The 47,691-nt window shown below is 70.2% G+C and carries 44 protein-coding genes and 2 pseudogenes (1 of these 46 cut by a window edge); 25 read left to right on the forward strand and 21 right to left on the reverse strand.

Annotated features, from left to right (window positions below):
• Positions 1-424, reverse strand: partial view of an aminotransferase class I/II-fold pyridoxal phosphate-dependent enzyme gene (locus KXC43_RS22625; protein WP_221378115.1) — the 5' portion only. Its footprint begins 728 nt before the window's first position; the window shows 424 of its 1,152 coding nt (coding positions 1-424); the start codon lies at positions 422-424; its stop codon lies off the left edge, out of view.
• Positions 425-649: 225 nt separating this feature from the next.
• Positions 650-1,420: a polysaccharide deacetylase family protein gene (locus KXC43_RS22630; protein WP_221378116.1), complete on the reverse strand. Its 771-nt coding sequence runs from the start codon at positions 1,418-1,420 to the stop codon at positions 650-652.
• A gap of 223 nt (positions 1,421-1,643) precedes the next feature.
• Here KXC43_RS22630 and KXC43_RS22635 point away from each other — a divergent pair, with 223 nt between their 5' ends.
• Positions 1,644-2,654 carry a lipid II:glycine glycyltransferase FemX gene (locus KXC43_RS22635; protein ID WP_221378117.1) on the forward strand — a complete coding sequence of 337 codons (1,011 nt, stop codon included), beginning with the start codon at positions 1,644-1,646 and terminating at the stop codon, positions 2,652-2,654.
• A 172-nt stretch (positions 2,655-2,826) separates the two neighbouring features.
• On the opposite strand, the gene KXC43_RS22640 is transcribed toward KXC43_RS22635, so the two are convergent.
• Positions 2,827-3,876, reverse strand: coding sequence for a LacI family DNA-binding transcriptional regulator (locus tag KXC43_RS22640; protein ID WP_221378118.1), 1,050 nt, complete (start codon positions 3,874-3,876; stop codon positions 2,827-2,829).
• A 228-nt stretch (positions 3,877-4,104) separates the two neighbouring features.
• On the opposite strand from KXC43_RS22640, the gene KXC43_RS22645 reads away from it, so the two are divergent.
• From KXC43_RS22645 to KXC43_RS22690, 10 genes are all read left to right on the forward strand, one after another.
• Positions 4,105-5,340 carry a sugar ABC transporter substrate-binding protein gene (locus KXC43_RS22645; protein WP_221378119.1) on the forward strand — a complete coding sequence of 412 codons (1,236 nt, stop codon included), beginning with the start codon at positions 4,105-4,107 and terminating at the stop codon, positions 5,338-5,340.
• A 7-nt stretch (positions 5,341-5,347) separates the two neighbouring features.
• Positions 5,348-6,946 (forward strand): ABC transporter permease subunit, encoded by a 1,599-nt coding sequence (locus KXC43_RS22650; RefSeq protein ID WP_221378120.1) that lies wholly within the window; start codon positions 5,348-5,350, stop codon positions 6,944-6,946.
• The gene (locus KXC43_RS22655; protein WP_221378121.1) at positions 6,943-7,788 is read left to right on the forward strand and encodes a sugar ABC transporter permease; all 846 of its coding nucleotides are present in this window, start codon (positions 6,943-6,945) and stop codon (positions 7,786-7,788) included. The genes KXC43_RS22650 and KXC43_RS22655 overlap by 4 nt, the downstream gene beginning before the upstream one ends.
• The gene (locus KXC43_RS22660; protein ID WP_221378122.1) at positions 7,785-9,563 is read left to right on the forward strand and encodes a glycoside hydrolase family 13 protein; all 1,779 of its coding nucleotides are present in this window, start codon (positions 7,785-7,787) and stop codon (positions 9,561-9,563) included. Before KXC43_RS22655 ends, KXC43_RS22660 begins: the two co-directional genes overlap by 4 nt.
• Positions 9,564-9,571: 8 nt before the next feature.
• Entirely contained in the window at positions 9,572-14,887 is a 5,316-nt protein-coding gene (gene pulA, locus KXC43_RS22665) for a pullulanase-type alpha-1,6-glucosidase (RefSeq protein WP_221378168.1), read from the forward strand.
• 63 nt (positions 14,888-14,950) lie between these two features.
• A complete protein-coding gene (locus KXC43_RS22670; protein ID WP_221378123.1) occupies positions 14,951-15,670 on the forward strand; it encodes a histidine phosphatase family protein in 720 nt (239 codons plus the stop codon).
• Positions 15,651-16,484, forward strand: a complete 834-nt coding sequence (locus tag KXC43_RS22675) for an NAD(P)H-hydrate dehydratase (RefSeq protein ID WP_221378124.1) — start codon at positions 15,651-15,653, stop codon at positions 16,482-16,484. The genes KXC43_RS22670 and KXC43_RS22675 overlap by 20 nt, the downstream gene beginning before the upstream one ends.
• Before the next feature lie 46 nt (positions 16,485-16,530).
• Positions 16,531-16,944 carry a CBS domain-containing protein gene (locus KXC43_RS22680; RefSeq protein ID WP_221378125.1) on the forward strand — a complete coding sequence of 138 codons (414 nt, stop codon included), beginning with the start codon at positions 16,531-16,533 and terminating at the stop codon, positions 16,942-16,944.
• 161 nt (positions 16,945-17,105) lie between these two features.
• Complete coding sequence (locus KXC43_RS22685; protein ID WP_221378126.1) at positions 17,106-17,708, forward strand: TetR/AcrR family transcriptional regulator; 603 nt, start codon at positions 17,106-17,108, stop codon at positions 17,706-17,708.
• Positions 17,709-17,785: 77 nt separating this feature from the next.
• Positions 17,786-19,291, forward strand: a complete 1,506-nt coding sequence (locus tag KXC43_RS22690) for an MFS transporter (RefSeq protein WP_221378127.1) — start codon at positions 17,786-17,788, stop codon at positions 19,289-19,291.
• Positions 19,292-19,337: 46 nt separating this feature from the next.
• Here KXC43_RS22690 and KXC43_RS22695 read toward each other — a convergent pair whose 3' ends face one another.
• Together KXC43_RS22695 and KXC43_RS22700 are read right to left on the reverse strand one after the other, a co-directional pair.
• A complete protein-coding gene (locus KXC43_RS22695; protein WP_221378128.1) occupies positions 19,338-20,333 on the reverse strand; it encodes a P1 family peptidase in 996 nt (331 codons plus the stop codon).
• 49 nt (positions 20,334-20,382) lie between these two features.
• Positions 20,383-21,021: a TetR/AcrR family transcriptional regulator gene (locus KXC43_RS22700; RefSeq protein ID WP_221378129.1), complete on the reverse strand. Its 639-nt coding sequence runs from the start codon at positions 21,019-21,021 to the stop codon at positions 20,383-20,385.
• An 87-nt stretch (positions 21,022-21,108) separates the two neighbouring features.
• Here KXC43_RS22700 and KXC43_RS22705 point away from each other — a divergent pair, with 87 nt between their 5' ends.
• Entirely contained in the window at positions 21,109-22,146 is a 1,038-nt protein-coding gene (locus KXC43_RS22705; protein WP_221378130.1) for an aldo/keto reductase, read from the forward strand.
• On the opposite strand, the gene KXC43_RS22710 is transcribed toward KXC43_RS22705, so the two are convergent.
• The 6 genes from KXC43_RS22710 to KXC43_RS22735 all read right to left on the reverse strand — a co-directional run bounded on the left by KXC43_RS22710 (position 22,121) and on the right by KXC43_RS22735 (position 26,747).
• Positions 22,121-22,786 carry a GyrI-like domain-containing protein gene (locus KXC43_RS22710; protein WP_308129194.1) on the reverse strand — a complete coding sequence of 222 codons (666 nt, stop codon included), beginning with the start codon at positions 22,784-22,786 and terminating at the stop codon, positions 22,121-22,123. The genes KXC43_RS22705 and KXC43_RS22710 overlap by 26 nt on opposite strands.
• 149 nt (positions 22,787-22,935) lie before the next feature.
• A complete protein-coding gene (locus KXC43_RS22715) occupies positions 22,936-23,478 on the reverse strand; it encodes a GNAT family N-acetyltransferase (RefSeq protein ID WP_221378131.1) in 543 nt (180 codons plus the stop codon).
• Positions 23,479-23,597: 119 nt separating this feature from the next.
• Entirely contained in the window at positions 23,598-23,807 is a 210-nt protein-coding gene (locus tag KXC43_RS22720; protein WP_221378132.1) for a hypothetical protein, read from the reverse strand.
• Positions 23,808-23,854: 47 nt separating this feature from the next.
• Positions 23,855-24,835, reverse strand: a complete 981-nt coding sequence (locus KXC43_RS22725) for a permease prefix domain 1-containing protein (protein WP_221378133.1) — start codon at positions 24,833-24,835, stop codon at positions 23,855-23,857.
• Positions 24,832-25,191, reverse strand: a complete 360-nt coding sequence (locus KXC43_RS22730; RefSeq protein WP_221378134.1) for a PadR family transcriptional regulator — start codon at positions 25,189-25,191, stop codon at positions 24,832-24,834. Before KXC43_RS22730 ends, KXC43_RS22725 begins: the two co-directional genes overlap by 4 nt.
• Positions 25,192-25,277: 86 nt before the next feature.
• Entirely contained in the window at positions 25,278-26,747 is a 1,470-nt protein-coding gene (locus tag KXC43_RS22735) for an MDR family MFS transporter (protein WP_308129195.1), read from the reverse strand.
• Positions 26,748-26,891: 144 nt separating this feature from the next.
• Between KXC43_RS22735 and KXC43_RS52795 the strand changes: the two genes are divergently transcribed.
• From KXC43_RS52795 to KXC43_RS22750, 3 genes are all read left to right on the forward strand, one after another.
• Positions 26,892-28,862: an ATP-binding protein gene (locus KXC43_RS52795; RefSeq protein WP_308129200.1), complete on the forward strand. Its 1,971-nt coding sequence runs from the start codon at positions 26,892-26,894 to the stop codon at positions 28,860-28,862.
• Between the two features lie 126 nt (positions 28,863-28,988).
• Positions 28,989-29,228, forward strand: a complete 240-nt coding sequence (locus KXC43_RS53230; RefSeq protein ID WP_221378136.1) for a sigma factor-like helix-turn-helix DNA-binding protein — start codon at positions 28,989-28,991, stop codon at positions 29,226-29,228.
• The gene (locus tag KXC43_RS22750) at positions 29,171-29,671 is read left to right on the forward strand and encodes a hypothetical protein (RefSeq protein ID WP_221378137.1); all 501 of its coding nucleotides are present in this window, start codon (positions 29,171-29,173) and stop codon (positions 29,669-29,671) included. Before KXC43_RS53230 ends, KXC43_RS22750 begins: the two co-directional genes overlap by 58 nt.
• Here the strand turns inward: KXC43_RS22750 and KXC43_RS22755 are convergent, their stop codons facing one another.
• Positions 29,672-30,205 (reverse strand): DUF1062 domain-containing protein, encoded by a 534-nt coding sequence (locus KXC43_RS22755; protein ID WP_308129196.1) that lies wholly within the window; start codon positions 30,203-30,205, stop codon positions 29,672-29,674.
• A 238-nt stretch (positions 30,206-30,443) separates the two neighbouring features.
• Between KXC43_RS22755 and KXC43_RS22760 the strand changes: the two genes are divergently transcribed.
• Entirely contained in the window at positions 30,444-31,202 is a 759-nt protein-coding gene (locus tag KXC43_RS22760) for a hypothetical protein (protein WP_221378139.1), read from the forward strand.
• Here the strand turns inward: KXC43_RS22760 and KXC43_RS22765 are convergent.
• From KXC43_RS22765 to KXC43_RS22775, 3 genes are all read right to left on the reverse strand, one after another.
• Positions 31,188-31,742 carry a hypothetical protein gene (locus tag KXC43_RS22765; RefSeq protein WP_221378140.1) on the reverse strand — a complete coding sequence of 185 codons (555 nt, stop codon included), beginning with the start codon at positions 31,740-31,742 and terminating at the stop codon, positions 31,188-31,190. The two genes, KXC43_RS22760 and KXC43_RS22765, sit on opposite strands and share 15 nt — an antisense overlap.
• A 41-nt stretch (positions 31,743-31,783) precedes the next feature.
• Positions 31,784-32,527 (reverse strand): dihydrofolate reductase family protein, encoded by a 744-nt coding sequence (locus KXC43_RS22770; protein ID WP_221378141.1) that lies wholly within the window; start codon positions 32,525-32,527, stop codon positions 31,784-31,786.
• Between the two features lie 113 nt (positions 32,528-32,640).
• Positions 32,641-35,214, reverse strand: a complete 2,574-nt coding sequence (locus KXC43_RS22775) for a tetratricopeptide repeat protein (protein WP_308129197.1) — start codon at positions 35,212-35,214, stop codon at positions 32,641-32,643.
• 442 nt (positions 35,215-35,656) lie between these two features.
• On the opposite strand from KXC43_RS22775, the gene KXC43_RS22780 reads away from it, so the two are divergent.
• Entirely contained in the window at positions 35,657-36,316 is a 660-nt protein-coding gene (locus KXC43_RS22780; protein WP_221378143.1) for a PilZ domain-containing protein, read from the forward strand.
• 228 nt (positions 36,317-36,544) lie between these two features.
• Here KXC43_RS22780 and KXC43_RS22785 read toward each other — a convergent pair.
• Positions 36,545-36,763, reverse strand: a pseudogene (locus KXC43_RS22785) (MerR family transcriptional regulator); the annotation flags it as partial.
• Between the two features lie 113 nt (positions 36,764-36,876).
• On the opposite strand from KXC43_RS22785, the gene KXC43_RS22790 reads away from it, so the two are divergent.
• From KXC43_RS22790 to KXC43_RS22800, 3 genes are all read left to right on the forward strand, one after another.
• On the forward strand, positions 36,877-37,542 hold the full coding sequence (locus tag KXC43_RS22790; protein ID WP_221378144.1) for a hypothetical protein: 666 nt from the start codon (positions 36,877-36,879) through the stop codon (positions 37,540-37,542).
• 67 nt (positions 37,543-37,609) lie between these two features.
• Positions 37,610-38,239 (forward strand): DNA-3-methyladenine glycosylase, encoded by a 630-nt coding sequence (locus KXC43_RS22795; RefSeq protein WP_221378145.1) that lies wholly within the window; start codon positions 37,610-37,612, stop codon positions 38,237-38,239.
• Positions 38,240-38,426: 187 nt separating this feature from the next.
• Entirely contained in the window at positions 38,427-38,939 is a 513-nt protein-coding gene (locus tag KXC43_RS22800) for a Rossmann-fold NAD(P)-binding domain-containing protein (RefSeq protein WP_221378146.1), read from the forward strand.
• A 165-nt stretch (positions 38,940-39,104) separates the two neighbouring features.
• On the opposite strand, the gene KXC43_RS22805 is transcribed toward KXC43_RS22800, so the two are convergent.
• Together KXC43_RS22805 and KXC43_RS22810 are read right to left on the reverse strand one after the other, a co-directional pair.
• Positions 39,105-39,881: a hypothetical protein gene (locus KXC43_RS22805; protein ID WP_308129198.1), complete on the reverse strand. Its 777-nt coding sequence runs from the start codon at positions 39,879-39,881 to the stop codon at positions 39,105-39,107.
• Between the two features lie 53 nt (positions 39,882-39,934).
• Complete coding sequence (locus KXC43_RS22810) at positions 39,935-41,593, reverse strand: serine/threonine-protein kinase (protein ID WP_221378147.1); 1,659 nt, start codon at positions 41,591-41,593, stop codon at positions 39,935-39,937.
• A gap of 290 nt (positions 41,594-41,883) precedes the next feature.
• Here KXC43_RS22810 and KXC43_RS22815 point away from each other — a divergent pair, with 290 nt between their 5' ends.
• Complete coding sequence (locus tag KXC43_RS22815) at positions 41,884-42,636, forward strand: CAP domain-containing protein (protein WP_255644610.1); 753 nt, start codon at positions 41,884-41,886, stop codon at positions 42,634-42,636.
• Here KXC43_RS22815 and KXC43_RS51145 read toward each other — a convergent pair.
• A complete protein-coding gene (locus KXC43_RS51145; RefSeq protein ID WP_255644576.1) occupies positions 42,633-42,902 on the reverse strand; it encodes a hypothetical protein in 270 nt (89 codons plus the stop codon). The genes KXC43_RS22815 and KXC43_RS51145 overlap by 4 nt on opposite strands.
• A gap of 160 nt (positions 42,903-43,062) precedes the next feature.
• Positions 43,063-43,218: pseudogene (locus KXC43_RS53235) on the reverse strand (nucleotidyltransferase domain-containing protein); the annotation flags it as partial.
• A 31-nt stretch (positions 43,219-43,249) separates the two neighbouring features.
• Here KXC43_RS53235 and KXC43_RS22825 point away from each other — a divergent pair.
• From KXC43_RS22825 to KXC43_RS22835, 3 genes are read left to right on the forward strand one after another with little or no spacing between them, the layout of a single operon-like run.
• Positions 43,250-43,744, forward strand: coding sequence for a type II toxin-antitoxin system PemK/MazF family toxin (locus KXC43_RS22825; RefSeq protein ID WP_221378172.1), 495 nt, complete (start codon positions 43,250-43,252; stop codon positions 43,742-43,744).
• Positions 43,745-43,796: 52 nt separating this feature from the next.
• Complete coding sequence (locus KXC43_RS22830; protein ID WP_221378150.1) at positions 43,797-44,396, forward strand: hypothetical protein; 600 nt, start codon at positions 43,797-43,799, stop codon at positions 44,394-44,396.
• A 1-nt stretch (position 44,397) separates the two neighbouring features.
• Positions 44,398-45,063 carry an adenylate kinase family protein gene (locus KXC43_RS22835; RefSeq protein WP_221378151.1) on the forward strand — a complete coding sequence of 222 codons (666 nt, stop codon included), beginning with the start codon at positions 44,398-44,400 and terminating at the stop codon, positions 45,061-45,063.
• Here KXC43_RS22835 and KXC43_RS22840 read toward each other — a convergent pair.
• The gene (locus KXC43_RS22840; RefSeq protein WP_221378152.1) at positions 45,053-45,802 is read right to left on the reverse strand and encodes a polyphosphate kinase 2 family protein; all 750 of its coding nucleotides are present in this window, start codon (positions 45,800-45,802) and stop codon (positions 45,053-45,055) included. The two genes, KXC43_RS22835 and KXC43_RS22840, sit on opposite strands and share 11 nt — an antisense overlap.
• Before the next feature lie 84 nt (positions 45,803-45,886).
• Here KXC43_RS22840 and tyrS point away from each other — a divergent pair, with 84 nt between their 5' ends.
• On the forward strand, positions 45,887-47,143 hold the full coding sequence (tyrS, locus tag KXC43_RS22845; protein WP_308129199.1) for a tyrosine--tRNA ligase: 1,257 nt from the start codon (positions 45,887-45,889) through the stop codon (positions 47,141-47,143).
• The last annotated feature ends 548 nt before the right edge of the window (positions 47,144-47,691 follow it).

Here is a 47,691-nt window from a genome sequence, read left to right on the forward strand (position 1 = left end):
ACATGTCGACCGCGATGACCGCGCGGGGCGGGCGGCCCTTGGCGCAGCGGCGCTTGAGCTCCTCGACAACCAGGGCCGGGTCGACGTTCCAGCTCTCGGTGGTGCTGTCGAGAAAGACCGGCCGGGCGCCCAGATACATCACGGCGTTGGCGGTGGCGGCGAAGGTGAACGACGGCACGAGCACGGTGTCGCCCCGGCGCACCCCGGCCGCGACCAGCGCCAGGTGCAGGGCGGCGGTGCCGCTGCTGAGGGCCACCGCGTGCCGCACGCCGACGATCTCGGCCATCTGCGACTCGAACGCGTCGAGGTCGGGGCCGACCGGGGCGACCCAGTTGGAGTCGAACGCCTCGAGCAGCAGCTTGCGCTCGAGCTCGCCGACGTCCGGCGGCGACAGCCAGATCTTCGTCTCGGTCAGGTCGGTCATGGACGCCCGTCCTCACTGCTCTTCTTTTCAGTCATGGACGTGGGTCCTTTACCGCTCTTGGTCTCAGCCATGGAGGGACCGCTCTTGGTCTCAGCCATGGAGGGACCGCTCTTGGTCTCAGCCATGGAGGGACCGCCCTTGGTCTCAGCCATGGAGGGACCGCCCTTGGTCTCAGCCACGGAGGAACCGGTCTTCGTCTCGGCCAGGAGGGTCAGCCATGGAGGGTCAGTCATGGACGCGGGTCCTTACCGCCCAGAGCGGCCAGGCCGGGTGCAGGCCCTGCCGGTTGATGGCCAGCGGGTCGTCGCCGGCCCGCATCGCCGGGCGCAGGGTGCTGGCGAAGCTGCGGTAGCCGGCGGCGCGGGCGATCGCGACGTCGCGCTCGCCGTAGTCGACGGCGGGATGGCCGTACGGGGCCGCGAAATCCCGCACGTCGAGGCCGAGCTCCGCCTCGATCGCGTTCTTGGAGTCGACCAGCTCGCGCAGCGCCTCGTCGTCGTTCTGGTCGGCCAGTCGCCGGTGGGTCACCGTGTGCGAGCCGAAGTCGAAGCCGGCTGCGGCCATCGCGCGGCAGTCGTCCCAGCTGAGGTTGCCCGGCCGGCCGATCAGATCGGTGGTGACGAAGAACATCGCCGGCACGCCCAGCTCGCGCAGCATCGGCACGACCACGTCCCGCCAGCTGGCGTGCCCGTCGTCGAACGAGAGGCAGAAGACCGGCCCGGCCAGCGGCTGCCACCCGGCCAGGATGCCGAGCGCCTCGTCCCACGACACCAGTCGGCCGTGGCGGCGGAACGTCAGCAGGTGGCGGCGCAGGTCAGCGGCGTACTCGGGAAGGACGTCGTGGTAGAAGGGGAAGAACAGCCCTGGAGCGCGCGGCAGCCGGCGGAAAGCTCCCGCCGGCGCCAGGATCCGGCCCTGGATCCGGGGCCGGGCGCGGAGCCGGTTGCGCAGCTCCAGCTCGTTCAGGCGCTTCCTGATCAGAGTCGGGGACTGCATGGGCACCCTCCGTGTCGCTGTCCTGCAACGACCCTGACAAAAATGGGGCGGGTGGCATCAGTAGCAATTGTCATCACGTATGTGAGAGATATTCACATCAATTTCGGGGCCCTTGCGAAATGCGTTCCGGGCGGCGCATCATCGCCTTTCCGGCGTCCGTCCGCCGCGGGTGCTGTTCCGCGGCCCGACCGGTTCCGCTGCCCCGACAGGTGAGGGATGACCCATGCTGCAACTGCACCGGGTGGAGCCGTCGGCCGAGATCTGGGCCGAGCGCGCCACCTACGACGACCGCCTGATCTTCCACACGGAGCCGTGGCTGCGCTTCGTGGCGGAAGCCCAGCGGGCCGAGCCCGTCCTGGCCCGTGTGACCGACGGCGACCGCACCGTCGGCCACTTCACCGGCCTGCTGGCAAAGCGCTTCGGCCTGCGGATACTCGGCAGTCCCATGGCCGGCTGGACCACCTCGTACGTCGGCTTCACGCTCGGCCCCGAGGTGTCCCGCCGGGCCGCGCTCGAGGCCCTGATGCCGTTCGCCTTCCAGGAACTGGGCTGCGCCCATCTCGAGATCCGCGACCGCGGCCTGACCCCGGCCGATCTGGGCGGCCTGGGCCTGCGCTGGTCCGACGCCCCGACCGCCGTGATTGATCTGCGCCCCGGCGAGGACGCCCTCTTCGGCGCGATGGCGAGCGCCTGCCGCCGCAATATCCGTAAGGCGGCGAAGAGCGCGGTGACCATCGAGGAGGTTGTCGACGATCCGACATTCGCCGACGATTTCTACGAGCAGTTACGCGACGTTTTCGCCAAACAGAACCTGGTGCCCACGTATTCGATCGAGCGGGTGCGTTCGCTCATCCGCAACATCGGTCCGTCCGGGCAGTTGCTGCTGCTCCGGGCGCGCGACGGCGAGGGCAGGTGCATCGCCACCGCGGTCCTGCCGTGGTATCACCGGACGATGTATTTCTGGGGCGGAGCCAGCTATCGGGAGCACCAGCACCTCCGTCCTAACGAGACGCTCATCTGGCACGCGATGCGCTGGGCCAAGGCCCGTGGCGTGACCGAGTTCGACTTCGTGGGCGGCAACTCCTACAAGGCCAAGTACGGCACCGTGGAGGTCCCCGTCCCGTGGGCCCGGCGGTCCCGCTCGCCGCTGGTCGCCAACCTGCGCGACGCCGCGCAGCAGGGCTTCGCCATGAAGCAGCGAGCCGTGGCCCGCCTGACCGGAGCCCGAGGCTGATTGACGCCGGCACGTCGTCCCATGACATCGCTCTCAGTCGGAACCGCCAGCATCTGAAAGAACTTGCAGCCGAGCCGTCGGGCGCCCGAGGTGTCGACCGGCTGAGCCGTCAGGCGGCCGGGGTGTCGACCGGCTGAGCCGTCGGACGGCGGGGTGTCGACCGGCTGAGCCGTCAGGCGGCCGAGGTGTCGACCGGCCGATCTTGCCGCTTCGGGGCTTTCGCGGTCGAGTCGCGCACGACCAGCTCGGGCCGGAACAGGTATTCCGAGTGCGGCGCGCCGTGGCCGTTGATCTCGTCCATCAGTGAGCGGACCGCCGCCACGGCCATCGACGTGACGGGCTGACGCAGCGTGGTCAGGGGCGGATCGGTGAAGGCGATCAGCGGCGAGTCGTCGAAACCGATGACCGAGACGTCGCCCGGCACGGACAGGCCGCGACGGCGGGCCGCCCGGATCGCGCCCAGCGCCATCAGGTCGGAACCGCACACCAGGCCGGTCACCCCCATCGCGAGCAGGCGGTCGGCGGCCACCTCGCCGCCCTCGACACCGAACAGCGTCAGCGACACGTAGTTGTCCAGGGCGGAGTCGGCGGTGCCGAGCTCGCGCTTCATCGCCTGGCGGTAGCCGGCCAGCTTGCGCTGGACGGCGATGAAACGGTTGGGGCCGGAGATCAGGCCGATGCGCCGGTGACCCAGCGCGACCAGGTGGGTGACGGCCAGGTCGCCGGCCAGGCGCTCGTCGCACGAGACGAACGGCGCCTCGATGCCCTCGGCGTAGCCGTTCATCAGCACGATCGGCAGCGGGCGGTCGAGAAGTCGCTGGTAGCGGGCGTGGTCGGCGGTGGTGTCGGCGGACAGGCCGGCCACGAAGATGATGCCGGAGACCTGGCGGTCGAGCAGCATCTCGACGTACTCGTCCTCGGTGACGCCGCCCGGGGACTGGGTGCACAGCACCGGCGTGTAGCCCTGCTGGGCCAGCGTCGACTCGATCACCTGGGCGAAGGCCGGGAAGATCGGGTTCTCCAGCTCGGGGACGACCAGGCCGACCAGGCCGGCACTGCGTTTGCGCAGCCGTTCCGGGCGTTCGTAGCCCAGCACGTCGAGCGCGGTGAGCACCGCCTGGCGGGTCTCTTGCGAGACGCCCGGGCGGTCGTTGATGACGCGCGAGACCGTCGCCTCACTGACCTGGGCCTGACGGGCGATGTCGGCCATCCGTGCACGCATGCCGCCAACTCTAGTGATGCGACGTTTCCGGGGAGATCCTGCAAGCTCTTCCATTGACTGCAAGGACTTGCTAACGTCCCGGCAACGACAACGACACAGGCCGATGCCTGGTCGAGACGTTCCACGCTGCGCTTCTGCAGTGCGGCAATGAAATCGCGATCACTCTCCCCTCGCAAGTCCACCGCACGTGGCTTGCAATTGATGAAACAACACGACAGGAGACGTCCCATGCGCATCCGTGCCGCGGGGGCAGCTGCCGCCCTTACCTGCGCCCTGGCCCTGACCGGCTGTGGCGGGGGCGACGCCGGCCCGACCACCGGAGCCTCGGCGGAGACACCGAAAGGCGAGCTGCTGATCTGGGCCGACGACAAGCGCGCCGCCGCCCTTCAGCCGTTCGCCGAGAAGTTCGGCGCCGAGAACGGCGTCACCGTCAAGGTGCAGGCCATTTCCAAGGATCAGCAGACCACCTTCGTCACCGCCTCCCAGCAGGGCAGCGGTCCCGACGTGACGGTCGGCGCCCACGACTGGATCGGCAACCTGGTGCAGAACGGCGCGATCGACCCGGTGCAGCTGTCCGCCGACCAGGCCGCGGGCCTCAACCCCAACGCGCTCAAGGCGGTCACCTTCAACGGGCAGACGTACGGGGTGCCGTACGCCATGGAGAATCTCGCCCTCATCCGCAACACCGACCTGGCCCCGAAGGCCCCGGCGACCATCGAGGAGCTGGTGGCCGAGGCCAGGAAGGCGAAGACTCCCGAGAAGCTCTGCCTGCAGGTGGGCCAGAAGGGCGACGCCTACCACCTCTACCCGCTCTACTCGAGCGCCGGCGGCTATCTGTTCGGCACGTCCGCCGACGGCGGCTACGACCCGAAGGACCTCGGCGTCGGCAAGCCCGAATCCGTCAAGGCGTTCCAGAAGATCGCGACGCTGGGCGAGAAGGGCGAAGGCGCGCTCAAGCGCTCGATCACTGGAGAGAACTCGATCGCCACGTTCACCTCGAAGAAGTGCGCGTTCCTGGTCTCCGGCCCGTGGGCGATCGCTGACGTCAAGAAGGCCGGGATCAAGTACGACATCAGCCCGGTCCCGGGCTTCCAGGGTGGACAGCCCGCCCGTCCGTTCCTCGGCGTGCAGACGTTCTACGTCGCCACCAAGGGCAAGAACAAGGCCCTGGCCCAGGAGTTCGTCACCAACTATGTGACCACGCCCGACCTCGCCGTCGCGCTCTATGCGGCCGAGCCCCGCCCGCCGGCCCTGACCGCCGCCTTCGACCAGGTGAAAGGCAAGGACGCCGACCTCGAGAAGTTCGTGACCGCGGGCAAGGACGGACTGCCGCTGCCGGCCGTGCCGGAGATGGCAGCCATCTGGGATCCGTTCGGCAAGGCCGAGGCCGCGGTGGTCGGTGGGGCCGACCCAACGAGCACGATCACGGCCGCCGGTAAAGCGATCTCGGCCGCCATCAAGTAGCCAGCCGATGTCGATCATGCTTGACGGGCCTGCCACGACGCAGGCCCGTCCCGCCCCCGAGGACGACCGCCCGGGGCGCACATCCGGCTCGCTGATCAAGATCGTGTTGCTCGGGTTGACCGTGGCCATCGCGGTCTGGGCCGCTTTCCCCCTGGCCGAGAACCGGGCGTGGACGGGCCTGGCCGTTCTGACCGCCACCACGGCCGGCCTGCTCTACCTGTATCTGACCCCGCGCCACATTCCGCTGAAATACCTGGCCCCGGGCACGATCCTGCTCATCCTGTTCCAGGTGTTCCCGGTGCTCTACACGGCGAGCACGGCCTTCACCAACTTCGGCGACGGCCATCGGGGCAGCAAGGACGAGGCCGTCGTGGCCATCCAGGCCGCTTCGGTCACCCAGGTGCCGGGTTCCCAGCAGTACGCCCTGACGGTCGCGACGACCGGCGACCCGGCCACCGGGCCCCTGGTCTTCCTCATCACCGACCCGGCCACCCGCCAGGTCTCGGCCGGCGACGCCGACGGTCTGAAGGCCGTTCCCGGCGGCGACGTCACCGTGGGCAGCACCGGCCGGGTCACCTCCGCGAGCGGCTACACGGTGCTCACCGCCGGCCAGGCCGGTCTACGCAGCGCCGAGATCACCGCGCTGGCCGTCCCCACGCCGGGCGGCGCGATCCGCTCGTCGGGACTGTCCCGGGCGTACGAGGGAAGGGCCGGCCGAACCTACGACGGGGGCTGCGACTGCATCCGGGACACCACGACCGGCCGGACCTGGACAGCGGACGAAAGCGCCGGCGCCTTTGTGGACGCCGGCGGTGAACGCCTGGCCCAGGGGTGGAAGGTGACGATCGGCTTCGGCAACTTCACGAGAGTGCTCACCGACCCGGCCATCGCCGGGCCCTTCCTTCGTACGCTGGTGTGGAACTTCGGTTTTGCCATCGCCTCCACCGGCGGCACCTTCGTGCTGGGGCTGCTGCTCGCGATGGCGTTGCACTCGCCGCGTGTGCAGGGCCGCACCGCCTATCGGGTGCTGCTGGTGTTGCCGTACGCCATGCCGTCGTTCGCCATGCTGCTGGTCTGGCGGGACATGTTCAACACCGACTTCGGCCTGATCAACAACCTGTTCGGCAGCGACGTCGACTGGTTCGGGGGCAGCGCCTCGGCCCGGCTCGCGGTGATCCTCGTGCAGCTCTGGCTCGGTTATCCGTACATGTTCCTGGTCGCCACCGGCGCCCTCCAGGCCATTCCGCGCGAGCTCGCCGAGGCATCGCGGATCGACGGCGCGAGCGCGTGGGGCGGCTTCCGCCGGATCACCCTGCCGCTGCTGATGGTCGCGCTGACCCCGCTGCTGATCTCGTCGTTCGCGTTCAACTTCAACAACTTCAACGCGATCTACCTGACCACCGAGGGCGCGCCCTTCCCGGCCGACAATCCGGCCAACGGCGCCACCGACCTGCTGATCACCTACACCTACCGGATCGCCTTCGGCGGCGGGGGAGCGCAGTACGGCTACGCGGCTGCCATCTCCATCTTCATCTTCCTGATCGTGGCGGTCGTGTCCGCGATCAGCTTCCGGCGCACCCGTCACCTCGAGGAGGTCCACTCATGACGCGTTGGATCCAGCAGGTCGGGTGGCGACATCTGGTCGGGGTGCTCGTGCTGGCGTTCGCGATGGTGCCGATCGTCTTCGTCGTCTCGGCCGCCTTCAACCCGCTCGGCACGTTGTCGTCGAGCGAGCTGGTACCGACCGGCGCGTCGCTCGCCAACTTCACCGGCCTGTTCTCCGGCACCGGGTTCGGCCGCTGGTTCCTCAACTCGATCGTCATCGCGTCGGTGTCGTCGATCGCCTCGGTCTTCATCTCGGCCCTGGCCGCGTACGCCTTCAGCCGCCGCCGCTTCCGGGGCCGGCGCGTGGGCCTGCTGTCGGTGCTGCTGATCCAGATGTTCCCGCAGTTCCTGGCGATCGTCGCCATCTTCCTGATCTTCTCGACGGTGACCGACCGGTGGCCGGCCATCGGCTTCAACACGTCGTCGGGCCTGATCCTGCTCTATCTGGGCGGCGCCCTGGGCGTGAACACGTGGCTGATGAAGGGCTTCTTCGACACGCTGCCCCGCGAGCTGGACGAGTCGGCCACAATGGACGGCGCGTCGCACGCGCAGGTCTTCTTCCGCATCCTGCTGCCGCTGGTGGCGCCGATCCTCGCGGTCACCGCGCTGCTGGCGTTCATCGGCACCATCAACGAGTTCCTCATCGCCAACGTGTTCCTGACCGACGCCGGCGCCAAGACGCTGCCGGTGGGCCTGTACGGGCTGGTGGCCGGCGAGCGCAACGCCAACTTCGGCATGTTCTGCGCCGGCACGCTGCTCACCGCGATCCCCACCGTGCTGGTCTTCCAGCTGTTGCAGCGCTACATCACCGACGGGCTGACGGCCGGGGCGGTGAAGGGATGATCCGGCGCCCGCACCACGACGGCAGCGAGCTCTACGTCAGCGATCCCGCCCCGGATCTCGGCGACACGGTGAGCGTCTTCGTCCGGGTGCCGCGGGGTACCGGTGTGTCGCGCGTGCACATGCGCTGGGTGCGCGACGGCGAGCCGGTCTTCACGTCGCTCCGGGTGGATCGCCGCGAGGGCGGCGACACGTGGTGGCGCGGTGATCTCGAGGCGCACAACCCGGTCACCCGCTACCGCTTCCTGCTCGGCACCACGAGCGGGGTGCGCTGGCTGACGGCGTTCGGGCTCACCGCGTACGACGTGCCCGACAGCACCGACTTCCAGCTGGTGGCCTACCCGGCCGCCCCGGCCTGGGCCCGCGACGCCGTGGTCTATCAGATCTTCCCCGACCGGTACGCCCGGTCGCCCGGCGCGGACGTGCGGGAGACCCCGGACTGGGCAGTGCGGGCGGCGTCCTGGGACGAGCCGGTGGCTCCCGGCCCGGACGCCACCCGCGTGGTCTACGGCGGCGACCTGGACGGCGTCGCGCGCCGGCTCGACCACGTGACCGCGCTCGGCGCCGACACCGTCTATCTGACCCCGTTCTTCCCGGCACGCTCCAATCACCGCTACGACGCGGCCGGTTTCGACCGGGTCGACCCGCTGCTCGGCGGCGACCGCGCCCTCGAACGGCTCGCGTCGGCCGCCCGCGACCGCGGCCTGCGGCTGATCGGCGACCTCACCACCAACCACACCGGCGACGCGCATCCGTGGTTCGCCGACCGGCCCGACTTCTACTACTCCAAGCCGGACGGCGGTCACGTCGCCTGGCTCGACGTGCCCTCGCTGCCCAAGCTGAACTGGTCGAGCCACGAGCTGCGGCGGGAGTTCCGGTCCATCGTCCAGCGGTGGCTGGCCGAGCCGTACGGGTTGTCGGGCTGGCGGATCGACGTGGCGAACATGACGGCCCGGTTCGGCGCCGGCGACTGGAACCACGAGGTGGCCGCGTGGCTGTGCCGGGCCGTGCGGGAAGCCCGGCCGGACGGGTTGCTGATCGCCGAGCACGGCCACGACGCGACCGGCGACCTCGACCGGGACGGCTGGCACGGCACGATGAACTACGCCGGCTTCACCCGTCCGGTGTGGTGCTGGCTGCGCGCCGGCACGGTGCCGTTCGACGGCTTCCTGGGCCGCCCCGAGGACCTGCCGCTGCTGGGCGCCGAGGCTCTGATGGCAACCATGTCGGCGTTCGCGTCGCAGATGTCGTGGCGCTCGTGGCAGGCGTCGTGGCAGCTGCTCGGCTCGCACGACACGGCCCGGATCCGTACGGTCGTCGGCGGCGCGGAGCGGCAGCACGTCGCCGCCGGGTTGTTGTTCACGCTGCCGGGCACGCCGATGGTCTTCGCCGGCGACGAGCTCGGGCTCACCGGCGGCGGCAACGAGTCGGCCCGCGTGCCGATGCCCTGGAACCGCCCCGACACCTGGGACACCACCACGCTGGGCCGTTACCGCGAGCTCATCGCGCTCCGCCGATCGGCGCCCGCACTGCGCCGGGGCGGGCTGCGCTGGGTGCACGCCGACGGCGACTGCCTGGTCTTCCTGCGCGAGAGCGCCGAACAGAGCGTGCTCGTGCTGGCTTCCCGCGCGGCCGGACAGATCCGGCTCATCGGCCTCCCGGCCGACGCGATCCTGGAGAACCTTTACGGCGGCGCGCCGCCGCTGCACATTGAAACCGATGGTTCCACCGTCATCGATGGATACGGCCCGGCCGTTCAGGTCTGGGCTCTCCCCTAGAAAGGGACATTGTGGTCTCTCGAAGGCTCCTGGCCGCCGCGGTGGCTCTCACGCTGCCCTTCCTGACAGCCGTCCCGGCGCAAGCCGCCACCCCCAAGGCGCCGTCCGACGCCGTCATCGCCCAGTGGGGCACCGACGCGCCCGCCGGCAACGAGCAGTTCTATTTCGTGCTGCCCGACCGCTTCGCCAACGGCAACCGGGCCAACGACAAGGGCGGCCGCACCGGCGACCGGCTCAGCACCGGCCTCGACCCGGCCGACAAGGGCTTCTATCACGGCGGTGATCTGGCCGGCCTGATCGACAAGCTGGACTACATCGAGGGGCTGGGCACCACCGCGATCTGGCTGGCCCCGGTCTTCAAGAACCGGCCCGTGCAGGGCAGCGGCGACGACATCTCGGCCGGCTACCACGGCTACTGGATCACCGACTTCACCCAGGTCGACCCGCACTTCGGCACGAACGACGAGCTGCGCCGCCTGGTCCGGCTCGCCCACCAGCGCGGCCTCAAGGTGTATCTCGACATCATCGCCAACCACACCGCCGACGTCATCCGCTACGCCGAGAACGCGTACGACTACATCGACAAGGCGACGAGCCCGTACGAGGACGCGCAGGGCCGCCCGTTCGACGACCGCAGGGGCGACTTCCCCCCGGTGTCGACGGCCTCGTTCCCGTACACCCCGGTCTTCCCGGCCGCGGCCGACAGAACCGTGAAGAAGCCCGCGTGGCTGAACGACCCGACGATGTATCACAACCGGGGCAACTCCACGTTCGCCGGCGAGAACAGCGAGTACGGCGACTTCTTCGGCCTCGACGACCTGTGGACCGAGCGCCCGGAGGTCGTCCGCGGGCTCACCGACATCTATGCGTACTGGATCGCCGAGACCGGCATCGACGGCTACCGTCTCGACACCGTCAAGCACGTCGACCTCGACTTCTGGCCGCAGTTCAGCGCCGGCATCGAGAGGGCGGCGAAGCGCGCGGGCAAGCCGGACTTCTTCATGTTCGGCGAGGTCTACAGCGCCGATCAGGAGGTCCAGAGCACGTACGTACGCCGGGGCGGCCTGCCCGCCACGCTCGACTTCTCGTTCCAGGAGGCGGCCAAGGGCTTCGTGGCCGGCAACGGCTCGGCGCGGGCGCTGGCCGATCTGTACGCCAAGGACGACCTCTACACCGCCCGCGACACGAATGCCGGCCGCCTGCCCACCTTCCTGGGCAACCACGACATGGGCCGGATCGGCTCGTTCCTCGCTCCCGGCGCCGACGCCCTCCGTCGTGACCAGCTCGCCCACGAGCTGATGTTCCTCACCCGGGGGCAGCCGGTCGTCTATTCCGGCGACGAGCAGGGCTTCACCGGGCCGGGCGGCGACAAGGACGCCCGCCAGGATTTGTTCGCGTCGAAGACCGCCGACTACCTCGACGACGACCTGATCGGCACCGACCGCACCCACGCGGTCGACAACTACAACACCGCGCACCCGATCTACCGGACGATCGCCTCGCTCGGCGCGCTGCGGAAGGCGCATCCGGCGCTGCGCGGCGGCACCCAGGTCACCCGGCACGCAGCCGACGGGCCCGGAGTCTTCGCGGCCTCCCGCATCGATTCCGCCCAGCGTGTCGAGTACGTGGTGGCGGCGAACAGCGCGACCACTCCGCAAACCGTCACCATCGACACCTGGTCGCCGGGCGCCACCTTCGCCGGCATCTACGGCACGACCGCTTCGATGAAGGCGGACAGCAAGCTGACCTTCACGGTGCCGCCGCTGTCGGCCGTCGCGTTCAAGGCGGACAAGGCCATCCAGCGTGATGGGGCCGCGCCGACCGTCACGTTCACGTCGCCCGACGCGGACACCGTGGCCACCCGCACGAAACTGGTCGCCGACACCACCGGCGATCCGCTTTCCACGGTCACCTTCGCGGCGCAGATCGGCGACGAGCCGTGGCGGCTGGTCGGCACGGGCCGGTCGGCCTACCACGACCTCACCGGCCTGGCCGGCGGCACGACCGTGCGCTACAAGGCGGTGGTGAAGGACAGCAGGGGGCGCCTCGCGTCCACGGCCACCACGATCAGGGTGGGCACACCGGTCACGACCACCAGCCCGGACTACGCCGTGGTGCACTATCAGCGGCCGGCCGGTGGCTACGAGGACCACGGGCTCTACGTCTTCGGCGACGTCGACCCGTCGATGACGACGACCTGGCCGGCCGGGCAGCCGTTCGCCGGTGAGGACGCGTACGGGCGGTTCGCGTACGTGAAACTCAAGCCCGGCGCCAAGAACGTGGGCTTCATTGTGGTGGGAAAGGACGGGGTCAAGGACGTCGAGGCCGACCGCTCCTTCGATCCGTCGCAGAACGGGGAGATCTGGCTCAGGCAGGGCGACGCCACGATCACGACGACACCGCCCGCGGTGACGCAGGACCCGGACAAGGCAGTCATCCACTACCGGCGGGCCGACGGCGACTATTCCGGCTGGGGGCTGCACGTCTGGGACGGCGCGGCTGATCCGACCGACTGGGCCTCGCCGCTCGCGCCCGCCCGCACCGACGGGTTCGGCGCCGTCTTCGAGGTGCCGCTCGCGGCCGGCGCGACCGCGCTGAACTACATCCTCCACAAGGGAGACGAGAAGGACCTGCCGGACGATCAGCGGCTCACGTTCGCCGAGGGCGGGCGCGAGATCTGGCTGCTGGCCGGGACCTCACCGCGCCTGGCGCCGGTCGTCAGAAGAGCCGGATCGGACGGCGTCGTCGACCTCACGAAGTCGTCGGCCGTGTGGCTCGACCGGGGCACGATCGCCTGGCTACCGGGCGGATCCACCGACGGCAAGGTCTACGACCTGGTCTACGCGCCGGGCGGCGGGATCGACACCTCGGTCTCGGGCGAATTCAGGAGCGTCCGGCTCTCGGCCGGTGACGGGCTCACCGACGCGCAGCGCACCCGATTCCCGCATCTGTGGCAGTACAACGCTTTCCACTTGCCGAGGGGCGTCAACGCCAAGGAGATCCTCCGCGGCCAGGTCGTCGTCACCGAGCGCGACGCGGCCGGTCGACTTCTGGCCGCGACCGGTGTGCAGATCGCCGGCGTGATCGACGACCTGTACGCGGCGGCGGCCGCCGCCGCCAGGCTGGGACCGGTCGGCACCACGCTCTCGGTGTGGGCGCCCACCGCTCAGAAGGTCGAGCTGCAGCTTTCCTCCGGGCCGGCCGTCGCGATGAGCCGCGACGACCGCACCGGCATCTGGTCCGTCCGCGGCCCCGCGTCGTGGAAGGGCAAGTACTACCGGTACCGCGTCACAGCGTGGCAGCCGGCGGTGAACCGCATCGTCACGGCCGCGGTCACCGACCCGTACAGCCTGGGCCTCTCGACCGATTCGAAGCAGAGCCGGATCGTCGACCTGGCCGACCCGGCGCTCGCGCCCTCCGGCTGGACGGACCTGCGGAAGCCGCCCGCGGTGCCCTCGGCCAAAATCCAGATCTCCGAGCTGTCGGTGCGGGACTTCTCGATCGCCGACCCCACGGTCCCGTCCGCGCAGCGCGGCACGTACTCCGCGTTCGCCGCGAACGGCGCCGGCATGAAGCACCTGAAGGCGCTGGCCGGCGCGGGCACCACCCATCTGCACCTGCTGCCGGTGTTCGATTTCGCGACGATCCCCGAGAAGCGCGCCGATCAGAAGCAGCCGCCGTGCGATCTGGCCGCCCTGCCGCCCGACAGCGAGGAACAGCAGAAGTGCGTGGCCGCGGTGGCCGCCACCGACGGCTACAACTGGGGCTACGATCCGCTGCACTACACGGTTCCCGAGGGCGGTTACGCGGTCGATCCCGATGCGCGGACGAAGGAGTTCCGGCAGATGGTCGCCGGGGTCAACCGGGCCGGGCTGCGCGTGGTGATGGACGTGGTCTACAACCACACGTCGGCCGCCGGGGCAGACCCGAACTCGGTGCTCGACCAGATCGTGCCCGGTTACTACCAGCGGCTGCTCGCCGACGGCACGGTCGCCAACTCGACGTGCTGCGCCAACACGGCGACCGAGAACGCGATGATGGGCAAGCTGGTCGTCGACTCGATCGTCACCTGGGCCAAGGCCTACAAGGTGGACGGCTTCCGCTTCGACCTGATGGGTCACCACCCGAAGGCCAACATCCTGGCCGTACGGGCGGCGCTCGACCGGCTCACCCTGGCGCGCGACGGAGTCGACGGCAGGAGCATCAACCTGTACGGCGAGGGGTGGGACTTCGGCGAGGTGGCCGGGGACGCCCGCTTCGAACAGGCCACGCAGGCCAACATGGCCGGGACCGGGATCGCCACCTTCAACGACCGGCTGCGCGACGCCGTGCGCGGTGGTGGGCCGTTCGACGAGAACCCGCGGGTCCAGGGCTTCGCGACCGGTCTGCTCAGCGCGCCCAACGGGGACGCGGTGAACGGCGACGCGGCGGCGCAGAAGGCGCGGCTGCTGCACTACCAGGACCTGATCAAGGTCGGGCTGAGCGGCAACCTCGCGTCGTACCGGTTCGTGGCGTCCTCCGGGGCGACGGTGACCGGTGCGCAGATCGACTACAACGGCTCACCGGCCGGCTACACCGCGGCGCCGGGCGAGGCGATCACCTATGTCGACGCCCATGACAACGAGATTCTGTACGACGCCATGGCGTTCAAGCTGCCCGCGTCGTTGCCGGCGCTCGATCGGGCGCGGGCACAGTCGGTCGCTCTGGCCACGACCGCCCTCGGGCAGGGCGCCGGATTCGTCGCCACCGGCTCCGAGCGTCTGCGGTCGAAGTCGTTGGATCGCAACTCGTACAACTCGGGGGACTGGTTCAACGAGATCACGTGGGACTGTTCGAAGGGGAACGGCTTCGGTCGCGGGCTGCCACCCGCTGCCGACAACGCGGACAAGTGGGTCTTCGCGCGGCCGCTGCTGGCCGGCCCCGCGCTCGTGCCCTCGTGTGCGGCGATCGCGTTGTCCGACGCCCGCTACCGGGAACTGCTGAAGATCCGGGGCTCGTCGCCGGTCTTCGGCCTGCCGACCGCCGCCGAGGTGCAGAAGAGGATGTCGTTCCCGCTGTCCGGAACGGCCGAGACCCCGGGGGTCGTCACGATGACCCTGGACGGACGGGGAATCGACCGGACCTGGAGATCGGTGACGGTGGTCTTCAACGGCACCTCGGCGGCCACCACCCAGACCGTCCCGGCCCTGGCCGGCAAGGTGGTCACCCTGCACCCGGTGCAGCGGAACTCCGCCGACCCGGTGGTGCGCACGGCCTCGTACGCGAAGGGGACCGGCGCCCTCACCGTGCCCGCCCGTACCACCGCGGTGTTCGTCGAGAAATGAGGAAAGCGGTTTTGTGCCGGCGTGGGCGTTCCACCCACGTCGGCCGGGGGTAACGCTGCGGGTATGGAACAGCTGCAGTGGCTCGCCGTGGTGAGGCACGGCCAGAGCACCGGAAACGTCACCGCCCAGGACGCCGAGACGGCAGGGATCGAGGAGATCGACATCCCGGAACGGGACGCCGACGTGCCGCTCTCGGACCTCGGACGCGAACAGGCCAAGGCGGTCGGCGCCGTCCTGGCCGAGGCCTCCCCACAGGTCGTCGTCGTGTCGCCCTACCTGCGTACCCGGCAGACCGCCGAGCTCGCGCTGGCCGGCCTGGACGTGCCGATGGTCGTCGACGAGCGACTCCGCGACCGCGAGCTCGGCGTCCTCGACCTGCTTACCGCCTACGGCGTGCAGCAGCGGCTGCCCGGCGAGGCAGCCCGGCGCGCCCGGCACGGCAAGTTCTACTACCGCCCGCCGGGCGGCGAGTCGTGGGCCGACGTGCTGCTGCGGCTGCGGGCGTTGCTGCGCGAGCTGCGCGAGGACCACCCCGGCGGCCGGGTGGTGCTGGTGGCCCACGAGGCGGTCGTGTTACTCGTCCGCTACCTCGCCGAGGGACTGAGCGAGGCCGAGCTGATGGAGATCGCCCACCGGACGACGGTGGCGAACTGTTCGATCAGCAGCTGGCGACGCGAGGACGGCGAGCTGCGGCCCGAGCTGTTCAACTCCGTCGACCATCTGCACGCCGAGGGCACGGCGCCGACCAGGCAGGAGGATGTCGATGACGAGCCGGTCCGATGAACGGGTCATCACCCTGCGGGTGTTGCGCGACTGGCCGCTGCCCGACCCCGAGGGCAGTAAGGAGGCCCGGGGCACGGTGCTTGTCGTGGGCGGCTCCGAGTTCACGCCGGGCGCGGTCTTGCTGGCCGGTGAGGCCGCGTTGCGCGCCGGTGCGGGCCGGCTGCAGCTGGCAGTGGCCGAGGAGACGGCGGTGCAGTTGAGCATCGCGGTGCCGGAGGCCAAGGTGATTGGCCTGGCCCAGGCCGACAAGCTGCTGGAGCTGGCCGGGCAGGCGGACGTGATCGCGCTCGGCCCCGGCCTCGACGACATCGAGGAGACCGCCGAGCTCATGCGCGGCGTGCTCGGCGCGGCCCGGCCCGAGACGGGCGTGGTGCTCGACGCGTACGCCCTGGGCGCCCTGAGCAAGCAGCCCAGCCTGCTGCGGCTGCCCCGGGCGGTGCTCACGCCGAACGTGGTCGAGGCGGAACATCTGCTGGGCCGTGATCCGGGTGACGACCTGGCGGCGGCCGCGGCCGAGCTGGCCGACAAGTACCGCGCGGTCGTGTCGCTCTACGGCCACATCGCCACACCCGACGGTCAGGCCTGGGTCGAGGAGAGCGGCGACGCCGGCCTCGGCACCTCGGGCAGCGGCGACGCCCGGGCCGGGATCGTCGCCGGCCTCCTGGCCCGTGGGGCCGACCCGGCCCAGGCCGCCTGCTGGGGCGCTTACGTGCACGCGGTGAGCGGCCAGCGTCTGACGCCCCGGCACGGCCGCACCGGTTTCCTGGCCCGCGAGTTGGTGGACGAGGTGGCCCGCACGATTGCGACGGTCTGAGCCGGGTACGCGGTGTAGTACCCCCGACACGGAAAGGAAGATCCGCATGACCACCGCACGCGAGATCATGACCCCCGACGCGACCTGTGTGGGTGAGAAGGAAAGCCTGGCCGACGCCGCGCGCAAGATGGCCGAGCTGGGAGTCGGCTCGCTGCCCATCTGCGGCGAGGACAACCGGCTCAAGGGCATGCTGACCGACCGCGACATCGTCGTGAAGGCCCTCGCCCAGGGCCGCGACCCGTCGTCGTGCACCGTCGGCGAGTTCGCTCAGGGCAAGCCGGTCACGATCGGCGCCGACGACGACACCACCGAGATCCTGCGGACGATGTCCGAGCACAAGGTGCGCCGCCTGCCGGTGATCGACGGCCACCAGCTGGTCGGCATCGTGGCGGTCGCCGACGTGGCCCGCGCCCTGCCCGACCGTCCGGTCGGCGACCTCATCGACGCGATCAGCGAGTGACGCCCGTCCGCTGACCCTTCTCGAAGAACGGCGTCGTCCCGTCCGGGGGGCGGCGCCGTTCGCTGCGTCACAATGGGCGATCGGAGATCGCGGGAGTGGATCAGGAGGCGTAGTGTACGAAACAGTTTCGTTTCGCAGAGCAGACACGACGGGGGGCCACCATGGCTGAGCAGGCGCGATCCGCCTCGCCGGCCGCGCGTGGCCGTCGGCTCGACAGCGACCGTGAACAGGCGATCCTGCGCGCGGCCTACGAGTTGCTCGGCGAGACGGGCTACCAGGGACTCCGGGTGGACGCGGTGGCCGCCCGGGCACAGGCGAGCAAGGCGACCCTCTATCGGCACTGGCCCACCAAGGCCGAGCTGGTCACCGACGCCGTCCGCACATGCAAGGCCGCCGACGCGCCCCCGCCGGACACGGGGACGCTCCGTGGCGACCTGCGCGCCTGGTTCTGTGACATCGCCACGATGATCGGCAGCGAGGAAGGTCCGCTCCTCGCCGGCCTGTTCATGGCGTTGCACACCGACCCCGAGCTCGCGGCGCAGCTGCGCCAGATGCGCGAGTCCAAGATCCCGCTCGCGGAGGCCATCTGCGCGCGGGCCGTGGCTCGCGGTGAGCTCCGCCCCGGCTACGACGTCGGGCTGATCGACGAGATCGTCCCGGCCCTGGTCTTCATGCGCCGGTTCGCCCTGGGCGAGCCGCTCGACCATGCCTTCCTCGACCATCTCGTCGACGACATCGTCCTGCCCCTGCTGACCCGCGACTAAAACCCGCTTCCGTTCCTTTCCGCACCCGCGTCCGAAGACCCGGGTGGATCTCCGCATGCCCTTGAGGGGGACGTTTCATGTCCATCACGACTTCCGACGCCGCGACACCGCCGGATATATCGCCTAAACCACGAAACCGGTGGTTGGCGTTGTCCGTCATCGCGGTGGCCCAGCTGCTGATCGTGCTCGACGCCACGATCGTCAACATCGCCCTGCCCACCGCCCAGGTCGCGCTGAACATCAGCGACGCCGACCGGCAGTGGATGATCACCGCGTACACGCTGGCGTTCGGCGGCCTGCTGCTGCTCGGCGGTCGCATCGCCGACTTCACCGGTCGCAAGCGGGCGTTCATCATCGGCCTCCTCGGTTTCGCCGGCGCGTCCGCGCTGGGCGGCCTGGCCACCAATGCCGAGACGCTGTTCGCGGCCCGCGCGCTGCAGGGCGCCTTCGGCGCGCTCATGGCGCCGGCGGCCCTGTCGCTTCTCACGGTCACCTTCACCGACGCCAAGGAGCGGGCTCGGGCCTTCGGCGTGTACGGGGCGATCGCGGGCGGTGGCGGTGCTGTCGGCCTGCTCCTCGGCGGCGTCCTGACCGAGTACGCGTCCTGGCGCTGGACCCTGCTGGTCAGCACCCCCATCGCGATCGTCGCCGCGGTGGCGGCCGCCCGGTTCGTCGGCGAGAGCCGCGCCGAGGGCAACACCCGCTACGACCTGCCCGGTGCGCTGACCTCCACCGCCGGGCTCGTCGCTCTGGTGTACGGCTTCACGAAGGCCAGCGAGGACGGCTGGGGCTCCGCCGTGACGATCGGCTGGCTCGTCGCGGCCGTGCTGCTGCTGGTCGGGTTCGTCGTCATCGAGCTGCGCAGCTCGCACCCGCTGCTGCCGATGCGCGTCATCCTCGACCGTAACCGCGGCGGCGCGTACCTGGCGGCGCTGTTGATCGGCTCCGGTCTGTTCGGCGTGTTCCTGTTCCTGACGTTCTACCTGCAGCTGACCCTGGGCTACTCGGCCCTGATGACCGGTGTGGCGTTCCTGCCCTTCACGTTCGGCATCATCGCCGGCGCCGGCGTGGCCGCCCAGCTGCAGACTCGCCTCGGCCCGCGCGTCCTGATGTTCAGCGGCCTGCTGGCTTCGGCGATCGGCATGGTCCTGCTGACCCGCATCGGCATTGACACCAGCTTCTGGAGCCATGTCCTGCCCGGCCTGGTGATCGTCAGCTTCGGTATGGGCGTCACGTTCGGCCCCATGTCCAACACGGCCCTGCTGGGCGTGGCCGACCACGACGCCGGCGTGGCCAGCGCCCTGATCAACACCACCCAGCAGATCGGCGGCTCGCTGGGCACGGCCCTGCTGAACACCATCTTCACCTCGGCCGTGGCCGGTTACATCGCCGACCACCGGTCGGAGATCACCAACCCCGACCAGCTGCCCGCCCTGCAGGCGACGGCCACAGTGCACAGCTACACGATCGCCTTCTGGGTGAGTGCGGGTCTGATCGGCCTGGCCGCACTGATCTCGGTGGTCCTGGTCCGCGCCAACCGCGACCAGGTCTCCTCGAACACCGGAGCCCCCGTAGCGATGTGATCGCGCATCCCCCGGTCGCGGCGGCCGCGTCGCCGCGACCGGGGGATCACAACCTCAGCGCCCGCAGGACTCGCTCATGGGACACGGCAATCTTCGTGTGCCCGCCGAAGCCCGTGGTCGTGGTGGCCATGAACAGTGAGTTGAGCAGCGCCTCCTCGACCGCCTCGAGCACCGCCGCGAAGGCCGGTTCCAGCTCGGCCTCGGGCAGCAGCGGCCCGTCCGGCGCGGCGGTGCTGAAGGCGATCGCGTAGTCGCCACTACCACCGGCGAATTCCGCCCCCACCCGGCCCATGGCGAAGACCGCCCGGCGAGCCAGCCGGGACAACTGCCGCGCGTCGAAGCGGCCGTCGGTGGCCACGACGATGACGCACGAGTTGCCGATCTGCTCGGCCGGCCGGCCCGGGAACGGCACGCCGAGCACGCGGAGAACTCCGGAGAAGTTCGACTGTACGAGTACGCCCACCGTGACGGCGCCTTTTCTCGACGCCGTCCCGATACCACCCTTGAAGCCCAGCGCCCCGGTGCCGGTGCCCGCGCCGACCGACCCCTCAGCGGGCAGACCGGCCGAAGCCGTTTCGAGCGCGGCGTACACGTGCTCGGCGGTGATCGGGCGCGCCCGGATGTCCGACAGGTAGCCGTCGTTCGTCTCCGCGACGATCGGGTTGAGCGACTGCACGGACTCCCACCCCGGCCGCCCCAGCATGTGGCTGACCAGAGCATCGGCCACCCGGAACGTCGACAGGGTGGCGGTCAGCAGCACCGGCGTCTCGATCTCGCCCAGTTCGGCCAGTTGCGTCGAGCCGACCATCTTGCCGTGCCCGTTCCCCACGAACAGCCCCGCCGGCAGGGCCCGCCGGTGGTCGAGCTGATCGGGCACGATCGCCGTCACGCCGGTACGGATGTCGTCCCCCTCGACGAGGGTCGTGTGCCCGACCCGGACCCCGGCCACGTCGGTGATGGCGTTCAACGGCCCGGTCTCGCGGGAGCCGACCACGATGCCGAGCTCTCGTGCCCGCCGCGGCACCTGCGTCGCCCGTTCCATCACGGCAGGCTAGGGCGCATCTGGTGGATCACGTGGGAGCGAGGCGACGTCAGGCGCGGCTGGGCCACGCCGCAGCCCCGCGTGATCCACCAGATGCGCCCTGGTGGTTCACCCCCTGGGTGGCGTCGCGGCGGAGGCCGTCGAGGAAGACGGCGAGGATGCGCTCGTTGTGTTCGGGCGGCAGGCCGGGCACGGGCCGGCACAGCTGGGTGATGGCGTGCAGCAGGTCTTCGGCGCTGAGGTCGGCGCGGACCGTGCCGGCGGCCACCGCGGCGTCGAGCAGGCCGGCCAGGGCGGGGCCGAGCCGCTCGAGGAAGTAGGCGGGCAGGCCCTCGAACGCCGGGTCGCCCGAGTGCAGGGCCGAGGCCAGGCCGCGCTTGGTGGCCAGCAGGTCGGCGAAGCGCCGGATCCAGGCGGTGAGCGCCTCGGCCGGCTCGTGGGCGGCGCTCAGGGCGGGGGCCGCGTCGGCGACGGCGTCGATGTTGCTCTCGACGACGGCCTTGACCAGGTGGGCCCGCTGCGGGAAATGCCTGTACATCGTGCCGACGCCGACCCCGGCGCGGTCGGTGATCTCTTTGGCCGGCGCGTCCACCCCCGAGGTGGCGAAGACCGCGCGAGCGGCGTCGAGCAGCGCGTCGACGTTGCGGCGGGCGTCGGCCCGGCGGCGCGGCGCCTGGTCCTGAGACAACGGCGATCCCTCCCTAGCGAAACGGAAAAGCTTTCCGTATAGTTCCGGAAAGAGTTTCCGCTTAACACTCTAGGGCAGGAGTCCGCCATGCACCACCGCACTCTCGGCCGCACCGGCATCCAGGTCAGCCCCTACGCGCTGGGCACACTGATGTTCGCCTCCCCGATGGGCAACACCGGTGAGGAATCGGCCCGCATCCTGCACCGGGCGCTCGACGCCGGCATCAACTTCGTCGACACCGCCGACGCCTACGCCGACTCCGAAGAGGTCGTCGGCCGGGCCTTGGTGGGCCGGCGCGACGAGGTCGTGCTGGCCACCAAGTTCGGCCGCCCGACGGGGCCCGGCGCCAACCAGCAGGGCGCGTCCCGGCGCTGGATAGTCTCCGCCGTCGAGGCCTCGCTGCGCCGCTTGCGCACCGACCACATCGATCTCTACCAGCTGCACCGCCCCGACCCGGCCACCGACCTGGAAGAGACGCTGGCCGCGCTGACCGACCTGATCAGCAGCGGCAAGGTGCTCGCGATCGGCGCGTCGGGCACCCCGGCCTCGGCCATCGTCGAGGCCCAGTGGATCGCCGAGCGCCGCGGCCTCGCCCGCTTCCACACCGAGCAGCCGGTCTACTCGCTGCTCAACCGCGGCATCGAGCGCGAGATCCTGCCGACCCTGCAGCATTTCGGCATGGGCGCCCTCGTGTGGGGCCCGCTCGGCCAGGGCCTGCTCACCGGCCGCGTGCGCAAGGACGGCGACAACGACCTGCGTCGCTCGGGCCTGCTCCGCCACGTGACCGACGAGCGCCGGCTCGACGTGGTCGAGCAGCTCATCCCGCTGGCGGCCGAGGCCGGGCTGCCGCTGACCCACCTGGCCATGGCATTCACGATCGCCCACCCGGGGGTCACCAGCGCGCTGATCGGCGTGCGCACCATGGACCACCTGGATGCTCTGCTCGCCGGCCTCGACGTCACCCTGAGCGACGACCTGCTCGACCGGATCGACGAGATCGTCCCGCCCGGCACCGACGTCGGCCTGCTCGACCAGGCCGTTCAGCCGCCTGCGCTGCTCGATGCCGGCCTGCGCCGCCGCCCCTGGGCGACCAGGGCGATCACCGAGCAGAAACCGGCTGCCTGAGGATCGTGCGCCGCTTCTCGGGGGCGACCTTGCGGGCGTCACTCAGATAGATCTCGTGGTGCCGCCCGGTCATCGTCAGGCCGTGGGCGGGAACGAAGTCGTTGTGCAGGCGGGCCAGGGTCTCCGCCTCGTCGTCGAAGGGGCCGACGTGCAGGGTCTGCACGCAGCGCCCCTCGGCAAGCGAGGCCAGGCGCACGTCGGGCAGCCGCTCCGGGGCGCCCTTGGCCGCGACCTGCTCGACGGCATCGGCAAACATCGCCTCGTCGATCCACACCGGCGTCATGATCAGCAGGGTCCAGTCCCATTGCGACTTGTCGCGCGCCGTCGTGAAGGCGTCCATGTCGTCGGCCCACCACAGGCCCTCGAGCGGCATGACGACGTAGTCGCGCTCCAGCTTCTGCTTGCTGGCGAACTTCAGCTTGTAGGCCAGCGGATAGAGCGCCTCGGTCGCCCCGGCGAAGTCCCGGCTGGTGTTGGGGTCGCCGTGCCCGTCGATCATCAGGTACTGCATCTCCGGCACGTCCACGATCTCGAACCGCCCCTTGGGTGCGCGGTAACAGCCGAGCTCCTTCTTGAAATCCGTCTTGAGCACGGTCACCTCCGGGCGAGTTCGGTCGGGCTCGATTCTCGGCCATTCCACCAGGGCGGTGTGTCAGCGGGCTCTGCAGCTTCGAGCACCGCAGCGCATCGCCGGAGCACCGCAGCGCTTCGCGCGGCACCGCGCAGGCGCCAGTGGGCGGTCCGCTTCGAGGCACGGGCACCGTTCGCGAGGCCCTGCTGGAAGCCAGGTCAGCGCGAGTGCAGGTCAATGACGTAGAAGAGCAGCTCGCCACGTTCATCGTTGTCCGTGCGGCCCAGGCGCATACCCAGTCGAGTGACGATGTGGCGCGATGCGATGTTGTGAGGGCGGATGCTGGCCCACACGCGACGCAGGCCGGCAGCCTGGCATTGCTGGAGCACCGCCGCAGCTGCTTCGGTGGCATAGCCGCGGTCCCTGTGCGGAGCGTGGATCATATAGCCGATCTCGGGCTCCTCGAAACCGGTCCGGCCTGTGAGCATTCCGCAGTTGCCGATCATCAGTCCGGTTTCCAGGCAGCGCAGGGCATACCAGCACAGGCCATGGTCGTGCTGCGCTGTCACGCGATTGGCGATCCAGCGCTCGGTCTGCTCGAAGGCGGTGAAGGGTCCCGATCCGATGGTGTGCGTGTCCGGATCGGCGAAGAGGGCGTGCAGCTCGACGGCGTCGTCGGCGGTGAAGGCGTCGAGCTTCAGGCGCGTGGTGCGCAGCGACGGCGACATGGCGGCACGTCGTGTGGAGGACATCGTCACCATGAAACCAACCGGACTGCCTGAGCGCACGTCGATATCGTTGCCGCGTTTGATGATGAGGTCGCGGCTCCAGCACGGTGATGTTGCCGGCGGGCGGGTCGGGCAACGCGTGGACCCTGGAGTCAGCGGGCGAGCGTGCTGCGGGGCGCCGCCGCGTCGTAGGCGATGCCGTCGCGTACGGGCGTGAAGGGGAACCCGGCTGCCTCGACCGCATGGCGTTGCGGCTCGTGGCCGAGCCGGGCCGTGCCGCCGCGGCGGACGACCTCGTGGGCGATGCCGAGCTGCGGCGGGAGGTTGCCGCCGCCGTCGACCGTCACGAACAACGCGCGCATGATGGTGCCCCCCCTCGGAGGCCGAGGGGGGCGATCGTATCGGCGGGTCAGCTGACGCTGTAAGTGTTGCCCGTGCCGGGAATCCTGGCCGGACGGCCCTTGCGTGCCAGCTCGGCCTTGCGGGCGACGTCGACGATGTCGTAGAGCGCGCCCAGGGCGACAGCGACGATGGTCGCCAGCGAGACCCAGCCCTCCAGGTCGACGTCGGCCCCGTCGAAGCCGGTGAAGGCGGGGTTGAAGAACCTGTCGGCGGCCAGCAGATAGATCATGAGCCCGGCGGTGACGACGGACAGCGCCGCGTTGGCGACCGCGACCGGGCGGGTCCACCGGCCGAGGCGGTAGACCCAGACGGCCCAGACACACTTCAGGGCGATCAGGACAATCAGCGCCGGCCACCAGAAGGACCAGTTGGCCGGGTCGAGCAGAGGCTCGTCGGTGAACGTGAACTGCTGGAGCACCAGGGCGGCGATCACCAGGACGGGCCAGACGAGGGTGGCGCCGAAGTCGATCCGGGACAGCGCGCCGGGCTCGTACTTCGGCAGGTCGTCCAGGGTCCAGGCCCGCTTGAGCTCGGCCTGGCCCAGGCCGGTGCGCTCGATGACGGCGAAGACGCCGGTGGTCCAGAACGCCATGTGGACCGAGACGGTGATGGTCGTGGTGACGATCGCGGCGATGACGCTGCCGACCGTCACGTCGTCGTCGAAGAGCTCGACGACGGCCACCGCGACGACGACCAGCGGCAGGACGGTGCTGAACAGCGTGACCATCAGGCGTCGCCACACCCCGTAGAGCTCGGGGCCGATCAGGACGTTGCGTCTGCCGGCATAGCTGTCGGCGAGGCGGTCGGGATCGCCCAGCTCGAGGAGCGTGCGCTCGATCGCGGCCTCGCGGGACTCGCCGGCCTCGACCCGGGCGTCGACCGCGTCGTCGATCGAGGCGCGCAATTCGCGGTCGATGTCGGCGCGCTGCTGCTCCGGCACGCGGCGCAGGGCGGTGTAGACGTAGCGGTCGACGAGGGTGGTGGTCATTTGTCGCTCCCGGGGGTCGAGATGGGGTCGGTGGAGAGGTCGCCGATGGCGTCGTCGAGGCGGGCCCACTCGATGCGCAGGGCCTCGGCAACCGCGTTGCCCTGCTCGGTGGTGGTGTAGAACTTGCGCGGCCGGGCCTCGTCGGTGTTCCACGCGCTGGTGAGCAGGCCCTGCGACTCCAGACGGCGCAGCAGGGGATAGAGCGTGTTGGCCTCGACCTCGAAGCCGGCGTCGCTCAACGTCTCGAGCAGTGAATAGCCGTAGCCCGGTGTGCGCAGCACGGTGAGGCTGGCCACGACCACCGTGCCGCGACGCAGCTCCTGTAAGTGGCTGGCCAGTGTCGCGTCCGTTGTCATGTCCAACACCATACTGTGTCTCACACACTATGGCAACGCACTACACCAACGTGCCCACAAGAATGTTTTGAACGGAGAGAGTCGTCCTATTTGTCCGCGGAGGCGGAGCCGGGCGCGGGGTCGGGCGCGGGGTCGTCGGCAAGGGGGTCGGGCGGGGCGGCGGTCACCGCGTCGGCCGAGCGGGGGATCAGGGCGGCCAAGGCGATCATCACGACGGCCACCAGCAGCATGCCGATGAAGATGCGGTGGACGGCTGTGGTGAGAAGAGCCGGATCGACGGTGTCGCCACCGATGATGGCGTTCGCGATCGCCCCGAACACGGCAGCCCCCAGCGCGCTGCCCAGCGACCGCAGGAAGATGTTGTTCGCGGTCACCACGCCCCGCTCCGACCAGCCCACGCTCGACTGCGCCGCGATCAGCGTCGGCGCCGCCGTCAGGCCCATGCCGAGCCCGATGACCAGGCAGTACGTGCCCACGGCCCACACCGACGACTCCGCGCCGAGCAGCAGCAACAGCGCACAACCCACCGTGACCAGCACCGTGCCGATCAGCGCGGTCGCCCGGAAACCCACCCGCAGGTACACCCGGCCGGCCTGGCTCGCCGTGATCGGCCAGCCCAGCGTGAGCGCGGCCAGCGCGAACCCGGCGACCAGGGGCCCGTACCCGAGGACGTCCTGTACATAGATCGGCACGTACGAGCTGAGCCCGAGCAGGATCGCCCCGACCCCCACCGCGAGTTGCCCGCTGGTAACCAGCAGCCGTCGCCGGAACACCCACAACGGCAGCACCGGCTCGGGCGCTCCGCGTTCGGCGAGCCCGAAGAGCACGAGCAGGAGCAGCCCGCCGCCGAGCGTGATCAGGCTGGCGGGCGAGATCCACGCCCACGCCTGCCCGCCCTCCAGCACGCCCAGGATCACCAGGGTGAGACCGGCCGTGAGCAGCGCCGCCCCGCGGTAGTCGATCGCCGGGTGGTGGCGTTCGGCCCGCTCGTGGAACTTGGTGAAGATCATGCCGCCGGCCAGCAGGCAGAGCGGGATGTTGACCAGAAAGATCCACCGCCAGTCGACGTACTCGCTGAACACGCCGCCCAGGGTGGGCCCGACAACCGACGAGATACCCCAGACGCTGGCCAGGTAGCCCTGCACCTTGGCCCGCTCGCGCACGGTGTAGAGGTCGCCCACGATCGTGATCGTGGTCGGCGCGATCGCCCCGGCGCCCAGTCCCTGCACCACCCGAAAGATGATCAGTGTGAGCATGCTCCAGGCCAGGCCGCACAGCACCGAGCCGACCAGGAACAACCCGATGCCCCAGAGCACGACCGGTTTGCGCCCGAAGAGGTCGTTGAGCTTGCCGTAGATGGGCACCGAGACGGCCTGGGCGAGCAGATAGACCGAGAAGAGCCAGGGGAACTCGGTGAAACCGCCGATGTCCTTGACGATGGAGGGAACCGCGGTCGCGATGATCGTGGAGTCGATCGCGATCAGGGCAGTGGACAGCATCACGGCGGCGAGGACGGGCCCGCGCTCGGACCGAAATCCGACGTTGTTCTCCGGCACCCTGTTGACTTACTCCTGTCGGTGGCGCCGCGCGCGGCGGGACAGCCGGAAGAGTCGGACATCACCCCGGTGCGGTAATGATCCGTTGAACCGGCCCGAGCGGTGACGCGGCCGTCCTAGCCTGGTTTTGTGGCGTGCGTCGTGGTGGCGGAAGACAACCTTGACCATCAGCGGGTGATCGCGGAGGTCGTCCGCCGGCTCGGTCACGAGGTCGTGGTGACCGGGGACGGGCGGGCGGCGCTCAAGGCGATCGCCGAGCACCGCCCGGCGCTGGTCGTGGCCGACGTCGACATGCCGCACCTCGACGGGTTCGAGCTGTGTCACGCCATCCGCCACGACCCGGAGATCGCCGGCACGCCGGTCGTGCTGATCACCGCGTACCTGCTCCCGGGTGACCCGCGGCTGGCCGCGACGGGCGCGCTCGCCGTGATCGGCAAGCCGTTCAGCGTGCCGCAGCTGACGGAGGACCTGCGCACGTACCTGGGCACGGCGTCGCCGCCGGAGGAGCCCAAGCCGATCGGCACGGCCGGCGCCGTGCACCGCGCCGCCTTCGACGCGTTGCTCGACTGCCTGGACGCCGGGGTGGCCGCCTGCGACGTGTCGGGGCACATGGTGCTGGCGAACCGCAAGATGCACGAGTACATCGGCCGCGACGTCGGCGACGTGCCCATCGGTGACGCCACGCACCGGTTCGTCCTGCTGCACCCCGACGGCAGCCCCTTGCGTACGCATGAGCTGGCTCTTTCCCGGGCCCTGGCCGGCGAGAAGGTGGATCAGGCGGAGTTGCTGGCCCACGACGAGGCCGGGCGCCCGCGCTGGTTCGCCGTCAACGCCCGCCCCGTGCGCGACGAGTCCGGCCGGATCACCGGGGCGGTGGCCGCGATGCACGACGTGACCACGCAGCATCGCAACCGGCAGTACCAGCACTGCGAGAACGAGGTGCTCAAGGTCATCGCCGACCATCCGCAGGCGGCCGACGCCACCGACCGCATCCTGGCCGCGATCGGCGTCACGCTGGGCTGGCCGTACCTGCGGTTGTGGCTGGTCGACGAGGTGACCGACCTGCTGCGCCCGGCCGGGGTCTACGCCGACCCGCACTCGCGCCCGCTGCCCGTGCCGGTGAGCATGAGCCGCGGCGACGGCCTGGCCGGGTCGTGCTGGCAACGCGGAGACCTGGTCTGGGTGCCCGACCTGCACGCGGCCGATTCCCCGGTGCTCTCGAGCATCTCGGCCGGCAGCGAGTTCCGGGCGGCGGGCGCGGTCCCGGTCCGCAGCGGTGACCGCATCGTCGGGGTGATGACCTTCTTCGCGTACGACCGGCAGGAGCCCGACCCCGCGCTCGGGGTGCTGCTGACCGGCCTGGCCGGCCTGATCGGCGCGTTCCTCGAACAGCGCCGCAGCGAGGTGCTGGCCCTGCACCTGGCCGCCGCCACCGACGAGTACATCGCCCTGGTCGGCCACGAGCTGCGCACGCCGCTGACCTCGATCGGCGCCTACGTCGACCTGATCGCCGAGTCGAACGACGACGTCACCCTGGGCGAGGTGCGCGAGCTGCTGGACGTGGTGCAGCGCAACAACTCCCGGCTGCGCGACCTGGTCGAGAAGCTGCTGGACCTGGCCGCCCTGGAGTCGGGCCACGCCCAGCTGACCGTCGAGCCGGTCGACCTGACCGAACTGATCGGCGAGTCGGTCGACGCCGCGGAGGCCGAGGCGGCCGCCCGCGGGATCACCGTGCGGGCCGAGCTCCCCGGCGATCTGATCGTCCCGGGCGACCGGCTCCGGCTGCGCCAGATGACCGACGCCCTGCTGAGCAACGCGATCAAGTTCAGCCGCCCGGACTCCACCGTCGCCGTGTCCCTCGGCGACGAGCACGGCGAGTCGGCCATCCTCACCGTGGCCGACAACGGGGCCGGTATCGCCCCGGCCGAGCAGCCACGCCTCTTCCGCCGCCTCTACCGGGCCGGCAACGCGCGCCACACCGGCATTCCCGGCACCGGCCTCGGCCTGGCCCTGTGCCGGGTGGTCGTCGAGCGCCATCACGGCTCGATCACCCTGGCTTCGCACGAGTCCACCGGCACGACGGTCACCGTCCGCCTGCCGCGCGAGGCCGTCTGACCGTAGCCTGCCGTCATGGAGCGTTCGCCCAAAGTCGCCGTGCCGCACGAGGGAACTCGGCGGGCGCTGCGGTCATAAGACAGATGTGAGCCCGCGCCGCCGTCCACTCCCGACCACGCCGACGAGGTGGCTCACCGACTGGACGACGAGCGCGAGCTCGAGCGTGTCACGGCGGCGCTGGAACGGCTGCGACCGCCCGACCGTGACGTTCTCGTGCTCTGCGTCTGGCAGGGCCTGAGCTACGCCGAGGCCACGGGAAGGACATCGAGCAGTGGTCGTCGAAGTGCAGCGACCTTGGCGTGGGCGGCGTGGGCATCGAAGGCGTCCCGTCCCGCCCCGGGGCCGCCGCGAAGCGGGAGGTCCTGATCGACCGCCGGGGCAGTTTCACGCTCTGCGTGGACATCTCGCTGGGCAGCGGCACCGCCACCGATCCGCTGATCGCCCTCTCCGGAGTCAAGCCGGACGCCGGCAACGACCTCAACGGCACGTGGACCACCGTCTACGACAAGCCCTTCACCCGGCCCCGGGGCGGCGACGTGCTGGTGGTGGGCGGCAGCCTGCAGACACCGCCGCCCGGTGGCCCCGAACTGCACCCCTTCCAGGTGTACGGCCTGAGCGGCCCCGCCGTGACCGGCGTCGACGTCGTGCTGACCAACGGCCTGCGCGTCACCGCCAGCCTGCGCGACGGCATCTGGGGCGCCTGGTGGCCCAGCGACAAGGGCGACCCGACGGGCTGCCGGCTGCAGGTCCGCACTGCCGCCGGCCTCGCGACCGTCGATCCGTACGCGAACCGGATCGTCTTCGATTGATCAGCGTTTCAGGGTGAAGGTGAACTCGTCGGAGAGCCTGGCGTTCAACCGGACCGCCGAGACGACCTTTCCCTCGGTGTCCAGCCGTTCGACCGCGGCCCGGGACAGACCGCAGCCTTCGGCGATCAGCCGCACCGGCCGCACCGGGATCGGGGCCGCGAAGCGGACCACGACGTCGAGCACGTCCGGAAGGCCGTCGCCGTCCTTCGATCGGCCGGTGTCGAGGCGCCAGGCGCCGTCCCAGTCGAGAGCGACGCGATTGCGGCGCCGCACGATCGGGTCCTGGAGCACCTGCGCGGCCAGGCCCGGGTCGTTGTGGTGCAGGCGGTCGAGCAGTTCGGGCCGCACCGAGCGCACGGTCACCCGCTCCAGAACGGAGAGCTTCGTGGTCTCTCCGCACCCGGCGCAGAGCGCGAGCAGCCAGGCGTCGATCAGCTTGTGGTTGGCGTTGACCCGGAATTCGCCGCCGGCCCGGAATCGCGCGGACGGGCACGAATGGCATCGGCGGACGACGAGCGGCAGGCGGGTGGGCACGACTGTCCAGTTTTCGAGCACAGAGAAACACCGGTTCCCGTGAGAAATTCGCAGCAAGAAGAAACGCGGCGCGAAAGCGCGACGCGCGAGGGATCAGCGCTGGGAACAGCTCACAGGATGTACAAGGGACCGTCCTTCATCGGCTCAGCCCGCAACATATCGACGCCGGGCGCCGTCCTTCCACAGGTTTACCTGTCGAGGCAGGCATCAGCCGTACGTAAGCACTAAGGTGCCCGGCGTGGATGTCGCCCGCACGTTCCTGACCGAGATCGACGCCCGGCAGCCCGAGGCACTCACCGGGCTCTTCCTGCACGGATCGATCTGCTGGGGCGAGTTCTTCGCCGGCAGCGACGTCGACTTCGTCGGGGTGTGGGCCAAGCCGCCCGACCACACCGCCCTGGCCGAGGCCCACGAGGCGACGAAGGCGAGACACCCCGAGGTGGTGTTCGACGGCTTTCACTGCTCGCCGGACGACCTCGCCGTCTCGGCGTTGACCGTCGGGCGGCGTCCGGCCTTCTTCCGGGGCGAGTTCGACCCCGACGGCAAGGTCGACATCAATCCGGTCACCTGGCACGAGCTGGCCGAGCGGGCCGTGGTGATCCGGGGCGAACTGCCGCCGGTGCACACCGACCGATCCGAGCTGCGCGAGTTCACCCGGAACAACCTCGACACGTACTGGCGGTCGATACTCACGCAGATCGAGCAGGACGGTGCCGTCGCCGAACTCGGCCGGCACGAGCCGTCCGTGCTGTGGGTGGTGCTCGGCGTCGCCCGCCTCCACCACCTGCTGGTCAAGGACGAGCTGACCTCGAAGAGCGGCGCCGGGCGCTACATCGTGGCCGAGCTGGACCCCCGGTGGCGCCGGCTCGGCATCGACGCCCTGCGCATCCGGGAGCGACCGGACGAGCCGACCGCCTATGACGACCCGGCCGAGCGGGGCCAGGAGACGTACGACTTCCTGCGCTGGGCCATCGACGACCGGTCAGGCCAGCGGTAGCCCGGCCGACTGGGTCTCGGTGGGCTGCGGGGCGGCGTGGTGGGTGAGCACGGCCCCGGTCATGAAGGTGCCGCCGACGGCCAGGGCGCCCAGGACGCCCAGGGAGATCTGCTGCTCGAGGTCGCCCTGGTGGGAGTAGTCGGACTCGGTCACGACGGTGGTGCGGTCGTCGACGGTCAGCACGTACTGGCCGTCGCGCAGCTCGGTCTGGCCGTCGAGCCCGGCGAAGGCCACCACCACGGCCAGCCAGAAGGCGAAGAACAGCACACCGGCCAGCATGCTCGCCCAGTGCGGCACGTGCGGCGGCACCCACGAGGTCAGGCTCCACGGGCTGCGGGGCCGGGTCGTGCGGTAGTACCAGCGGTTGCCGATGACGCCGGCGATCACGCCGGGCACGGACAGGGCCGCGGCCACCCCGACCGCCCACGCGGTCGGCGCCAGGCGCACCCCGGCCACCAGGGCGGCGATGAGCACGGCCGACCACAGCAGGCCGGCGGAACACATCGCGCCGCACACCAGCAACCACCGCTGCGGAACCATGTCCGGACGTTATCGGCCCGGCCGCCCGGGTGTGGCCGTTTTCAGCGAGAGCGGGTCACCTCGTAACGCAGCCAGAGCGTGCCGTCGGTCTCGGTGTTCGAGGACAGCAGGCGCAGCCGGGTCGGGAACTCGCCGTCGGCCAGCGCGGGCCCGTCGAACACGCCCGGCCCGTTGCCGCCGATGGCGGCGGGCAGCACGATCAGCTGGATCTCGTCGACCAGGCCGGCCCGCAGCAGCGCGCCGTTCAGCCCGCCGCCGCCCGAGGAGACCACGCAGGTGACCCCCAGCCGCGAGCGCATCCGCCGCAGGGCGGCCCCCAGGTCGACCCGCTGGGTGCCGGCGACCAGATAGCTGATGCCCTCACGCCGCAGATAGGCCAGGTAGGCCGCCGGCGTCGCGTGCGAGACCAGCACCAGCAGATGTTGCCCGCCGGCCTCCTTCATCGTCCACCGCACCCGGCCCCGGCCGTCGACCACCGTGAACCACCGCTCGGCCTCGACCGCCAGGAAGTCGTCGTACACGTCGTCGGAGCCGGCCGGGGGCAGCCCGATCAGCGGGCCGGCCGACGGCGGCACCATGGACCCGCTGCCCTCGAGCGTGGCGGTGGGGGAGTAGAGCCGGTCGAGCAGGGCGGTGCGCGCTTCCTCGACCGCGGCGGAACTGGGCGGTCGTAACGTCTCCCAGACCTTGCCGTCGTCGGTCGTCATCAGGGGACGGTCACGGCGCAGGCTGACCCGCCCGTCGACGGACGTGGCCACGGACACGACTACGCGAGGCTTCTCCATGCCACCTTGGTAGCAGCGCCCTACGACACTTTCCGGGGCGTGTGCCGCCGGGAGGCGCTGACCGGCGGGATCGCCCTCGATCCAGAAGCGCCAGGGGCACCCGCAGACATCCCTCACCGGTGTACGGGGCTGCTGTTGTCGACGGCCGTGAGGTGGGCGCGGATCTGGTCGGCCTCGGGCAGGCCGAGGTCGGTGTAGAGGGTCAGGGCGTGCTGGTAGTGCTGACGGGCGAGGGTGCGGTCGCCGAGGGTGTGGTGGGCGTGGCCGAGGCCGGTGTGAGCGCGGGCCTGCTGATCGCGGTAGCCGGTGTCGGCGGCGGTGGTTAGGGCGGCGGTGTGGTGGGTGATGGCGTCGGCGGCGCGGCCGGCGGTGTGGGCGGCTTCGCCGAGGCCGTTGAGCGCCCAGGCTTGGCCGCGACGTTCGCCGGTCTCGCGGAAGATGATCAGAGCGTGCTGATGGTGTTCGGTGGCCTGGGTGGGCTGGTCGAGACGGGTGTGGAGGGTGCCGAGGTTGTCCAGCGTCCAGGCTTCGCCGGCATGGTTGCCGAGTAGCCGGTGCAGGGTCAGGGCCTGCCTGAGATGATCTTCGGCCGGGCCGTACCGGTCCGACCGCATCTCGACTTCGCCGAGGCTGTTCAACGTGTCGGCTTCGCCGACACGGTCACCGGCCTGCCGGCACAGGGTCAGGGCCTGCGTGTAGTGATCGACGGCCGACCGGCGGCGGCCCAGCAGCGCATCGAGGTCGCCGAGGTCGGCCAGCGCGCTGGCTTCGCCGGGCCGGTCGCCGGTCTGCCGGTACAGGGTCAAGGCCTGCGCGATCTGCTCGGTGGCCGTCCGGTACTGACCCGACCGCATCGCGATGACGCCGAGGTTGTGCAGGGCGCGGGCCTGGCCGGCCGGGTCGCCGACCTGCCGGAACAGGTCCAGGGCCTGTTGGAAGTGTTCGGCGGCCGGCCCGTACCGGCCCAGCCGATAGTCGGCGCCGCCGAGGTCGGTCAGGGCGTGGGCTTCTCCTGTCGCGTCGCCGTTGTCGCGGGCGGCGCGGTAGGCGTGGCCGTGCATGGTCAGGGCGTCGGTGTGGTGGCCGCCGTCGAGGTATCGGTACAGGGTGCGGGCGAGTCGGGTGGTGTGGGTGGGCCAGCCGTGGCCGGCGGTGTGGGCGGCGACCGCGACCAGGGTGGGCCGTTCGGTGTCCAACCACTCCCGGGCGGTGTCCGGATCGGTCAGGTCCGGGGTGGGGGCTGCCACCGGGGGGATCGCGGGCCGGCGGTGAGGGTGCAGGGTGTTCATGGCGGTGGCGGTGGTGGCGAGGTAGTAGTCGAACAAGCGGGTCAGGGCGGTGCGGCGCTCGACTGGGCGATCTTCGTCGGCGGCCCGGGTGGTGGCGTAAACGCGAACCAGGTCGTGGAACGTGTACCGGCCGAGAGTGCTCTGCTGCAGGAGGTGGTCGCGGTGCAGGTGGTGCAGAAGATCCTGGGCGGTGGACAGGTCGGTGTCGGCCAGAGCCGCGGCGGCGTAGGCGTCGAGGTCCTGACCGGGATGGAGCGCCGCCAGTCGGAGCAGTCGTCGCTGCGGCGTGGGCTGGTGCTGGTAGGACAGGTTGAGGGCGAGTTCGACGCCGGTGTCCAGGCGCCGGTCGTGGCGGCGTTCGTCGAGTCGGTCGGCGTGGTCGGTCAACGTCCAGCCCGATGTGTTGCGGATGTGGCTGGCGAGCAGGCCCAGGGCCAGGGGTAGGTGGCCGCAGCGCCGGGCGATCCGCGCCGCGGCGTACGGATCCGCGCCGACAGGAACCTCGGATACGGCCCGGGTGAGGAAGTCCAGGGCCTCGTCGGGATTGAACACGTCCACGGTGAGATGGGTAGCGGCGTGCAGGTCGGCCAAGCTGCGTCGGCTGGTGACCACGGTGAGGCAGCCCGGCGTGGCCGGCAGTAGCGGACGGACCTGCTCGGCGCCGGCGGCGTTGTCCAACACCACCAGCGCCCGGGTGCCGGCGAGCTGGCGACGGTATGCGGCGGCGCGCGCGTCGAGGTCGTGGGGGATCCGCTGGCCGGGCATTCCCAGTAGGCGCAGGAACCCCTCCAGGACCGCCGCCGGGTCGGCCGGCGGCTGCGCCGGATCAAAGCCGCGCAGATTGACGAACAACACCCGCTCGAACGGCTGCTGCTGGTGCAGCAGGTGTCCGGCGCGCACAGCTAGTTGGGTTTTGCCAATCCCTGCCATCCCCTGGATCGCCGAAAGCACCACCGCGTCGCCCGCCCGTGCGGCGTGACAGAGTTGGTCGAGCTCGACCGTGCGGCCGGTGAACCCGGCCAGATCCGGGGGCAAGCTGTCCTGCACCCGGACCTGGGAGACCGCCCCGACCTCCCCACCGACGACACGTAAGGCTTGGCGCCACGCCGTTACGTATCCGGTATCAGGATGCAGCGACTGGACTACCGCGAGCACCAGCTCGGTGTCCAGGCGTCGCCGGCCGGGCCGGAAGCAATACGCGACGGTGGATCTGCGCGTCAGTTCGCCTGCCGGCCGACCCGCCGCCGTCCACGCCCTGTTGACTCGGTCCTTGATCGTCTCGTAGGAGGGATCGCCGGCCCAGACCTTCAGCAGGCGCAGCCCCTCGACCAGATCATCGAAGCTGCTCGCCTGCGCCGGGTCAGGCAGGGCCGTCAGCACCTCTTCCGGCGTGGTCACCGGGTCTCCTGATAGCGACATCGCCTACCCCATAGATCGTGTCCGATGTCTCCGTGTTCGAGGCTACCGACCTCGCCCGCCGACGAAGAATCACCCATCAGACACTTCACGCTGCCTGCCCATTGCGGACTCACCGATGAGTGGCGTCGAGGGCCGGCGTCCAAATTCGTCTGAAGTTTCCGAGAAGGCAGACATCGATTCCTGACGCTGGTCTGGGACCGAGCCTTTTCATCCTGCGTAGCGGTTGGCTTCGACGTAGTGCAGAACGTTTCGGGCCCACTACGGGATCACGCGTCGCAGTGCCGAAACCGGTCGGTTGCCATCGACGACGTTGGTCCAGGGGCGGACGGCGTGCCACCGATTCGCCGGCCACTCAGTCCTTGGCCGGTCGTGCCGATGGGGAGAGGACGACCGCGAGACCGAGATGTCGCAGAGGTGAGAGATGAACAACGTGCTCGAGTTGCCGAAAGTCGGCACGCCGCTTTTCCTCGTCGCTTCCGACGGGGTGAGCCTGCCCTCGCGGCTGGAGTCAGTCGACGGGGAGGCGTTCAGCGTGTCCCGCCCGGCGGGGCTCACCGGCACGCTGTCCGCGGGGCAGGAGCTCGACATTTTCTGGGCGTCACCGCGCTCACGCCTCGTGCTCTCGTGCCGCGTGGTGGCCGGCCCCGATCCCGAGCGCTGGACCTTCGTGTCCTTGGCGAGCCCCCGCCCGGACAACCGCCGCCAGTTCGTGCGCGGCGGTGCCGGTGCCGCGGTCCGGCTCACCACCCGCGCCGGCGATGAGCCGGCGGCCGGTGCGCTTCTGGACATCAGCGAAGGCGGTCTGCGCTGCTGGATCGACCCGTCGGTGACCTTCACGCCCGGTCAGCGGCTCACGGCCGCCCTGTGGCTCGGCACCGCCGAAGCCGAGCTGGACGCCGAGGTGCACGCCGTCCGCGAGGCCCGCAACGGCGACCCGGGGCGCCACCTCGTCCTCACCTTCACAACCGAGGGCGAGACGGCGCAGCTGATCCGGCAGTACGTGGCGGCCTGGGAGCTCGGCGAGCGCCGCCGCGCCGCGGACGGTCAGGAGGTAGATCACAGCCGGATGGGCCGTCTGTAGTTCAGATCAAGACGCTGGCTGGACGTCATCAGCGCTGATGGCGTCATAAGAAGCAATCGACCGAATCCGATGCGGCATCCGAGGGTGGGGTCCAAGGATGAACCTCGGCGCCGATCGGACAACTCAGCCTGGTATGAGAAGCCGCCGGCGACCTGAGGCTCCTGCCGGCCGGTCGAGCCGCGTATCGCCCATCAGGACGCCGGAATTGTGGACGCGCGCAGTGCCGCAGCCAGCCACTCGAACGGGAACCTGGTGCAACTCGCGGCGCACGGCCTGCCGGACCCCGGTGTCGCGGACCAGCTCGGCAAGCTCGATCCACGCCTTCAGTTGAGCTGCGGTGGGGTGGTCAGGCAGTTCCGGGCGGGCCGCCCGCCACCACTGAATCATTCGCTCCGGCGGCTCCCAGCCGGTGGTGACCTCGGTCCAGAACTCGTCGATCAGCCTGTCCACGACGCCCACTATGCGATCTCAAGCGGCTTGAGATGCAAGCCCGTGGACCGGCAGGTCAGTGCACTCGGTCAAGGCAGGGCGGCCGTGCGGGACCGTCGTAGGCTGGGCCGATGGCTGAAATGAGTCCGAGGCTGCTTGTTGCCTTCGTGCGAAGCGTCGTGGTCCTCGGCCTGCCGGCCGATGCGCAGGTGTCCTGGCTGCGCCGGCTGTTCGCCGACGCCACCCCTGTTGTCGACGAATTGGCTCTCGAGTACGACGACGGATTCCGGCTTGTGCCGACGTTCATCGAGCTGGGCTGGCTGGATGCCGCTGCGCTGCCGGCCCTGGAGCAGCTGGACGCTCAGCTGGATGCGATGAGCGGCGAGCGCTACGCCGAACTGTGGCATGTCGACGCCCTGGTCCGCGAGGAATGGGACCGGATCCGCAGCTTGGCCACGGAAGCTCTGAGACTGCTGAACGGAGGCAGTATGTCCGAGGAGAACACTTACGTACGGGATCAGAATGCTCGGGTGGACCCGATGCTCACCCTCGGGACCATCACCGTCGCGGAATTGCGCGACATTTTGGCCGACCTTCCCGGCGAAGCCGTCGTGGTCGTCGCCCGGGACGAACCAGGAGGCGAGGAGTGTTCACCGCTGGCCGATGTGGAGGAGGTCTGGTACTTCCCCTCTGCTGGCGAGTCGGCTCCACTCGGACGCGATGCCGATGGGAACGTGCACGAGCCAGGCTTCCAGGACCTGTACGCCGTGCTTCTCCGTCCCACCGGTCACCGGTGACGGCAGTCCTGGGTCAGGCTGGCAGTGCGCGAATGTGGGCTCCCGGGCCATCTGCTTTTCTGGGTGCATGACATACGCCTGGCTCGGTGCTCCCGCGGCCGCCGTCGCCGAAACCGCGCGTACCCTCCTCGGCTGGCTGGCTGTTGCCAACGGCGTCACCATCCGGATCACTGAGACCGAGGCATACCTAGGTTTGGGTCAGGACCCCGCCAGTCACGCCCACCGCGGCCGGACCGCGCGTAATGCGGCCATGTTCGGCCCAGCGGGTCACCTCTATCTCTACCGCATATATGGACTGCACACCTGTGCGAATGTGACTTGCGGACCCGAGGGGCAGCCGGCGGCAGTTCTTCTGCGCGCTGGGCATGTAGTGGACGGTGTCGACGTGGCCCGCTCCCGGCGGCCCGCGGCCAAGCGCGACGTCGATCTCGCTTCCGGGCCGGCCCGCTTCGTCGAGGCGCTTGATTTGCAGCTCACGGCCTATGGGACATCGGTCGTTGACGGCACCGGCCCGCTGACCTTGCATCCTCCGACTGAGCCGGTCCCGGACGAGCGCGTACTAGCTGGTCCTCGTGTTGGCGTAACTGCTGCGCACGATCTGGCGTGGCGATTCTCCATCGCCGGTGACCCCACCGTCAGCGCCTACCGCCGCCACGTGCCCCGTAGCAGCCGAAAAGATCTTGAAAGTACGTCTTAACCTCACTTGCCTGCCGTTGCTCTGCCCCGCCTAGGACGCATATTGGATCAACGGTGACTTCGATCAGGTCCTCGACCTTGTGACGGGCGTCGCGAAGATCCCCGGCACCCCGCTGCCGACGAGGAACTTCGACCGTATCGGCCCAGCGGTTCGGTGCATAAGATCATCGGGTGCTACCGCTACCGATGTGCTGATCTCCGGCGCCGGCGTGGCTGGTCCTGCGCTGGCCTACTGGCTGCAGCGCTACGGCTTCCGGCCGACCGTCGTCGAGCGCACGCCGGCCGAGCGGATGGGCGTCGGCGGCCACTCCGTGGACCTGTTCGGTCCGGCCGTGGACGGCCGGATCACGCTGGTCGGCGACGCAGGTTACTCGCCGGGCCCGGCGGTCGGCGGCGGCACGAGCGTGGCAATGGTCGGGGCGTACGTCCTGGCGGGCGAGCTCCACGCGGCCGGCGGCGACCACATACGCGCGTTCCGCGGCTACGAGGACCGCATGCACGAGTTCGTCCGGCTCGCCCGCACGATCGGCCTTGCGACGATGAAGTCGCTCATCCCGGCCACTGCCTCACAGGTCTGGCTGATGCCGCGTCTGATCCGGTTGGTGACGCGGCTGCCCGTGCCGTTACAACGCAGACTGTCGGCCCTGCAGGGTGACCCGGCCCGGGCGCTCGCCGCGATCACCGTCGAAAACTACGAGTGACTCATACGAGCCCGCCGTCGCGCACCTCCTGCGCCAGCAGCCCACTGGCCGCGGCCTGAAACTCACCCGGTTCCCGAGCGCCACCGGAGATCGAGAGGCGACGATCTGGGCCTCGCTGAACGCTCTGCCGTAGCGAGGCTGAGCGTCTCATAGGCCAGCTCTCGGTCAGCCGCGTCGGCAGCGGTAGGTGACGGGCGTGCCGGACTGGATCGGCGACGGTTCGAGGATGTTGACGGTGGCGGTCTCCGAGGTCGAACCGACGCCGCTGAACGTCCATCTCAGAGTGAGAGTGGCGACGCTCTGGCCCCGGCCGACCTGCTCGGTGAGGACGGCTCCCGGGGGCGCATCCGAGCGGAACCACTGGTAGCGGATCGCGCCGCTCCTGCCGTTGGTGCGAACGGTGGCGATCACGTCGATGGTGACGTCACAGCGGCTTCCGGCCGGCTGGGGCACGGCCACCGTGACGCCCTCTATCTCGAGGGGGCTGAGCCGTTGCCAGATGTACAGCCCGACGACTCCGATCAGGGCGAGGGTCAGCAGGCTGGAGAGCACCGACACCAGTCGGCGCCACACCGGGCGCGGACGGCCTGCGGGGGTGGCAGCCGGCCAGCCGGGGGCGGCCACCGGGGCAATCGGCACGCCGGGTCCGAAGCGCATCTCGCCGTCGACGCGCACGGTCGGCGCCGGCGCGTCCCGGTGCACGGCGTGAGCAGCCGGGCCGGCTTGCGCACCCGGGTTGGACCCGGGGCTGTGCGCCGCCGGCTGCGTACCCGGCAGGTGCACGGTCGGGTTCAATCCCGGCCGGTTCTGCGGGCTGATGGTGGCGGTCGCGTCGGGATCGTCGCCGAAGTACACGGTGGGGGCGGGACGGTCGATGGTTGCCCACGGGTCGGCGGGCGGCGGCATCGCCCGGCCGCCGACGGGTTCCTCCGGCCGGGTCACGCTCGCCGTCCCCGCGTGGGCCTGCGCTTCTGTGCAGCCAGCACAACCTGCTCCTAACCGGGGGTGCACGTGTTGTCGAGAGCCACGGTGGCCGGTGACGCCGACCGGGCAGTGTTGCCGGCCGCATCGAGGGCCACGACGGCGATCGTCATGCGGGTGGCCACCCTCTGCATCGGCAACGGGCCGAGCGTTCCCTGAAAGACGTTGCGCCCGACCGAGCTCATCACCACGGTCGAGGAGGTGCCGCCGAGGGTGTAGCTGAAGCTGACCTTCAGCGCGGACGGGCCGCTCCGATCGTCGGTGACGGTGGCCGAGATCGTGCTCGTGCGGACGCCGTACTGGCACTTCTCGCCCTCCAGCGACGACCGGCTGCTGCGTACGGCGCCGACCGTGGGGGCGGTGGTATCGCCCCGAGGGGGCGCGGAGGTGCTGGTCGACGGCGTCGGCGTGGCACCGGTGGTGGGAGGCGCGGGCACACCGGTCGGCGAGGCCGTCGCGGACGGACTGGGCGTGGCGCCCGAACTGGCGGGCAGCGCCTTCGCGGTCGGCGTCACCGAGCCGGTCGGGCTCGGCGCGACCGGCGCGGCCGCCGAGGCGGTCGAGGGGGTGGCGCTGGACGGCCCGGCCCCGCCCGGTTCGAAGACGGCCGAGTTCGCCCGGGCTTCCGCAACGGCCGGGGAGTCGGCGGCGGCGTAGCGGTACCCCGCCCCGCCGATCAGCAGGGCCACGACAACGGCACTGCCGGCCAGCGCGACCCCCTTGCGGCCCCGGAGATAACCGCCGGGTCCAGTCGTTCCGACCGTCGTCGAGGCGAGGCTGGTGGCGCCCTCGCCGCCGTCGGGGAACGGCCAGAGCAGGGCGAGCAGGGCGGCCCGGCGCGCCAGCTCGCGCAGCCCACGATCTTCCCAGCCCGGCCCGTACGCGGTGCCGGCCACCTGTTCCAGCCGGTCGAGGAAGTCCCGGGCGTGCGGGGGACGGTCGGCGGGCTGCTTGGCCATGCCGTGCCGGAGCAGGTCGTGCACCGGCGCCGGGGCCGGAACGGTCGGGATGGGTGCGTGGGCGTGCTGGTCGTACAGGACGAACAGGCTCGGCCCGTCGTACGGCGGCTTCCCGGTCAGGCACTCGAAGAAAGTGGCGGTGGCGGCGTAGATGTCGCAGGCCGGCGTCGGCGGGACGCCCGTCCACTGCTCGGGCGCCATGTAGCGAGGCGTGCCGGAGACGACGGTGTCGGAGCCCTGCCCGACCGGCGCCGCGATGCCGAAGTCGGCCAGCTTGCTCCGGCCTTCCCCCGTGACCAGCACATTTTCGGGCTTGTAGTCGCGGTGCACAACGCCGTGGGCATGCGCCGCGCCCAGCCCGGCGAGGGAGCCCTTCAACACGCAGAGCGCCGCCTCGGGGGTGGTCGGGCCGTGCTCGCGCAGCATCTGCCGCAGCGACACCCCGTTGACCAGCTCCATGACGATCGCCGCGCCGTCGGCGGACTCGACGTATTCATAGAGCCGGGAGACGTTCGGGTCGTCGATCTCCCCGAGCAGCTGCGCCTCCCGCCGGAAGGCCGCCCGGAACGTGGCGTCCTCCCCGAGCCCGCGCACCAGATATTTGATGGCGACCGGGGTGCCGGTCTCGTCGTGGGTGGCGAGCACTACGCTGCCCGACGCACCGGCGCCCAGCGGCCGGACAGGCGTATAGCCGGAGAGCTGCCAGCCGCTCATTCGAGGCACTCCACCATTCCTGGGGGCGGATGTCTGTCTCCGCCGCGCCGACCATTCTGGCCTGGCGAAAGGATCACTGAGGATCCGCGCAACGGCTGCCTTCATCGACCGGACGGGCGACCCCGACCGCTCAACCCGCCGGAACCGAGGCAATCGGTCCTGGCCACGGCGCCTTAGGTCTCCGTGAGCCGCGCCTTAAGGGCTCATTAGCCGGGCTGAGCAGTCCGGATCCGCGCCGCATAGTAGGGGTCGCGCTTTCCCCCACACCTGAGGTGACCCTTCCCGTGTCGATGTCCGCTGCCGCCCGCTTCCGCTACACCCTGGTGGCCGGCGCTACCGCTGTGGTCATCGGCGGCGGCTTCACCGTCGCCGGGCTCACCAAGAACGCCCAGGCCGACACCACCGGCGCCGTGAAAACCAGCGTCGACCGGACACTCGTCGTCGACCAGGGCGCCGCCGAGCCGGCCCCGCCCGCGCAATCCACGTCGCCGTCCCCCAGCTCCGCGGCCCCCACCACGACGCCCCCGACGTCGAGGGCGCCGTCAAAGAAGAAGGCCACGTCGAAGCCCCGGCCGACGGCCACGAAGAAAAAGAAGCCGGCCACGACGGTCCCGCAGACCAGCGGCTCGGTCGTCGAGCAGGTGCTCGCCCACATCAACGCCGCACGCAAGGCCGAGGGCCGGGGCACGCTCAGCCTCGACACCGACCTGTCGCGGGCGGCCGCCGTCCACAACCAGCTGATGATCGACGGCTGCGGCCTGTCACATCAGTGCTCGGGTGAGAAGGGCCTCGGCGACCGGTTCAGCGCCCAGGGCGTGAAGTGGTCGGGCGCCGGCGAGAACATCGGCTACGGCTCGAGCGCGGCCAGTGACTCGGCCCAGGTGAAGGCGGCCAACGGCCTCACCGACAGCATGCTGGCCGAGGTGCCGCCGAACGACGGCCACCGCAAGAACCTGCTGAACCCGAGCTTCAAGCGGATTGGCCTGAGCATCGTCCGGGACAGCAAGGGCATCACCTGGATGACCCAGGACTTCGTGAATTAACCACCTGTCCACGGGTGACCGGGGTGGACCAGACGTAACGCAGCGTCCAGCCACTCGCGCTCACCCTCGGTGAGGCCGGGCGCGACCGCCGCGTAGTCCTGCTCGTCCTTGGGCCGGCGATGCTTGGCCTTGAAGAGCAACACCACCTCGGGGCTGAGGTAGGGGATGCCGGCGCTGTCCGTGCGCACAATTTCCCCGTACGGGCGTCGCAGCCTCGCATCCCGGCGGGAGATCCAGACGTCGCCGTCGTGCGGCTCGCGGAACACGTCCGAAGCGCCACGCGTCGGCTGCCGTGTCGTACGCCCAGGTCTGATGCTGCTCGTCGAGAGCCGCCGGGGTGGCCGGCACCACCCGGCCATCGCCCACGGCATAGAACGCCAGCTCCGGAAAGCGTCCCGTGACCGGCGCGAACTGATTCCGCGGCACGGCGATCTCCAGGTCCTCGTGCTCGCGCAGGCCGCCGCCGAGGTGCAGGTCGATGGCCCAGCCGCCGGCCACGTACCAGGGCACGCCGACGCCGGCCAGCCGCTCGGCGACCTGCCGCGGGTGCCACGGCTGCCAGGCGTCGATGTCCGGTGTCATACCCGCAGCCTAGAGTTCACCCGTGGCCAAGATGCTCAAGACCTTGTTGCGCCGGGTGGTGGAGGCTGTCGCCCCCGCCCGCGTCCCGCGGCAACAGCCCACTCCCGCGCCTCGACCGCAGGTCAAAGCGCGTCCGCGCCATGTGCCGACCCACGAACGGGGCCGGCACATCGAGTATTCGCCCAATCTCGACGGCGACGCCGATCCCGGCGAAATCGTGTGGACCTGGGTTCCGTACGAGGACGACCCCACCCAGGGCAAGGACCGCCCGGTCCTGGTGGTCGGCCGCTCCGGTCGCACGATCCTGGGCCTCATGCTCACGTCGAAAGACCGCCGTGACGGTGAACACAACTGGCTGTCCATCGGCGCCGGCGCCTGGGACAGCGAGGACCGGCCGAGCTGGATCCGACTCGACCGGGTGATCGAGGTCGACCACGACGGCATCCGCCGCGAGGGCGCGATCCTCGACCGGTCCCGGTTCGACGAGGTTGCCGCTCGGCTACGCCAGGAGTACGGCTGGCGCTGAGCGGCGGCCGTTGATGGACAACCGCCCGCGCTGACCGGCTAGCGTTGACGCCATGGTTAAGGACGTAATGACCGGATTCGGCGGCAAGCAGGCCTGGCTCGCCGTCCGTCATCGGCCCGGGGCGACGCCGGAATCCGTGATCGCCGCCCTCGGCCTGCGCGACCTCGGCACCGTGCCCTGGCGCGACGGCATCGACCTGGCCCACCTGACCGACGACCGGGTGGCGGTCACCCCGCCCCTGCCCGGCGCCCGCGACGAGCAGTGGCTGCTCGCCACCGGCCGCTGGCTGCTGCGGCCCGACGTCCCGGTCGACGTCGTCGCCCTCTCGGCCACCCTCGGCACCGAGGTGCAGTTCTTCGCCACCCACCGGGTCACCGAACTGCACCGCTGGCAGCGCGCCGCCGAGGGTGAGCTGATCCGCACTTTCGGGTATGTGGGGCAGACCGGCGAAGTCACGTCCTGGCACGGCGAGCCCGACCCGGCCGAACGCGACGCCGGCCTGCCCGGTGAGCTCGACGAAGAGACGACTGTCCTGGTGGGCGAGAAGGACGTGCTCGCCGTGGCCGGCGCCTGGAGCATCGACCCGACCACCCTGACCGGCCGCGCGGCGCCGGGACCGCTGCGCATCGGCGCGGCCGACGGAGAGGGCTGACATGCGCAAGTTTGTGATCATGGGAGTGCAGGGCAGTGGCAAGGGCACGCAGAGCGAGTTGCTCTGCACCGACCTCGACCTGGTGCACATCTCGGTCGGCGACATCTTCCGCTGGAACGTGCAGAACCACACCAAGCTGGGCGCCCAGGTCCGCCGCACGATGACGGCCGGCGAACTGGTCGGCGACGACATGGTCGAATCCGTGGTGCGCGAACGCCTCGACCGCCACGACTGGAACTTCGGCTTCGTCATCGACGGCTTCCCGCGCAACGGCCGCCAGGCCGAGTTCTTCATGGAGAGCTACGACATCGACGCCGTCATCCACCTCGAGCTTCCCGACGACGAGGTACGCCGCCGTGTGCTCAGCCGCCGGCTGTGCCCCAACTGCGGCATGGACTACAACCTCATCGCCGACCGCCCCGAGGTCGAGGGCCGCTGCGACATCTGCGGCCACGAGCTGATCACCCGAGCCGACGACACCCCCGAGGCCCTGGACGCCCGGCTGCGCGACTACCACCAGAAGACCCGCCCGGTGCTCGACATCTTCGGCCGCAAAGAGGTCATTCACGACATCGACGCGCGCCCGTCGGCCGAGGAGGTGCAGCAGTCCATCCGCGACCAGCTCGGACTGCCGCCCTACAAGCCGGCTGTCGCACTCAGTACTTGATGCCGCGCTTGGTCAGCTCCGCTTCGACGGCGTCGCAGACCGCCTCCACCACGGCGAAGCGCGCGTAGTGCTTGTCGTTGCCGGGGATGACGTGCCACGGCGCCCACGTCGGGTCGGTGCGCTCGAGCATCTCGTCGATGGCGGCCTCGTACGCCGGACGCTTCTCCCGGTTCCGCCAGTCCTCGTCGGTCAGCTTCCACTGCCGCAGCGGGTCGCCCGACCTGTCCTCGAAGCGGCGCAGCTGCTCCTCGGGCGAGACGTGCATCCAGAACTTGACCATGATCATGCCCTCGTGGACCAGCGTCCGCTCGAACTCCACGATCTCGTTGTAGGCCCGCGACCACTGCTCCTTGGACGCGAAACCCTCGACCCGCTCGACCAGCACCCGCCCGTACCAGGACCGGTCGAACACGGCCATGCCGCCCCAGCCCGGCAGCTTGGGCCAGAAGCGCCAGAGGAAATGGTGGCGCTTCTCGTCGTACGTGGGGGCGGCGAACTGTGACACCCGGACGAACCGCGGGTCGAGCGGGGCGACCAGCCGCTTGATGGCGCCGCCCTTGCCCGAGGCGTCCCACCCCTCGAAGACGCAGCACAGCGGCGGCCCGATCTTCTGCTCGCCGATCTGACCGCCGAGGAGCAGCCGCAGCCGCAACATGCGTCGCTGCGCCTCCTCGAGCCGGGCCACAGCCTTCTTCTTCGAGATCTCGATCGGCGGCTCACCGCTACCCAGGCGACTCATGCGTACAGCATGGTCCTGTCACTCACGTTTCGCAGCGTCGAAACCCGCTGTCGTCGCAGCCGCGGGGTGCGGGACAATCGCCTGGTGACTCTCCTAGACGACCTGACCTGGCGCGGACTGATCCAGGACTCGACCGACCCGGCCGCCCTGGCCGAAGCACTCACCGGCGACCCGATCACGTTCTATGTGGGCTTCGACCCCACCGCCGCGTCGCTGCACGTCGGTAGCCTGATGCAGGTCGTCACGGCGAGCCGGCTCCAGCGCGCCGGGCACCGCCCGCTGCTGCTCGTCGGCGGGGCCACCGGCCAGATCGGCGACCCCCGCGAATCGGCCGAGCGTACGCTCAACCCGCCCGAGGTGATCGAGGGCTGGGTCCGGCGCATCCGCGAACAGCTGGCCCCCTTCGTCACGTACGACGGCGACAGCGCGGCAACGATGGTCAACAACCTCGACTGGACCGGTCCGACCTCGGTCATCGATTTCCTGCGCGAAGTCGGCAAGCACTTCCCGGTCAACAAGATGCTCGCCCGCGACGTGGTGCGCAATCGCCTCGAGAGCGGCATCAGCTTCACCGAGTTCAGCTACCAGCTGTTGCAGGCCAACGACTTCTACCAGCTGAACCAGCGGTACGGCTGCGCTCTGCAGTTCGGCGGCTCCGACCAGTGGGGGAACATCACCGCCGGCGTCGACTTCGTACGCCGGCGTGGCGCGGGCCCGGTGCACGCCTTCACCACCCCGCTCGTGCTCAAGGCCGACGGCACCAAGTTCGGCAAGAGCGAGGGCGGCGCGGTCTGGCTCGACCCCGAGATGACCAGCCCGTACGCCTTCTACCAGTTCTGGATCAACGCCGACGACCGCGACGTCAACAACTACCTGCGGTTCTTCAGCTTCAAGAGCCGGGAAGAGCTGGAAGAGCTCGAGAAGGCGACCGCCGACCGACCCCAGGCCCGGCTGGCCCAGCGCGCCCTCGCCGAAGAGATCACGGCGCTGGTGCACGGTCCCGACGAGGCCCAGCAGGCGATCATGGCCAGCCAGGCGCTGTTCGGCCGGGGCTCCCTCGACGGCCTCTCACCCGAGACGCTGCGCGCGGCCCTGGGCGAGGCCGGCCTTCTTTCCGTACGGGGGGAGATGCCGAACTACAGCACGTTGCTCAAGGAGTCGGGCCTGGTGGCGAGCGCCAACGAGGCCCGGCGCACGATCACCGAGGGCGGTGCCTACGTGAACAACGAGCGCATCACCGACGGCGAGGCCGTGCCCACCGCCGACACCCTGCTCCACAGTCAGTTCCTGGTCCTACGTCGCGGAAAGCGAACCTTCGCCGGCGTCGAATACACCGCGTAGGCCCAACCTCGCCCGTTGTCCACAATCGCGGCCTGTCCACAGGAAGACCCGCACCGCCAAGCAAAGATCGCCCTTTTCCACCACACTGACCTGTGGGGGTCCCCCTAGGGAGGGTGGGCTGGTGGTGTGCTCGCTGTTCATGATCAAAACACTCGTGAGCTGGGAAAAGTTCCTCGGACGAGCGGGTCGCGATCTCAAGGTTCTGACCGATCGGCTCTCTGTGACGTGGTTCGCAGGGGGCCGATTTGGCGTCCATGGCACGGCCCTGTAATGTTTACCGAGCCGCCAGGGAGACGGGCGAGCGAGCGGGACTCTTCAGAGGCCCGGCGCGGCCGTCCTGGGGGATCCCGAGGAAATGCTTCAGCATTAGCTGATGTAGATTCTTGCGGGCTTGAGCAGTTCTGGATCGTGAATTTCGGGGAAGTTAACCGGATTTGACGAAAAAGAAAAGCCCAAGTAAAGTTGAGCGAGTGCCCCGGAGCGGTTGGCCGGGTGTGGTTGTTCTTTGAGAACTCAACAGGGTGCTTGATAAGCCAGTGCCAATTAGT

Origin of the sequence: Paractinoplanes polyasparticus (assembly GCF_019710575.1) — a bacterium.
In the GTDB taxonomy this organism is placed as follows: Bacteria; Actinomycetota; Actinomycetes; order Mycobacteriales; family Micromonosporaceae; genus Actinoplanes; species Actinoplanes polyasparticus.

Coding starts and splice junctions, on each gene's coding strand:
- KXC43_RS22645 (WP_221378119.1), top strand. CDS start 4,105: ATGCGCATCCGTGCCGCGGGGGCAGCTGCCGCCCTTACCTGCGCCCTG.
- KXC43_RS22655 (WP_221378121.1), top strand. CDS start 6,943: ATGACGCGTTGGATCCAGCAGGTCGGGTGGCGACATCTGGTCGGGGTG.
- KXC43_RS22705 (WP_221378130.1), top strand. CDS start 21,109: ATGCACCACCGCACTCTCGGCCGCACCGGCATCCAGGTCAGCCCCTAC.
- KXC43_RS22720 (WP_221378132.1), bottom strand. CDS start 23,807: ATGCGCGCGTTGTTCGTGACGGTCGACGGCGGCGGCAACCTCCCGCCG.
- KXC43_RS22685 (WP_221378126.1), top strand. CDS start 17,106: ATGGCTGAGCAGGCGCGATCCGCCTCGCCGGCCGCGCGTGGCCGTCGG.
- KXC43_RS22725 (WP_221378133.1), bottom strand. CDS start 24,835: ATGACCACCACCCTCGTCGACCGCTACGTCTACACCGCCCTGCGCCGC.
- KXC43_RS22675 (WP_221378124.1), top strand. CDS start 15,651: ATGACGAGCCGGTCCGATGAACGGGTCATCACCCTGCGGGTGTTGCGC.
- KXC43_RS22790 (WP_221378144.1), top strand. CDS start 36,877: ATGGCTGAAATGAGTCCGAGGCTGCTTGTTGCCTTCGTGCGAAGCGTC.
- KXC43_RS22795 (WP_221378145.1), top strand. CDS start 37,610: ATGACATACGCCTGGCTCGGTGCTCCCGCGGCCGCCGTCGCCGAAACC.
- KXC43_RS22635 (WP_221378117.1), top strand. CDS start 1,644: ATGCTGCAACTGCACCGGGTGGAGCCGTCGGCCGAGATCTGGGCCGAG.
- KXC43_RS22640 (WP_221378118.1), bottom strand. CDS start 3,876: ATGCGTGCACGGATGGCCGACATCGCCCGTCAGGCCCAGGTCAGTGAG.
- KXC43_RS22770 (WP_221378141.1), bottom strand. CDS start 32,527: ATGGAGAAGCCTCGCGTAGTCGTGTCCGTGGCCACGTCCGTCGACGGG.
- KXC43_RS22630 (WP_221378116.1), bottom strand. CDS start 1,420: ATGCAGTCCCCGACTCTGATCAGGAAGCGCCTGAACGAGCTGGAGCTG.
- KXC43_RS22715 (WP_221378131.1), bottom strand. CDS start 23,478: ATGGTGACGATGTCCTCCACACGACGTGCCGCCATGTCGCCGTCGCTG.
- KXC43_RS22810 (WP_221378147.1), bottom strand. CDS start 41,593: ATGAGCGGCTGGCAGCTCTCCGGCTATACGCCTGTCCGGCCGCTGGGC.
- KXC43_RS22650 (WP_221378120.1), top strand. CDS start 5,348: ATGTCGATCATGCTTGACGGGCCTGCCACGACGCAGGCCCGTCCCGCC.
- KXC43_RS22815 (WP_255644610.1), top strand. CDS start 41,884: ATGTCCGCTGCCGCCCGCTTCCGCTACACCCTGGTGGCCGGCGCTACC.
- KXC43_RS22660 (WP_221378122.1), top strand. CDS start 7,785: ATGATCCGGCGCCCGCACCACGACGGCAGCGAGCTCTACGTCAGCGAT.
- KXC43_RS22690 (WP_221378127.1), top strand. CDS start 17,786: ATGTCCATCACGACTTCCGACGCCGCGACACCGCCGGATATATCGCCT.
- KXC43_RS22730 (WP_221378134.1), bottom strand. CDS start 25,191: ATGACAACGGACGCGACACTGGCCAGCCACTTACAGGAGCTGCGTCGC.
- KXC43_RS22780 (WP_221378143.1), top strand. CDS start 35,657: ATGAACAACGTGCTCGAGTTGCCGAAAGTCGGCACGCCGCTTTTCCTC.
- KXC43_RS22765 (WP_221378140.1), bottom strand. CDS start 31,742: ATGGTTCCGCAGCGGTGGTTGCTGGTGTGCGGCGCGATGTGTTCCGCC.
- KXC43_RS22825 (WP_221378172.1), top strand. CDS start 43,250: ATGCTCAAGACCTTGTTGCGCCGGGTGGTGGAGGCTGTCGCCCCCGCC.
- KXC43_RS22680 (WP_221378125.1), top strand. CDS start 16,531: ATGACCACCGCACGCGAGATCATGACCCCCGACGCGACCTGTGTGGGT.
- KXC43_RS22840 (WP_221378152.1), bottom strand. CDS start 45,802: ATGAGTCGCCTGGGTAGCGGTGAGCCGCCGATCGAGATCTCGAAGAAG.
- KXC43_RS22695 (WP_221378128.1), bottom strand. CDS start 20,333: ATGGAACGGGCGACGCAGGTGCCGCGGCGGGCACGAGAGCTCGGCATC.
- KXC43_RS22830 (WP_221378150.1), top strand. CDS start 43,797: ATGGTTAAGGACGTAATGACCGGATTCGGCGGCAAGCAGGCCTGGCTC.
- KXC43_RS22835 (WP_221378151.1), top strand. CDS start 44,398: ATGCGCAAGTTTGTGATCATGGGAGTGCAGGGCAGTGGCAAGGGCACG.
- KXC43_RS22670 (WP_221378123.1), top strand. CDS start 14,951: ATGGAACAGCTGCAGTGGCTCGCCGTGGTGAGGCACGGCCAGAGCACC.